Here is a 52137-nt window from a genome sequence, read left to right on the forward strand (position 1 = left end):
TATGGATGAGGGCGACATCGTCGAGCAAAGTGGCCCGATCGAGTTTTTCGACAATCCGCAACACGAGCGCACCAAAATGTTCCTCAGTCAGATTTTGTAACCGCTTTACGCGTGATGTGCAGGCCAAAGGATCAAACAACATGATCACAGTAACAGAATGCGAAAACCCCGTTGATTTGGTGACATTTGTCGAGACGGATCGTTTGCTCCTTAATCCATTGGAAACTAACGATTGGCGGATAAGACGTGTCGTCCGCGATAAGGTCATCGCGTGTTCCGAAGCTTTACCTGAAGGCTTGTGCCTTATGGTGTTTGAGGCGTTCCGTTCACGCGCGCGGCAATGGGAATTGTGGAAACCGGTTTTTGCCAGCATTACCCAGAACAACCCAAACTGGAGCGAAACGCAGGCCTATATTGAAGCGTCACGCTGGGTTTCTCCTCCCGATGGCTTTGGGAGCGGACATCAGGCAGGTGCGGCAGTTGATCTGAAACTGGCGCGCGTGGACCGTACAGAACTGGATTTTGGAGGGCTCATGAAAGGGCTCACAGGCATCGCGCCGACCAATTGGCCTGTCTCGCCTGAAATTCGCAAAAACCGCGATATGCTCGTCACCGCGATGCACGGCGTCGGCATGATTAATTATCCAGATGAATGGTGGCATTTTTCCTATGGCGACCGGCTATGGGCGGAAGTTACCAACCGGAATGAGGCCTTTTTCGCACCGATAGAATAACCAGATACAAAAGATACTGAATGGCTCAAATCTCCTGCTCGTGGTGTATGTCCCTTTCTCCAACACGAGTTGACCACACATAAACCAGTTGAAAGTCTGTTCCATGCCAACCAGCTTTTTCACCACCCCCGGTAGGTTTCATCGCGGAAATCTACACACCCATTCCACCGGATCAGATGGGCTTTATTCCCCGCAAGAGGTCTGCAGCAGATATCAGGCGGAAGGCTATGATTTCATCGCCCTGACGGATCATTTCGTGGGGCTGTTCGATTATCCGATCACTGACACCACGGATTTTCGTAACTCCCAATTCACGACGATAATTGGGGCGGAGCTGCATACTGGTGTTATGGGAAATGGCAATTTGTGGCACCTTTTGGGCATCGGTCTTCCCCTAGATTTCCCACCGCCGCATGCACCACACTTTCAATCTGTTGATGGTTCTGAAACCGCTGCAAGCATCGCGCAACGCGCACGAGACGCAGGCGCATTCGTGGCCATTGCGCACCCGCATTGGTCTGGCATGTCGCAAGCCGATGCCCTTTCCGTCACAGCGGCGCATGCGGTGGAAACCTATAATCACGGTTGTGTCGTCGACAATGATCGTGGTGAAGGATTCCTGATACTGGAACATCTCTTGAATCAGGAGCGTCGTCTGAACCTGATCGCCGCTGATGACGCCCATTTCAATACACCGGACCATTTTGGTGGCTGGGTTATGGTCAAGACCAGGGAAAACACCTCCGAAGCCCTTTTAGCGGCATTAAAGGCTGGCACGTATTACTCCAGCACGGGACCCGAAATTCACGATATCCGCTTCACTAGCGATTGTATCGAAGTCGATTGCACGGCGGCGGCGACCATCGTGGTTCAGGGTAAGGGTACATCAACGGCAACTCTGCATGGTAAGGCCATGACAAGAGAAAGTCTGTCTTTGGCACGTCTGAGAAATTCACCCTGGGTTCGCGTTACAATTGTAGACCGGACGGGAAAGCGCGCGTGGTCCAACCCAATTTGGCTAGACGGATAGGTGTATCATTGCCTCAAGCCACCCAAAACCAAACGCAGGACCGCACCCAAGTTTTTCGGGAAGAAGCCGTGACATCAGGTCAGGAAGCCCACCCTGAAAGTTGAACACGTCCAGATTTGTAATCTGAAGTGGACGTATACTGGGCTTAAAGCGCTGTGCACGAACGGCTGCATTACGAAAGCTTCCGGTGCGACTATGACCCTCTGTTGAACGACAGGGGGGTCGTGCTCGCATTTGAAGGTGCCCGCTTCCAGCATCTTGCCGTGTTTCGTTGAAAGCGCAGCATTCCGTAAGAGGGCTTATTTGAGACCTTCGTTGCGAGATTTTCCAACGACCGAGAAGCGGGACTTTATTTCCGTTCGTTGCCCAACGGGTACATTGCAAAACCAAGGACGTTTTGCTGGCGATTTCCAACCAACCTATGCTTGCTGTAATCGGGCAATGAACAATCAGTTGTTTTGCCGGAGCGTTTTAATGACCGCTGCAGTTTCCTGTTTTCCGTATCCGGCGGCTTGTGCTCTCTTGACCCATTCGCGCATCAATGCCGGGAGTTCGCTGTTGATGCCAACAGAAACCGCGTGATTATACAGGCCAGTGACTGCCTCTCCAGCCACATCAACCGACGCGCCGCCTTTGGAAATCCTGTCGAAGGAGCCGGCTTGGATCGTTTCGGTTAGCGGAATCGCCCTGTCACCCGGCGGCAGGATAGAGGTGAATTCCGATACGGGCACCCCTTCGGCTTCACAAACCAGCGCGCCGTGAATTGACCCGAAAATGATGCCAAGAAGGCGCGACAGAAATGCAAGCTCAAATGTTGCCGCCGCACGGGCATTCGAACCCAAGTATCGCAAGTCACCCGCCAAAATCCCAAGATCGGTTTCGCAATCCGCGAAGGCGGATTTTGACCCGGCGACCGCGATCCGGCTAGTGGGTGTCCCGATGTTTCCGGGCCAACACATAATGGTTCCATCAATGTAACCTGCGCCCCAATCATTGAACTTTGTTTGGCTGTCCTCAGATTCCTGAGGGGTGGATGTGCCGAGTTGAACAATGTTGCGCCCGACTACTGCGTTTGAAACCTGCGATGATTCAAACAGACTGTTTGTGGTTGAATAGTTCATAAGACAGATTACCGACCGCGGACTGGCAGCAATCGCCTCGCTGAGGTCGGATGCTGGCCGCGCTCCCCGGTCCACCAGTGGCTGCATCTTTTCAGCCGTGCGGTTCCAGACTGTCACTTCGCGCCCGGCTGCCAAAAGAGCGCGCGCCAGCGCAGTTCCCATCGCCCCCAATCCCACTACTGTAACGTCGCTCGTCATTTCAACACCCCCAAATTTAGGCCACCAACAAACACTAGAATGGCAATGGCGTCACGAAAAAAGGCGTTTACCTCAATACTTCAAGTGCTTTAACCGATCCCGACCTGCGGTTCGCTACACGGGTGTCGAATGACTTTTGTGCGGGACAGAGCGAACTCCGAGCAAGAGAGATTTTCTCCAGTGAAGCGCCGGTCCAAATGGTCGAAGCAGAGAAATTTCATGGCGATTGGGGAAGCTACCATGTCTGTGATACTGTTCACACAAAGAGGAGAGTACCGCATGGCTTTGGACAATAAAGACGACACAGATTTTGTGAAATTCTGGAACACGGTTCTGGAACCCAAATTCACAAAGTACCGGCACATCTTACAGGGTGGGTTGTCACGCCATTCCGCGGCAGTGATCCCAAATTTGCCCATCAAAGAAGGAATGTCAGTGCTGGATGTCGGCTGCGGATGGGGAGACATGTCGCTCCAAGTGGCTGAGATTGTTGGACCAAAGGGTCGAGTTGTCGGCATTGATTGCGTCGACGCGTTCTTGGACGAGGGTAGGAAAGACGCCGCAGCAGGAGGACTATTGAACGCCGAGTTCTCCCGCGGCGATGCCGAGGTCGCTCTACCAGAGAATGAGTTTGACTATGTGGTTGCGCGTTTTGGCACGATGTTCTTCACAAATCCGGTAGCTGCATTGCGACGTATGCGTGTGGCACTCAAACCGGGCGGACAAATGACACATATTGTCTGGCGTCGACGTGAAGACAATCCGGCATGGCAGGAAGCAAAGAACATTACCCTTCGACACCTTCCGGCTCCGGGTGAAGACGCTGATACCTGTGGACCTGGTCCCTTTTCGATGGGCAATCAGGAGATGGTGGGCCTCATGATGAAGAGCGCAGGTTACGAGGACGTCACTTTCACTCGCGTGGACGAAAAGATCATGGTTGGGACAACCCCGGAAGAATGCATCGAATTTGCGTTGGCAATCGGCCCAGGTGGAGAGGTCTTCAGAGAGGCAGGAGAGAAGCTTGCCGAGGCCAAGCGCCCTGAGATCGAGAGTGAGATGCGTAGCTTCTTTGAGAACCAAGAACGGGACGAAAATGGCATTTGGGCACCCACCTCATCATGGGTTATAACCGCACGCAATCCCGCTTGACCGAAATTTAGTATCGGTTCCGGTCCGACAATCTTGCATTAGGTTTAAGATAGAGAAAACTGAGTCCGCATAGGGCTCAAAGCCGCCGATCGCCGCGAAGAGCAGGAACGGCCGCTTTAGGGCGTTCACAACGATCTGGTGCCACATCTATTTGCCAATTTCCACTGGACTTGTGCTTTGAAGAGAGCGTGAGTGTACATGCACGCCGACTCAACCCGGCACGTGCTCCCGGACCTCCGGGCTTTGGTCAGTACCAGGATTGATATCATCCTGCGCACAACCAATGGAGGCATTAAATGACTGATATAAAACAAAACAATTTCCTGACCGATAAAGCGTCTGAAGCACCTCGCGGAACTCGCGGAGGTAAAAGCGAGGACAGAACCACGGGGCGTAACACCAAAAAGCAGGAACTGATCCGGTTGTTGGGTGGAAAGAACGGCGCTGATATCGCTCGACTGAGCGACAAACTAGGGTGGCAGCCGCACTCTGTGCGGGCTGCAATGACCGGGCTTCGCAAGGACGGCTATGACATTCAGAAAAAGTTGGGTCCGGGTGGCAAGCCTGTACGGTATCGAATTTCGTCTAGTCGGGTGTCTCCGCAGGCGGGTGGCGTGGAGGCGGAAAAGTGACCGAGTTCAAAAAGGTTACGCTTCAAGCGGGCCCAGGTCGGTCGAAATGTCTCCATGTTGCAGGTTGTACCAAGGTGACGGCAACTGACGAGAGGAGAGAGGAACTGCTGGTCCCTGAGCTTGCGAACCTCAAAGAGACTATCGTGATGCTTGCTGATCTCGATAACGAGGCTCTCCGAGTGACTTGGAAGCGGGTCTGGAAATACCCTGCACCAAAAGCAGCGAGAAAGCGCTTCATGATGCTCGGGATCGCCTGGAAGTGGCAGGCCGGTCTATTGGGTGGTTTTCGTCCTGAGCTCGCGCGACGATTAGCAGCGCTTGAGGTGCGCAGTGGTGAAAGTTTACGCGGACCATATTGTTCAGCGGCGGACCTCACGGCGGCGGCGCGGCCAGGTCCCGGAACCCGGTTAATCCGTGACTGGCGCGGAGAACGACACGAGGTACATGTGACCGAGAAAGGTTATTTGTGGCGAAGAAAGGAATACGGATCGCTTTCAGCGGTCGCAAAAGCCATTACGGGGGTTAGTCGTAATGGACCGAAGTTCTTCGGACTTCGAGACGGGTAGGGCGCACGCTGATGACCCGTGTACTGCGTTGCGCGATCTACACGCGTAAATCTACCGAAGAAGGGCTGGAGCAGGACTTCAACTCTCTGGACGCACAGCGGGAGGCCTGTTCGGCGTTCATCACGAGCCAGCGCCATGAGGGCTGGGCTGAATTGCCAGCGCTCTATGACGACGGCGGCTTCTCGGGCGGCTCTATGGAACGACCCGCGCTTGCCCGTTTGCTCGCGGACATTGAAGCCGGGGCGGTTGACACTGTCGTTGTCTACAAAGTCGACCGTCTTACCCGCGCGCTGGCAGACTTCGCTCGCATCGTGGCGATCTTTGATGCGGCAGATGTCTCCTTCGTCTCGGTCACGCAAGCCTTCAACACTACGACGAGTATGGGGCGACTGACGCTGAATGTCTTGCTGTCGTTCGCCCAGTTCGAGCGTGAAGTGACGGCGGAACGCATCCGGGACAAGATCGCCGCCTCAAAAGCCAGGGGCATTTGGATGGGTGGCACACCACCGATTGGCTACCGGCCCGAGAAACGACAGCTTGTCGTGGTTCCTGAAGAGGCGGATGTCGTGCGGCACATATTTGATCGCTATCTGGCTCTCAGATCGGTGCGTAGGCTGCAGGCGGAGCTTGTCGAGAGAGGATACCTGACACCCATCCGGATCAGCCGTTCGGACCGTACAAGTGGAGGCTGCGCCTTCTCAAAGGGAAAACTATATTCGATGCTCTCGAACCCGGTGGTGGTCGGAAAGATCCGCCATCGCGACAAGGTTTATGACGGTCAGCACAATGCAATCATCGCCGACGAGACATGGGAAAGGGTTCAGGCGATGTTGGCAGACAACCGTCGGTCGCATCAAAGTCGAAGCCGTGCACGTAATCCAAGCCCGCTGGCAGGCAAGCTCTTCGATCCAAATGGCAAACGCATGCGGCCAGTTCACACTACGAAGAAGGGGTGTAGGTACCGCTATTACGTCAGCCCGGGTCTTATCGATAGTAGCGTAGAGGTCGGCGCACGTGGTTGGCGTATCCCAGCGGAAGAGATCGAGGCCGCACTGGCGACGGCAATCCTGGGCCATCTCAGCCAACCCGACGCAATCAGCATCCTGATCGATGGCAAGGTAGACGCGGAAGAGGTTGCAGGCGTAATGGAAAGTCTGAATGGCATCCGCGATGAACTCTGCGATCCACGCTCCAAGTCGGGACGGCAATTGCTGAGGGTGATTGTGAGACAGGTCGAACTGACAGAAAAGGCACTTTGTGCTCAGATTGAACTGGCCCCCGCATTAGTCGATCGGATTTTGTCTGAGGATGCAGATCTCTTCACTGTCGAGCTATCTACGCCGATCCAACTGAAACGCCGAGGTTCGGAACTGAAACTGATTCTGCAGGGGGCAGGCAGTAATCGCGGCACACCCGATCCCACACTCATCAATACCATCCTTGATGCACGCCGTTGGTTTGCCGCTTACACGCAACAGGAAAGCCCGATGAGCATCTCGGAGATCGCAATTGCTGCTGGTGCCAGCCCCGGCGACGTCTCTCGATCCATTCCGCTTGCGTTTTTGTCTCCTGATCTAATCGAGGCGATTCTGGATGGGCGGCAATCGCTTGATCTGACCGCCACGAGCCTTCGGCGGGTGGGCCAACTGCCGTTTCTTTGGGACGATCAGCACCGTCTGCTTGCCTGAATCGCTCGCGCCCATTGCAGCTAAACGAGCCTAAAAATGCGACTTTCAATCGGTTTGGACGTTTGCAGAGACGTTTGTGCTGCAAAGCCCCGAAACCATTGAAAACCAAGGTCTCTGCTCCAATCCGTTCGGCTCGCAGCGGATTTCTGCCGCGTAACCCACGGGATTCGCCGTACTTATTCTGAGACGGGGAAGGACGGCTGACAGCACATGACTGTCTGGTAGGCCCGGAGGGACTCGAACCCCCAACCAAAGCGTTATGAGCGCTCTGCTCTAACCAATTGAGCTACAGGCCCGACCGTGCCGCCATCCCTATCAGATGATGTCGGGGGGTCAAGATGTTCAATGTTGCCAAATGAAGGGACGAGTTGAATCCCTTCAATCCGGGCCAGAGTTTGGCAAACTGAACGGATCATTATCTGCGCGCGTGTATTCAGCGCATGCCTGTGCGGGTAGACAAGATAGAGGCGGTTGTCGGGCCACACGCCAGGTCATCTGGGTGTGCATTCGCAGGGGCAGCAGCTTTTGATTTGGGGTGATGTGGTGCATGCAACCAAGCTGCAACTGGATTACCCGGATTGGACGATCACCTTTGATGTAGATGCTGATATGGCGCGCGCTACACGCAAGCGGATGCTGGATATGGTCGCGGCCGACGATATTCTGGTTGCTGGTATGCATCTTGATTTGCCGCGCGCGGCCACTTTCGGCGGTTCCCTTTGGCAAAGCCTTACGTTAAAGCCTGTGCGAAGTTTTTAACGAAGGAGCTGCCCAATGACCTCTGGCAAGAACGGCCTGACATACGCGGATGCGGGTGTCGACATTGATGCAGGGAATGCGCTTGTTGATCGGATCAAGCCAGCAGCAAAGCGGACGGCACGCGCAGGCGTGATGAGCGGGCTGGGTGGTTTTGGTGCGCTGTTTGATCTTAAGGCGGCAGGGTACAGCGACCCGATTTTGGTTGGTGCCACTGATGGCGTGGGCACCAAACTGCGGATTGCAATTGACACGGGCCGTTTTGAGACAATCGGGATCGACCTTGTCGCTATGTGCGTGAATGACCTTGTGTGTCAGGGGGCAGAGCCGCTTTTCTTTCTGGATTACTTTGCAACCGGTAAGCTGGAACTTGACGCAGCGACCACTATTATCGAAGGCATTGCCGAGGGCTGCGCGCTGTCAGGCTGCGCGCTGATTGGCGGAGAGACGGCAGAGATGCCGGGCATGTATCACGATGGCGACTTTGACCTTGCCGGATTTGCCGTGGGCGCGATGGAACGTGGTGGCGATCTGCCCGCAGGCGTTGTTGAAGGCGATGTTTTGCTTGGTCTTGCCTCTGACGGAGTTCATTCCAACGGGTATTCACTGGTACGTAAGGTCGTTGAGATTTCGGGCCTTGGGTGGGACGATGATTGCCCCTTTGCTGATGGCGCGCTTGGGGCTGCCTTGCTCGCACCAACACGGCTTTACGTGAAACAGGCGCTTGCAGCCGTGCGGGCAGGGGGAGTTCATGCGCTCGCCCATATTACTGGGGGCGGGTTGACTGAAAATCTGCCACGGGTTCTGCCACAGGGGCTTGGCGCTGATCTAAACCTTAATGTCTGGGAGATCCCTCCTGTTTTCCGTTGGTTGGCGGAAACATCCGGAATGGAGCAGGCTGAATTGTTGAAAACCTTCAATGCAGGCATTGGTATGGTTCTTTCAGTCGCCGAAGATCGCGCGGAAGAACTGAGTGCGTTGCTGAGCGCTGAGGGTGAGACGGTCTTCCGTCTCGGCCATGTCAGCGCAGGCGACGGCGTGCGTTACTCAGGCAAGCTTCTGTGAACAAAAGGATCGCGATACTTATTTCCGGCGGCGGCTCCAACATGGTGTCACTTGCCGAAAGCATGGTTGGTGACCATCCTGCGCGCCCCGTACTGGTTTTGTCGAATGACACCGAAGCGGGCGGCCTCGCAAAAGCCAGCGCTATGGGAATCGCGACGGCGGCAATTGACCACAAACCCTTTGGCGATGATCGCGCCGGATTTGAGGCTTTGCTAAAGACAGAACTTGAAAATGCAGATGCTGACCTGATTTGCCTTGCAGGGTTTATGCGGATCTTGACCGCAGAGTTTATTTCCCGTTGGGAAGGACGCATGCTGAATATTCATCCGTCTTTGCTTCCTAAATATAAAGGATTGAATACCCATGCCCGCGCTTTGCGGGCGGGTGATAAGATGGCGGGATGCAGTGTGCACGAGGTGACTGCAGCATTGGACGATGGACCGATCCTGGGCCAAGCGCAGGTGCCGATTTTGCCGGGAGACACAGCCGATACATTGGCGGCCCGGGTGTTGCCGATGGAACACCGCCTGTACCCTGCTGTCCTGCGCCGCTTTGCTGCGGGTGACCGCACGCCAGTCTATCTGAAATCGTGAAAAGCGCTGACCCTTTTCATTGCCCCGGATATATTTTAGAACAGGCGGGCACGCTAAGGCGACGAGAAGAAAAAGAAACGGGCCTGAATGATCACTCTTACCACGACCGAAGAACTGGCAGCGTTCCGCGAACGCGCCAAAGGCAAACCTTATGTCACGGTAGACACAGAGTTTTTGAGAGAGCGAACCTATTATTCCAAGCTCTGCCTCGTTCAGCTTGCCCTTCCAAGTGATGCCATAGAAGATGCTGTTTTGCTTGACCCATTGGTTGATGGGTTGTCGCTGGAGCCGCTCTACGATCTGTTTCGCGACGAGAGCATTGTCAAAGTGTTTCACGCGGCACGGCAAGATCTGGAGATTTTCTTTATCGAAGGTGGCGTCTTTCCCAAGCCTCTGTTTGATACGCAGGTTGCGGCAATGGTTTGCGGCTTTGGCGAACAGGTCGGCTATGAAACGCTTGTACGAAAGATCTCGCGGCTACCTCTTGATAAGACATCGAGGTTTACTGATTGGTCACGTCGTCCGCTGACCGATGCGCAAAAGACCTATGCTTTGGCAGATGTGACCCATCTGCGCGGTATTTATGAACACCTTTCCGCTGAGCTGGCAAAGACGGGCCGGCACGCGTGGGTCGAAGAAGAACTTGAGGTTTTGACGACACCGGCGACCTACATCGTCGAGCCGTCCGAGGCATGGCGGCGGGCAAAGACCCGGACGAATTCAGGTAAATTTTTGGCCGTGGTGCGCGAACTTGCAAAGTTCCGTGAAATCTATGCCCAAACCCGCAATATTCCCCGAAATCGGGTTTATAAAGACGACGCGATGCTTGAGCTTGCTTCGACCAAACCGGTAAACGAACAAGACCTGAGCAGATCACGCCTGCTTTTGCGCGAAGCGCGGCGCGGCGATATCGCAGAGGGTATCTTGAAAGCGGTCAAAGCTGGCCTTGAGACGGACCCTGCGAACTATCCGAAAGTTAAGAACGGGCAGGAAAAACTGCAGGTTAATCCCGCCCTGTCAGATCTTTTGCGTGTTCTCTTGAAAGCGAAGGCTGAAAACGTGGGGGTCGCGCAAAAACTTGTGGCGCCTGTTGCCGACCTTGATGTGATCGCTGCGGGCGGGCGTAACGTGCCCGCATTGCGCGGATGGCGGAACGAAGTTTTTGGCGCGGATGCGCTCAGGCTTTGCAACGGTGAAATTGCGCTGGCCGCCAAAGGCAACCACGTTAAGATCGTCACGCTTTAATGGTTTGCTCAGCGGCGGCTGACAAGCGAGCTTTGAGCGCCCAAAACCTGAATTTGCTGGATAGTTTCAAGTTTCGAGTTCGAAATAAACTTCGCCACAACAATCTGACGCGATTGTGGGGTAGAAACAGGTTCACGCCCGTCTGGCGGTTCTGCTCTGAAAAAATAGGTTATGACCCCATCCACAGGGCGACCTTTATTTTGGGCAACCAATTGTGCGTTGTAGTAGCCCTGCGTTAACGCAAGACCGGTCGCACGAACAATTGCGCCACCGGGGGCCGGGTCAATCCGTAGATCAGTGACTTCGGCAATCAGGTTGCCTTGCTCGATCGCAAGTTGCTGTGCCGGAGTAACGACTGCAGCCGCTTGCCGCCGTTCACCCTGTCCAAACCAGTTGAACGGGTTCATCCTTGATTCGCGTACTCTGGAACATCCGGAAAGCAAGATCGCTGAAACCAGAAGAATGGTAATGGGCTTTTTCATATTCACAGATCCCTTTTGCCTTGTCATGGGGTTAGCCCAAAGCGCAGCATTTGAAAAGGTATCTTGATGCCTCTGGACCTTTTCCCTTATCGCGCCTAGGTGAATGAAAGACCAAAAGGGGAGCGAGCGGTGTCGACAGAAGCATTTACAGAGATTGCCGAGAATTTTGAATTTCTGGATGATTGGGAAGACCGGTATCGCTATGTCATAGAACTTGGCCGCGATATGGAGCCATTGGATGCTGCGTTTCAGGTGCCTGCGACAAAGGTCGATGGCTGTGCCAGCCAAGTCTGGATCATGCCTCATCTCGAAGGGCAGGGTGCTGACGCGATCTTCAGGTTCAACGGCGATAGCGACGCGATGATCGTGCGCGGTCTGATTGCTGTTCTTGCGGCGCTGTACAACGGGTTAACAGTGAAAGAGGTCATGCAGGTCGATGCGGCCGAAAGTCTTGGTCAGCTTGGGTTGAATGATCATCTTTCGGCACAACGTTCAAACGGGTTGCGTGCAATGGTTGAACGCATTCGCAAAATTGCGCAGTCAGAAATGGTCTGACGCAGGCCTTAGGAAAGTGTCTTAAGGGTCGATTCCAGATCGCCGTAACCGGTAAAGCGGCGTTCATAGTCAAGCCCTAACCGTTCCGCGCATTCACGGGCTTTTTCGTCCAGAGCAGGAACATTGGTCTGTGCCTGATAAACCAGCTTTGTGTAGTTACCGAAATACATGTCCCGAAGCTCTGGATGTCTGTCCAGCCCCATGGGTTTCCAGACAAAGGCATCGAACTGACGCACCAGAAAATCCGTGAGGTAGAAAGCTGTAAATTCTTCATCCGCGATTTCGGAAAAAGAGTCATTTCCCTCAAAAAATGAATAACAATGCGGACCTTCGACCATTTCAACACCGAGTTCGGCGCATTTCGCCTGCAACAGGCCACCGGTGCCACAATCAGCGTAGACCACGAAAATTTGTTCATAGTCGTCGCGGTTCTTTAGAACGGCTTCTTCAACGGCAGCCGGGATTTTATCCGGGTAAAGATGAAATTTCGCAGGAAGACAGGTCAGGTCCATGTGGTTCCAGCCGTTCGCGCGTTTTAAGGCCAATATCTCATGCGCGAGCGCCCCACAGGCCAGCAGCAAAACACGCCCGGTTTGCGCTGCACTTGCCAGCCCTTGCTCTGTCAGAATGTTATCGTCCAGTTTCATTTCAGTTTAACTGCCGTTCCATAAAACACAACTTCTGACGCTGCTTGCTGTATCGTTGATGTTTGCATACGCACCCCGACAATCGCATCTGCGCCCAGTTCCCGGGCATTGGCAAGCATCCGGTCATAGGCCTGTTCGCGGGCCGCCGCGAGCAATTGATTGTACTCCCGCACTTCACCGCCAACCAGATTGCGAAGGCTTGCGATGATGTCTGACCCCAAATGTTTAGCACGCACAGTAGATCCTTTGACAAGGCCAAGCGCGCTCACAGTTTCGCGACCAGGAATAGCCTCTGTCGTTACGGCAAGGAATTCACTTTTCAATGCGGTCATAGTGATCATCCTCTTTGTTCTTCATACGCTCTGCGATCACACGCCAGACGATATAGCCGATCAATGCGACCGGAAGAATTGCAACGAATCCGATCTGCGGGTTTTCCAGGGCGGCAACAAACAGCACGCCGAGCCAAATGGTCAGACCCGCCGCAACGATTACGCAGATAATGATCAACACAAGTTTATCCAGCGGCATTTTACCCTCCCTGTTCGACCTACAATGTGGGGCGCGCAGCAGAAAAAGAAAAGGCCCCGCATGCTGTTCGCATCGGGGCCTCGAATTGCATTGTCAGAAATTCAGCCCGCGGCCAGTTGATTGTGCTTGCGGTCCATGAATTCCTTGGCTGTCTCAACCGCGACGGCCGCGTCACGGCAGTATGCGTCTGCGCCAATGGCTTTGCCGAACTCTTCGTTTAGGGGTGCACCGCCAACCAGAACGATATAGTCGTCGCGCATACCTTTTTCGACCAGCGTGTCGATCACCACTTTCATGTAAGGCATTGTGGTTGTCAGAAGGGCCGACATACCAAGGATATCAGGCTCTTCGGTTTCCAGTGCTTCAAGGTATTTTTCGACCGAGTTGTTGATGCCCAGATCCTGAACTTCAAATCCTGCACCTTCCATCATCATACCAACAAGGTTTTTGCCGATATCGTGGATGTCGCCTTTAACAGTGCCAATAACCATTTTGCCAACACGTGGCGCGCCGGTTTCAGCCAGCAGTGGTTTCAGGATCGACATGCCGGATTTCATAGCGTTTGCAGCCAGCAGAACCTCAGGCACAAAAAGAATTCCGTCACGGAAATCTTTGCCGACGATTGTCATGCCCGCAACAAGAGCCTCTGTCAGAACGCGGTAAGGTGCCCATCCGCGGCCAAGCAAGATATTGACGCCTTCGTCAATTTCTTCCTTCATGCCGTCGTAAAGATCGTCATGCATTTGCAGTGTAAGTTCGTCATCGGGCAATTCCGAAAGGATGATGTCGTCTTCTTCGTCCATAGGTAGCTTCCCTGAATCAGGCGCCGTGCGCGTAAGTCTTATACATTAAATCGTTGAAATGTGTCCTAAGCACTTGGCGGATTGCGACATTGCCAGAGCTTGAACCGACCTGTGCGCCTTCAGGCGCGCCTGCTGCGGCGCGTCACCCGTGGTTTTGGCGCGTCATCATCCGTTCCGTCCGAAGCAGAAGAGAAGCCACCCAATGCGTCGGTAATTCGCTCCAACGATGGTCTTGGGCCTTTTTCCTGGCTTTCCAGTGCGTTGCGCATACTGCGCAGATGTTCTGTCGTCGTGCCGCAACATCCACCGATAATCGTTGCACCGCAATCCCGTGCCAAAATAGCATAATCCGCCATGAGGTCGGGTGTGCCGTCATAGTGGATATGGCCATCAACGTATTTTGGAATGCCGGCATTTCCTTTAGCAATCACCGGGGTTTCTGTGCCTTGTGCAACGAACCCAAGCACGGTCCGCAGCAAATCAGAGGCCCCCACACCGCAGTTTGCACCGAAGGCAAGCGGACCATTCTCAAGTTTGTTCACCATATCGACCATATCGGCAGAAGTGACACCCATCATGGTGCGGCCAGCGGTGTCAAAGCTCATGGTGCCACACCAGTGCATTCCCGCAAGTGCAAAGGCTTTTGCCGCTGCTTTATATTCGTCAGACGAAGACATGGTTTCTGCCCACAGAATGTCGGCACCGCCATCCTTAAGGGCCTCGGCCTGTTCGTGAAACATTTCGACAGCGTCATCGAACGTAAGAGACCCCATTGGAACCATGATTTCGCCGGTGGGGCCCACCGAACCTGCAACAATAACCGGACGCCCAGCCGTGTCTGCGACATCGCGTGCGATTTCGACAGCGGCGCGATTAAGCTCTGCAACGCGGTTCTGTGCGTCGTGTAGTTTCAGCCTGGAGGCATTTCCGCCAAACGTATTTGTCAGAAAAAGATCGCTGCCTGCATCAACGGCACCCTTGTAGAGCGCGTGTATCTTCTTGGGTTCATCAACATTCCACATCTCAGGTGCGTCCCCGGAAGACAGACCCATATTGAACAGGGTTGTTCCGGTAGCGCCGTCTGCCAATATCCAGTCCCGGTTCTCAAGCATATCTTTAAGGGCGTTTGTCATGACGTTGGCTTCCTGTTTTAATGCTTCTCATATAGTCGCAGATGCTATCGGCGGCAATGCCACGTGGGTGTCGGCAGGGCAATTGTTTATTGCTCATAATGATGATGAGGCGGACACACGCCGTCAATCGGGACGCGGGGTGCAGCGAGTTGTCACATGTTTGTCAAAAAAATATATTGAGACGGTTTCGGTCAGAATACTTTGGGGGCCATACGAATAATCGGCCGACTCGGAACAAAAAAAAACGCGCAGTCCAAATAGGATGCGCGTCTTTTACATTAGCAAAGTTTAGTAACTTGCTGTTAATTCATACTTCTTTCATGATTTCTGTTTTGGCAATAACACGAAGCTCGGCCATCTTGGCACGAATAGTGTCTGGGTCGGATTTGTCGCCAAGATCTGCAGCAACCTTGCGCACTACATCTTCATGGCCAGCTTCTTCGAAATCTGCCACAACAACAGTTTTCGCATATTTATCAGCTTCTTCCCCGGTTTTTCCAAGCAGCCCGGCCGCCCAAAGGCCCAGCAATTTGTTGCAACGTGCATCAGCCTTGAATTTCATTTCCTCGTCGTGGGCATATTTGCTTTCAAAGGCGTGTTCGCGATCGTCAAAGGTGGTCATAGCTGTCCTCACACAGTATCGTTTAGCGTTATTAATAGATATGACTGTCTGCGCGCCTTCCTGCAAGGGGGTGTGCGTTCTTGCGACAAAGACGCCCATGCCGTATAGGGCGCTCATCTGATCGGGGACTCATCCCCTGCATTCGCGTTGGAGATTCAATGGCACGTCGCAAAATGATCTACGAAGGCAAAGCCAAAATTCTTTATGAAGGGCCGGAGCCGGGTACGTTTGTCCAGTATTTCAAGGACGACGCCACTGCGTTTAACGCTCAGAAAAAGGATGTGATCGACGGTAAAGGTGTGTTGAACAACCGTCTCTCAGAATTCTTTATGAAGGGTCTGACCAATATTGGAATCCCGACGCATTTTCTGAAACGCCTGAATATGCGCGAACAACTGATCAGGTCTGCGGAAATTGTTCCGCTAGAGGTGATCGTGCGCAATTTTGCGGCGGGTACGATGTCAAATCGCCTGGGAATCGAAGAAGGCACGCCACTGCCGCGTCCGATTGTGGAATTCAGCTACAAGGATGACGCGCTTGGTGATCCGCTGGTCACCGAGGAATATATCATCGCGTTTGGATGGGCCAGCCAGCAGGATCTTGATGATATTATTGCGCTGGCACTTCGTGTGAACGATTTTATGTCAGGCGTTATGTATGGTGTCGGTATCAAGCTGGTGGATTTCAAAATCGAAGTTGGCCGTGTCTGGGACAACGATTTTATGCGCTTGATCATTGCAGACGAAATCAGCCCGGACAGTTGCCGTCTTTGGGACATGGAAACAGGCCGGAAGCTCGACAAAGATGTTTTTCGCCGTGATCTAGGCAATCTGGCCGATGCCTATACCGAGGTTGCGCGTCGTTTGGGGGTGCTGCCCTCTAACGTAACGCACACCCCAAAACCAACCATCATCAATTGAGGATAGCCCGATGAAAGCCCGTGTTCATGTCATGCTTAAAAATGGTGTTCTGGACCCGCAAGGAGAAGCTGTGCGCCATGCCCTTGGTACCCTTGGTTTCGAAGGGGTTGAAGCTGTACGGCAAGGGAAGGTAATAGAGCTTGACCTTACCGAAACTGACAAGGCAAAGGCAGAAGCTTCGGTTGCCAAAATGTGCGAAAAGCTGCTCGCAAATACGGTAATAGAAAGCTATTCGGTGGAGATCGCCTGATGCGCGCTGCGGTTATTGTTTTTCCGGGGTCAAATTGCGACCGTGATCTTGTTGTCGCTCTAGAGCAGGCAGGCGCCGATGTTCAGATGGTCTGGCACAAGGACAAAGAGCTTCCTGCGGGGCTTGACCTCGTGGCGGTGCCAGGTGGGTTTTCCTTTGGTGACTATCTGAGGTGCGGTGCAATTGCAGCGCAATCACCAATTTGCCGTTCTGTTGTAAATTTTGCAGGTAAAGGTGGGTATGTCCTTGGTATCTGCAATGGTTTTCAGATTTTGACTGAAACAGGCTTGCTGCCGGGGGCCTTGCTACGTAACGCGGACCTTCATTATATCTGCAAATACGTTCCATTGACTGTTCAGACAGCAAACTCGGCCTTTACGCGCGGCTATACCAAAGGACAGAACATCAACATTCCGATTGCGCATCACGATGGGAATTACAACGTTGACCCGGAGACGCTGGGCAGATTGAAGGGCGATGATCGCATCGCTTTCACCTATGGCGACAACCCAAATGGGTCTACTGCAGATATCGCGGGCGTTCTATCTGAAAACCGTAGGGTGCTTGGAATGATGCCACATCCCGAACGGGCGGCAGATTCCCGCCTCGGAGGTACGGACGGTACGGCGCTTTTCCGCGCGTTGGCTGACTCACTGGTTGCTGCCTGAGGAGTTTGTCTTGAGCGTCGGCAGTATCGCGCGTAAATTTACACCATGACTGCCGATAACTCCCTGGTGAAAGCCGAATCCAAATCTGTGCGCATGTCTTGGCGGTTGCGCGGGATTCTGAGCGTTATGGTTTTTGTCGTCGTTGCGGTGGTTTGGTATACCAACATTTTACTGACTGAACGGTTCACGGAAACCACACGGAACAAAGGGGAACTTCGCCTTTCTCTCTATTCCGGCAACTTGCTGAGTGAATTGAAGCGCAACTCGATCGTACCGCAGCTTTTAGCGCGTGACCCTTCGTTGATAGGTGCATTGAATTCCGGTGATTTTTCTCAGTCAACGCAACGGTTGATATCCTACCTTGACGAAATCGGCGCGGCCTCACTTCTCTTGCTGGATGACGACGGGCGGGTCGTGGCCGCGACGGACAGAAATCTGATCGGCTCTTCGCATCGCGCAGAAGCGTATTTTGTTGAGGCAGTTCGTTCTAACGATACAGTATTTCAAACTGTTAATAACGATAGCCGTGGCACGTTGTTCACCTATTCACGCAAGATCGAGATGGGCTCACGCAGTATTGGCGTCATTGTTGTTGAAGTTGATCTGCGACAGTTTGAAACGCGTTGGGCCGGCATTGCAGCAGACGCTGTTTTAGTGCTGAACAGTGAAGGGAAAATAATTCTTGCAACCGAGCCAAAATGGCGTGGTCTGAGAGAAGAAGAGGCGTTAGAGGCGCGTTCTGCACCATCTGCGATTGCGCGTGCGCTTCAGGCAACAGCAGATTGGGCAGCACTGCCGCCAGACGCATATTTGCAGGGCGAGGCGGTTATGCGGCTGGAAACGCGCGTTCCGTTTCAGGGATGGCGGATCGCGTCCTTCACAACCTTCAATTCCGTGCGCGAACGAGTAAACGGGTTTTTGGCGCTTGAAATCATGACATTTGCAATGTTGCTTGCGCTGACCTTTTATCTTTTGTCCCGTAAAGCGCTGGTTCGATCGATGATATTTCAGCGGGAGTCAGCTGATCTCCGCCAATTGAATGCACGGCTGCAACGAGAGATTGCTGAGCGTGAAAAAGTGGAAAAAGACCTCGAAGTCGCCGAACAAACGCTGGCGCAGTCGTCAAAACTTGCGGCTTTAGGTGAAATGTCAGCGGCTGTCAGCCATGAACTTAACCAACCCCTTGCGGCAATGAAAACCTACCTTGCCGGCGCACGCCTGTTGTTGCAGAGAAAACGACCGGACGAAGCCATGTCATCGTTTCAGCGCATAGACGATCTGATCGAAAGAATGGGTGCGATCACCCGTCAGTTGAAAAGCTATGCCAGGAAAGGCGGCGAAGAGTTTGTGCCTGTCGATACGCGGTATGCGATATCTTCGGCACTATCGATGATGGAACCCCAGCTGAAAAGCCGTCAGGTAAAAATCACAACGACGATTCCGCGACATCCGGTTATGGTTATGGCGGATGGGTTGCGTCTGGAGCAGGTCATCATCAACCTTTTCCGGAACGCGCTTGATGCAACGAAAACTGCAGAATCTCCTGAAATTGAAATACTGCTTTCCGCAGGTGAGACCGCAACATTGACCATACGTGATAACGGTGCAGGTATTGAAGACCTCGATAACCTGTTTGAGCCATTTTATACCACAAAGCGCCCCGGAGACGGGGTCGGGCTTGGGCTTGCAATTTCCTCGGGTATCGTAAACGACCTCGGAGGGCGGCTAACCGCAAGGAACGCTGTAAAGGGTGGGGCTGTATTTGAAGTGCAACTCCCCATATTAAGTGAAGAAATCGAAGCAGCCGAATGAGGGCATGAATGGCGCAGGCCATGAAGATAGCAATCGTAGACGACGAGCAGGACATGCGGCAATCCATTAGTCAGTGGCTTGCATTGTCCGGATTTGACACCGAAACTTTTTCCAGCGCCGAGGACGCGCTGAAAGGGCTGGCAAATGATTATCCGGGCATTGTTGTCTCGGATATAAAGATGCCGGGTATGGACGGGATGCAGTTTCTCAAGAAACTGATGAGCGTTGATAGTGCGCTGCCAGTTATCATGATCACCGGGCATGGTGATGTGCCAATGGCGGTCGAAGCCATGCGCGTCGGTGCCTATGATTTTCTGGAAAAACCGTTCAATCCAGACCGGATGACCGAGCTCGCCAAAAAGGCGACACAGGCGCGCCGCCTGACGCTGGACAACCGTGCTTTGCGCCGCGAACTGGGGGATGGCACGACAATCATCAAAAAACTGATTGGCGCTTCGCCGGTGATGGATCGTCTTCGCGAAGACATACTCGACCTGGGGCAGGCAGATGGCCATGTTCTGATCGATGGGGAAACCGGCACCGGAAAATCGCTCGTTGCTCATGCACTGCATGCTGTTGGGCCACGGGCGGGAAAGCGATTTGTTCTTTTGTCCTGTGCGGCGCATGAGGAAGATGAGCTTTGCAAACGGTTGTTTGGCCCGATGGAGGAAGGTGGCTCACTTCCGCATGTTGAAGAAGCGCGCGGCGGAACGCTGGTGCTTGAAGATATAGAAGCGCTCAGCCAGACCTCGCAGGCACGTTTACTGTCCTTCATCAATGAGCAAGGCAGCCCGGCGGAAACCCGCGTCGTCGCGATTTGCAATCTCCAGGAGCAGAACAAAACCTGCGAAGATGCGTTGCGGCCAGACCTGTTTTATAGGCTTGCAGCAATGAAGATCACGCTGCCACCGCTCCGCCAAAGGGGTGAGGACGTGCTTGTTCTGTTTACGCGCCTTAGTGAACAGTTTGCTGAAGAATACGGCTGTGATGCACCGCAGGTCAGTGCGCAAGAGGCTGCGCAGCTGCTACAGGCACCATGGCCCGGAAACGTGCGTCAGCTGATAAATATTGCAGAGCGGGCAGTTCTGCAAAATCGGCGTGGGTCTGGAACAATAGCAAGCCTGTTGATGGCGGATAACGATGAAACGCAGCCTGTGATGACGACGGAAGGCAAACCTTTGAAAGAATATGTTGAAGCATTTGAGCGGATGTTGATCGACAATACAATGCGACGTCACAAGGGCTCGATCGTCAATGTGATGGACGAACTTTGTCTGCCGCGGCGCACTTTAAATGAAAAAATGGCTAAATACAGCTTGCAGAGGTCTGATTATCTTTAAGCTGTAAATCTTTTTCAGAACAAAAAGCAACACTATTCGAACTGCAAATTTTAAAATTATTTAAAGATTTGAGTCTTTTGGTAGTGTTTTTGGGGGACAGGCCCTGCGGTCATCGTCGAAGGGCGGGGCGTCCTGTTGATTTTCGCCATTGTAATCTCGGTGCAATCGCCCTTATGTTCACCCTACGGTGGTCCGACAAAAAACCGAGGCCACTTTGATAAGTTTCGCTGTTCATGAGGCACAGCAGGTAAAATTCCCTGCATTCCAGAACAGACCGATGTGGTCGTGAGACCAGAAATTTGCCTGTGATGCCGATTTCGGCCGGGCGTTTTAACAGGTGCCCCTTTAGGCATCGGAGAAGAACCGCGATGAGACGCGCATTGAGAATGGGAAGCAGCACGGGGGCCAGTTTGGTCGGCCTGTCGCGTTCCCACGTGTCCAACCTCGCCCAAACAAGACACAGCAGACCGTCTTCTACCCCACCGGGGTTAGAGCGACGGCGCGTGTGCAAAGAGAAAATATGGCTAAGAAAATGCTCATCGACGCCACCCACGCGGAAGAAACCCGCATCGTGGTGGTCGACGGAAACAAGGTTGAGGAATTCGACTTTGAATCTGAAAATAAACGCCAGCTAGCTGGCAATATATATCTGGCAAAAGTTACACGTGTCGAACCGTCGCTTCAGGCGGCGTTTGTTGACTACGGCGGGAACCGTCACGGATTTCTGGCTTTTTCCGAGATTCACCCAGATTATTACCAGATTCCTGTGGCAGATCGCGAAGCGTTGCTCGAAGAAGAACGCGCTTATGCCAAGTCACTTGATGATGAAGAGGAAAATAAACCGGCGCCTAAGAAACGGCGGTCACGTTCTCGTTCCAGATCAAAAGCTGAAGATGTAAAATCTGACGACGCGATTGAGACAAAAGACACTGAAATTAACGGGATGGATCTTGTTGACCTTGGCGAAGAAACGCTTGAGGGCAGTTCGCCAATGGAGTTGGTTGCAGAGACTCCTGTCGAGACACCAGCATCCGAAGAGAGTGTTGATGAAGAAGCTGTGTCAGAGAATGACGAACAGCCAGTTACGGTTGACGCCTCTGAGGAAGGTAACTTAGTTATCCAAGCTGCAGATGATGACAGTGACGATGAAGATACAGATTCTGACGCAAATCCCAGGGCGGATGCTTCTGAAAAAGACGACCAGATTGAATCTGTCGCTGATGAAGATGTAACAGAAGAAATTCGTCAGCCGCGCAAGCCGCGCGTGCGCCGCTATAAAATTCAGGAAGTGATCAAGGTTCGCCAGATTCTTCTGGTTCAGGTCGTAAAGGAAGAGCGCGGCAACAAAGGCGCTGCACTCACCACCTATCTTTCGCTTGCAGGGCGCTATTGCGTTCTGATGCCGAATACTGCGCGCGGGGGCGGTATCAGCCGCAAAATCACCAATGCCGCAGACCGTAAAAAACTGAAAGAAATCGCGACAGAGATTGATGTTCCGCAAGGGGCGGGGCTGATTATCCGCACGGCGGGTGCTCAGCGCACCAAATCTGAAATCAAACGCGACTATGAATACCTGCAAAGGTTGTGGGAACAAATTCGCGAATTAACGCTGAAATCAACGGCACCAGCTAAAATTTACGAAGAAGGCGATCTGATCAAGCGATCAATTCGTGACCTGTACAATCGTGAGATTGACGAAGTTTTTGTCGAAGGCGAGGCGGGCTATCGTGTTGCCAAGGATTTCATGAAAATGATCATGCCGTCCCACGCCAAGAATGTGAAACGGTATCACGAAGCACTGCCCTTGTTTGCCCGTTTTCAGGTGGAAACCTATCTGGCTGGTATGTTCAACCCAACGGTTCAGCTGAAGTCGGGCGGGTACATTGTTATCGGCGTGACAGAGGCGCTTGTGGCAATTGACGTGAACTCTGGCCGCGCGACCAAAGAAAATTCGATCGAGGAAACGGCAACCAAAACCAATCTTGAAGCTGCTGAAGAGGTTGCGCGTCAGTTGCGCCTACGCGACCTTGCGGGTCTGATTGTCATCGACTTTATCGACATGGAAGACCGGCGTAATAATGCCGCTGTCGAAAAGCGCATGAAAGACAAGCTGAAAACTGATCGCGCCCGTATTCAGATTGGCCGGATTTCTGGTTTTGGTCTGATGGAGATGTCTCGTCAGCGCCTTCGCCCCGGCATGATCGAAACAACGACTCAGCCGTGTCACCATTGCCATGGTACTGGTTTGATCCGTTCCGATGACAATCTGGCACTTTCGATTCTGCGTCAGCTTGAAGAAGAAGGTGTTCGCCGTCGTTCGCGTGAAGTTCTGTTAAAAGCCCCAATCGGGATTATGAACTTCCTGATGAACAACAAGCGGGAACATATTGCCCAGATCGAAGGGCGATATGGTTTGTCAGTTCGTGTGGAAGCTGATCCTCATCTCGTCAGCCCGGATTTCACGATTGAGCGGTTCAAGACAGCGACCAGAGTTGTCCCGGTTACAAGCGATGCGGTCGTATCTGTGGATACCTCGTTGATGGATCAGATTGACAGCATTGAAGAGGCTGAGGTGATTGTCGAGGCACCCGCAGCAAATGCTGAAGAGCAGGCTCCGCAGCCTAAAAAGCGCCGTCGTCGCCGTCGTCGTCGTCGTAGTGGGAACGGGCAAAACCAGCCTCAGGAACAAGAGACCGGGTCTGCTGATACCGAGGCAGCGGGATCTCAAGAAAGAGATGAAGGGCAAAGCCCTGAACCGGTAGCGGCAGCGGAGGCCGTTGTTTCTGAACCCACCTCTAACAGCGATGCTACAGTTGTGGTTGCCGAGACAGCGGAAGCCGAACCTGAGAAGAAGCCAAGAAAACGTGTGCCACGTCGGCGTACGCCAAAGGCGAAGGTTGCAGAAACTGATGTGGTGACAGACGCTGCGCCAGAAACTGTGGTTGAAGAGGTTGTAACAACCGACAGCGCGGCAGTTGAAACAGAGATGCAACCTGCTAAAAAGCCAGCACGCAAGCGCGCACCTGCCAAACCCAGGGCAAAATCCAAGGCTGCACTCGCAAAAGAAGCAAAGCAAAAAGAAACCGCAGCTTCTGAAGAAGGTGGAGAGACGAAAGAGAACGCAAAGCCTGACCTGCCTGCGCCAGAGCCTGTTGCGATAAGCCAGCCTGTTCCAATTGAACCTGCGGCAGATGAAACGACGCGTGTCGCAGCACTTTCTGCTGCGCCAAGTACCGCAGACGTGTCTGAAACCGCAGAACCCAAGTCCAAGAAAAAGGGCTGGTGGTCACTCGGTCGCTGATTAGCTAACAGATCAATATTGAACGATAGACGCCGGGGTTTACCCCGGCGTTTTCATGTGCGGGTCAAATGCGTTACTTTTAGCCTTTGCGAATGAAATAAACCTGCGTCGCGCCGGCGCGTTCCGAAGCAACGAGCGTGTGGCCACCCTCGGCACAGAAATGCGGGACATCAACGACCGCAGCCGGATCGTCCGCAAAAAGGCGCAAAACCTGACCACTTTCCATGGCTTTCAGGCGTTTGCGTGCTTTTAGCACCGGCAGTGGGCACAACAAGCCAAGAGCATCAATTTCATCATTCCATTTCATAGACCAGCGAGATAGGAGGGTTGCCACAACTTGTCCACGGCAATGTTACTTTATGTGCCCGTGACCTGATGCGATTGTTCGCGTATTGCATGGGAAAGAAGGAACTTCAGATGTTCGGAATTGACCTGTTTGACGCCAGCCTCGTGCCCTCGATGATCGTTGCATTGTTAGGCGGTCTATTGTCGTTTCTCAGCCCTTGTGTCCTGCCAATAGTACCGCCGTATCTTGCCTATATGGGCGGTATTACGATCAGCGAAATGGGCGAAGTCAGAACGGCGCGCCGCCGGGCGGTGCTTTCCGCATTTTTCTTTATTTTGGGGCTATCGACCGTTTTTATCCTGTTAGGCGCGACGGCCTCTGTGTTCGGGCGGTTCTTTTTGCAAAACCAGGAATGGTTCGTCATCCTATCTGGCGTCGTTGTTATGGTTTTTGGGGCGCATTTTGTGGGTGTGTACCGTATTCCCATTCTGGACCGTGAGGCGCGGATTGATGCGGGTGACAAAGGGGGGTCTGCCTTTGGGGCTTATCTGTTGGGGCTGGCGTTCGCCTTTGGCTGGACGCCATGTATCGGACCTCAGCTAGGGATGATCCTGTCTATTGCGGCACAGGATGGGTCTGTTTCACGAGGTGGTTTTTTGCTTGCGGTCTATGCGATGGGGCTTGGCATCCCGTTCCTGCTGGTTGCTGCGTTCTTTCCCAGCATGACCGGGGTGATTGCTTGGATGAAACGGCATATGATGCAGATAGAGCGGACCATGGGCCTTTTGCTCTGGACCGTGGGTTTGATGATGGTAACGGGTAAATTTACCGATCTTGCCTGGTGGCTGAATGAGAAATTCCCGGTCTTACAGAACTTTGGCTGAGCATTGCTGTTTTCAGGGCTTAATTTCGCGCAGAACCTTCGCTAGTCTTTGCTGAGCGTAGCAAAGGCAGGCAAATGTCAGACGGGCAACAAAAGGTGGTTAGGCGGCGGGTGTTCTACATTCCCGGCTATGACCCAATCTCGCCAAGGCGCTACCGCGAACTGTACCGGAGGGAAGGTGCAGGGCAGGCTGCGATTTCAGGATACACGCTTACACTTACTCCGAAATCTGGTGGCGGACGATATGCCTGGCATGTCGAAGCAGAGATTGAAGGCGTTAAGACAAAGACAGATTTTGAGGTTCTTGTCTGGTCCGACATCGTGAAATCATCGATGGAGATGAATATTCCGATGACCTATCTGCTTATGGTGCGAACCGCCTGGACGTATATATCTTCGGGCGCGTTTTGGCAGTTGATGAAGACCCGAAAAGGCCCTGTTATTGCAGCACTTTATCCGATTTTTATGTTGGTGTTACAATTGGTTCTGGCGCTGCTTCTAGCTTGGCTTGCGGCTGCTTTCAGTGCGTTGCTGCATCCTTGGGCCTCTTGGCCGGTGGCTTTGGTCGTGATTGTGTCGTCCCTTCGGTACTTTCGGAAAATTGATAGCAAGCTTTTCGTTTACTACCTGATGCATGATTATTCTTATTCTGCGCGGTCGCGTGGTGCCAATCCGCCAGAACTGGAAAAACGCATTTCAGAGTTTGCTGGCGAAATCTCCACGGCCCTTAAGGACGACGTGGATGAGGTTTTGGTTGTTGGGCATTCTTCTGGCGCGTCGCTTGGTGTTTCCATTCTTGCTGATGTGATCCGCGAAGGAGGCGTTCCAAGGGTTGGGCCTAAGCTTTCGTTCCTGACGCTTGGGCAGGTTGTGCCAATGGTTTCTTTTCTGCCTAAAGCGTACAGATTGCGCGCGGATCTAAACTATCTTTCTGCTCGTGAAGAACTGACCTGGGTGGATGTCACAGCGCCGGGTGATGGGTGCGCATTTGCCCTGTGCGACCCGGTTTCTGTGTCAGGGGTGGCGCCAGAGGGCAAACGCTGGCCGCTGGTGCTTTCAGCGGCTTTCAGTCAAACCCTGAGCCCTGAAAGGTGGAAAGAGTTGCGATGGCGGTTTTTCAGGCTGCATTTCCAATATCTTTGTGCGTTCGATCAACCAGGCGATTACGACTATTTCCAGATCACCGCTGGGCCCAAGACTTTGGTATCACGATTTGCGGGGCGTGCGCCGTCTACGTCACGTATCGAGGCTCCTTTGTCTCCGTACCAGGAAATGACGGCGTGACGCTCCCACCGAAACCCCAAAGCCGCCCGCCCAAGGTTTCGCTCTGGAGATATGCGCGACTGTTTCGCAAAGACATCCTCTCTGCGCAGCCAGCAAAACTGTATCGTGCGTGGATGGCAGAGTTTCGGACAGTGTTTTTCCGCTCCTATCTGCTCAACCAACCAGATCTTGTGAAAACCGTGTTGAACCAGCGCCCGGATGATTTTCCGAAGTCTGACAGGGTGGGGGAAGGGTTGCGCCCCTTGCTCGGAAACTCCGTTTTCTTAACCAATGGCGAGCAGTGGAAGCGTCAGCGCAGAATTATCGACCCGGCATTTGAAGGCGGGCGACTTCGCGATACGTTTCCGGCGATGTGGGCGGCGGCTGAGGCCGCGGTGGAAAGGTTAGGGACGCTTTGCAATGATGCGCCCATTGAGATTGAGCAAGAAACAAGCCATGTCGCCGCTGATGTGATTTTTCGGACATTGTTTTCAATCCCGATTGAACACGAAACCGCAAATCAGGTCTTCAACCAGTTTCGCGCCTATCAGAGGACACAGCCAATTCTGAACCTAGCAGCGTTCTTGCCGGTTCCGGGTTGGGTTCCTCGGTTCTTCAAATCAAAAACCAAACGAACAGCGCGCGAAATAAGATCACTAATTGCGGAACTTACGCGCGAACGCATGGCCAAAATTGAATTGGGAACGGCCCCCGATGATCTTGCAACCAAAATTATGACAATGGCCGACCCTGTAACAGGCGAAACGTTTTCTACTGAGGAAATGGTTGATCAGGTGGCGATCTTCTTTCTGGCCGGACATGAAACCAGCGCATCAGCACTTGCCTGGTCGCTTTACCTTATGGCGCTTTTTCCAGAGTGGCAGGAGCGGCTGGTACGCGAAGCCGATATTTTGGAAGATATAGATTTTACAATGACTTCCAAGCTGAAGTTAAGCAAAGATGTGTTCCGGGAAACTCTGCGTTTGTACCCACCTGTTCCGATGATGGTGCGGGAAAACAGCTGTCCAGAGCACTTTCGAGACCGCGACATCAAGCCGGGTTCACAAATGGTGATAAGCCCCTGGCATCTACACCGGCACGAGAGACTGTGGGACAACCCGGATGCTTTTGATCCGGGCCGCTGGGCCACGGAGAACGGTAAGCAATGTCAACGAGAGGCGTTCATTCCATTTTCGTCAGGTCCGCGGGTTTGCACGGGCGCGGGGTTTGCGATGGTTGAGGGGCCGCTCATACTTTCCAAGGTGCTAAAGCATTTTAGGTTTGAAATTGTCTCGGAACGCACGCCGGTCCCGGTTGCGCATTTGACTGTGCGGGCAAGGGACGGAATTTGGTTGAAAATATCGCGACGTTAATTGAAGGGTCCAAGACTTTTGTGAAAAGTCTTGCAAAATCCTTTGAAAGGATTTTTGGCGCTCAAATTCAACTGATTATTTTGACGGGAGCGTTGTTGCAGAAGATGACAATTTGACCAGCGTTTTCAACCGCATGAAACCCGCGTCTGCGAAGTTCCATTTCAAGCGCAGTCCTGCCGACGATACGTTCGACGTCCTTTGTTTTTCGCCTGACGATGCCGCCATCGCGCGCGGATTTCGCATCAAATATCTGGCGAAGCCAAATTTGCGGTGGCATGAGCTCTGTTAGATTCGACATGCCGCTAAGCTGTGTCAGATTACCTTAAGATTTGGTTAATCCTGATAGTATGCCAGCACAAAAAGACGAATTGCAGAGGCCAGGCCAATTTCCTGACCGCGCGTGTCATCAATTTCAGCGGCGAGAGCGTTGATTGGCTGATCTCGCTCAGATGCGATGTCTCGAAACGCGTTCCAAAATTCATCTTCAAGCGTCACGCTCGTTCGATGGCCGTGCAATGTGAGCGAACGTTTTTTGGGACGCGTGCTCATTCTTCGTTCCGGTGTTGGTCAAGATGTTTGCGCAGCTTTTCGGCGCTTTCCGCCTCTGCGTCTTTCTGCATCTTCGTGCGCCCGAAGCGTGCCGCATTCGCATCCGCCTTGGCGCGGTCCTGTTCTCGTGCACATGTCTTGCGCGCACGAGAAAGGTTCGTGATTTTCGCCATTAGCTTTTGGGGCCAATCATGTTTTCAGGCCGGACAACCTTTTCGAAAGTTTCGGCGTCAACAAGACCAAGGTTGATTGCCTCTTCCTTCAGTGTGGTTCCATTCTTATGCGCAGTTTTTGCCACCTTGGTTGCATTGTCATACCCAATGGTTGGGGCAAGGGCCGTAACCAGCATCAGCGATTCCCGCATCAGTTTTTCTATCCGGTCACGATCAGCGCGAATGCCCACAACACAGTTGTCGGTAAATGCAGCGGCGGCATCACCCAATAGTTGCATGGATTGCAAAACGTTGTACGCCATCATTGGTTTGTAAACGTTCAGCTCAAAATGCCCCTGAGAGCCGGCAAAGCCAACAGCCGCGTCATTTCCAAAGACATGTGCGCAAACCTGCGTAAGCGCCTCGCATTGGGTTGGGTTAACTTTGCCCGGCATGATGGAAGAGCCGGGCTCATTTTCTGGCAACATCAGTTCGCCCAGACCGCAGCGGGGGCCTGAACCAAGCAGGCGGATATCGTTGGCGATTTTGAACAGCGATGCTGCAACTGTTTTTAGCGAACCCGAGATTTCGACCATCGCGTCGTGTGCTGCGAGGGCTTCGAATTTGTTGGGTGCTGTAACAAAGGGCAGGCCGGTGATGCGGGCCATATTGGCAGCAACGGTTACGCCCCAGCCGATACGTGTGTTCAGGCCTGTGCCGACAGCGGTGCCGCCTTGTGCCAGTTCATAAATATGCGCCAAAGAGGTTTTCACACGTTGCAGGCCCATCGCGACCTGATGCGCATATCCCGAAAACTCCTGTGCCAGCGTCAGTGGCGTTGCATCCATCGTATGGGTGCGACCGATTTTGATGATGCCCTCGAACTCAGCGACCTTGGCTTCAAGCGCCGCGTGCAGCTTTTCAAGTCCTGGAATCAAAACGTTATGCGCTGTCATTGCAGTTGCAATGTGCATAGCGGTCGGAAATGTGTCGTTTGATGACTGACCCATGTTGCAGTGATCATTCGGATGCACCGGGTCTTTGGAGCCAATTACACCACCAAGAATTTCAATGGCGCGGTTCGCGATGACTTCGTTCGCGTTCATATTGGATTGGGTGCCGGACCCTGTCTGCCAGACGACAAGTGGAAAGTTGTCGTCAAATTGACCTGCGACGACTTCGCCTGCGGCCTGAACAATGGCTTTACCTTTTTCTGCGTCAAGGTTTCCGCTTTCCATGTTTGCCTCGGCACAAGCCTGTTTGATCACCCCAAGAGCACGTACAATCGCGACGGGCTGCTTTTCCCAGCCAATAGGAAAGTTCATCAGGCTGCGCTGGGTCTGTGCGCCCCAGTATTTTTCACTTGGAACTTCCAGTGGGCCAAAGCTGTCGGTTTCGGTGCGGGTGTTGGTCATCAATGCTCTCCTCAGGCGTTGGCGCCTTTTCTAACGTGCATGGGCAGGAAATCAATGCGACATCCGGGCTGAAGACCAAGACACGTGAAACGTACTTGTCGCAGATGAAAAGACAATATCCAACTTGGCCGCTTGAAAGCACCAAAACTGAGGTGGAAATCAGAACGCTGCGCTACTTGCGGAAACTGTCAAGGCTGACGACTTCGGCGTCGTGATGTTCGTCTTCCGGTTCGTCTACCGCCATCGGTGCTTCTGCCGCATCTTCGTCGTCGTCCTCTTCTTCGGAATCATGCGTTTCAAAGCGCAGTCCAAATTCAACGGACGGGTCAACAAAAGTGACGATTGAATCGTAAGGGATATAGAGCGGTTCAGGCTGGTCACCAAAATTCAGTGTGACGGAAAAGCCTTCATCCGTCACCTCGAGCCCGTCAAACCAATGCTGCATAACGACGGTCATTTCGTCTGGGTAACGCTCGTTCAGCCAATCGGCGATTTTCACGTCGGGGTGCAGCGTGTCAAATGTGATGAAGAAATGATGCACCCCGGGCAGGCCGTTTTCGGCCACATCGGTCAACACTTCCTGAATCAGCCGTCGCATGGCGCGGTGCATCAGGTTTCCATATTCAATGGTGCGTGACATGGGAATGAGCCTTTAGTTGGATCGTACCATCAGCATAAGGTATTTGATGTCGAAGGGAAGGGTCTGTAAGGCAAAATATCGTTACCCAGCTTTGATTTCAGATCAATGAGATGGCCGCCGACGCCAAAGCGGCAAGGCCCAGCACGAGCGGCAGGCTCCAGTGTTTCCAAAGCAGCAGAACGCCAGCACAGATCGCCAAACCAAGCGCAACCAGATCAATTGAAGACAGGGAGGGAACCGGTGCGCTGAGAACCCCAAAACTGCGTTCATCCACCGTTGCGAACAATACATGCAGGCCGAACCAAAGCGACAGGTTCAAAATGACGCCAACAACTGCGGCCGTGATTGCACGCAAACCCGCAGACAGGCGCGGCATATGCGAGAGCCAGTCGATGTAGGGCGCACCAACGAAAATCCATAGAAAACAGGGCACAAAGGTGACCCAGAGGGTTACGAGGGCAGCGATGACCCCAAGAAACAGACCACCACTTCCAAACCCGGCTTGATAGCCAACGAATTCCGTTACCAGAATGAGCGGCCCCGGCGTTGTTTCCGCGAGGCCAAGCCCATCCATCATCTGAGGGGTGGTAAGCCACCCTTTGTCTGCAACAACTTCCTGTGCCATATACGCCAACACCGCATACGCGCCGCCAAAGGTCACAACAGCGAGCTTTGAGAAAAACAGCCCAACCTGAGCAAGCATTGTCGCACCAGACGCCCACAGCAAGGCGATTGGTGCCCACCAGAGTGAAAGCCAGATTCCCAGGGCTTTAAAAGGCAGTTTAACTTGGTCACGTTTTGCCGGGGTGTCCGGCGCTTTGGCCATGAAATAGCCGTATGCTCCGGCCAGCAAGATTATCAACGGAAAAGGCAGATCCAGGAAAAATATTCCAACAAAGGAAAGCCCGGCAATCACCCAGTGCGCACGGCCCTTCAGGGCCTTTCTTGATATGCGAAGCAAGGCTTCGACAACGACGACCACAACGGTGGCTTTAACCCCAAGAAACAACGCATTGATCAATGGAACGGCACCGTAGGCGGCGTAGGCCATGCTGAGCCCCAGCATAAACAGTGCGCCGGGGACAACAAACAGCAACCCGGCAATCAAACCACCCGGTACGCCGCGCAAGCGCCAGCCGGCATAGGTTGCAAGCTGCATTGCCTCTGGCCCCGGTAGCAACATGCAAAAAGACAGTGCACTCAGGAATTGCTGTTCGGTCAGCCAGGGGCGCTCATCGACCAGTTCGCGGTGCATAAGCGCGATTTGTGCGGCAGGGCCGCCAAACGACAGAATGCCGATGCGGGTGAAGATGCGCGTGAATTCGCGTAAAGAGATATCGTTCATCAGCGCTTTCCGGTCGGCCAGTCATGACCTTCTTCATACCCGTCGCGCGCCCAGCGATAAAGCGCGTCATAAAGCGCCATACCGGCGTTTAGCTGCTCAGTGTCGTCTTTGTATTGACGCGATAAGCCGACAGACAGAGCCAGCAGCCCAGCCGATTCCGGTGTAAGGTCGTGCCGGTTTGTATCAGCTCCCCGGACCACGTTGGCAAGTCGCAGCAATGGTTCTGTCTCAAGGGCAAATTCGGTGAGCATCGTGTCAAAGGTACAGTTCTCGTCACGATGGCTGAAATGAACGTCCTCTACATCAAACGGGGTTGCGCCAAATTTTTCTGCCACGCCCAGAACTTCGGACGGGGACACAAACAGAAACTGCGCCTTTTCATCAATGAAGCGGCGTATCAGCCATGGGCACGCGATCCGGTCAATTTTGGGTCGGTGACGCGTGACCCAAAGCGTTGAACCGTTGACTGGGGCAGGGAGGGCGCTCGCGGGGATCAGGGGCGCGCCAGCATCACGCCAGGCATGATGCCCACCCGCCAGATATTCAGCGTTCATACCCTGCGTGCGAAGCCAGGCTACAACACCTTGTGAAAGTTTCTTGCCTTTCTGACAGACAATTACAACGTGCTGTTTGTCGAGAACGGCAGCAAGCGCAGGCATATCTTTGTGGCTGTGACGGACAGAGCCGGGCAGCAACCTTGGATCGGCGGCAAAATCTTCGTCGATGCAGACGTCCACGATGGTTGGGGCATCCGGTGTCCCAATCAGACGCATGAGTTGATTTACTGAAATTTCATTTGGGGCAGGCATAGGCATCCTCGCTGAGAAATGGGTCAGGGAATGCGAAACTTGGGCTACCGCCTCACGGGGCGTTCGCGTTTAGCCCCATGAAAGGGAAAGTGCATGGCAAGGGACGACCTGTCAAGCGAGGCCGCGCAGGTACCTGTATCTGACAAAACCACATACAACTACACAGAACGCCTGATTTTGGGTTCAAATTAGATGTGAAAGTGCAGGCTTCTGTTGCCAGGTGCCTGCGAACCCCGCCTTACGCTGCTAGGCGCAAGGGCTTAAGTTTTGATAGATCGAACTGCTTACGCAGCAAGAGCCATCGGAGCTTTGTTGTCATTTGCAACTAGCTTTTGTGAACCGATAACGGTGGTATCTCACCGAGACAAAGCAAACACCTTTAGACGTTCGTCGATCCTGTTTCGACCCCATGATCCCCAAATGAAGGATTTCTGGTGGAGTCGCCGGGTACCGCCCCCGGGTCCGATCCGCTTATTACGAGCGCGTTTATGTCCATAGTCCCCGAAGGAACATTGTTAAGATAAGGTGGCGGTGGTGTAGGCGCAAGGCCTAAGACGCTGCCGGCGCAGTGGTTTTCTTTCTGGATTGCCGTGCTTCGCGTACGTCATGTGCCAGCTCAACAGAATAGGCAGCAAGGTCTGCCAGCGCCTGATCTGCTGCTGAACTGTCATGGTTTTCGATCGCATTGGCGATTTGGGTGTGAAGTTCGACGATGCGCGCGCGGTTGCGTGCCGTGAAAGTGACCATGTTCATAAGCGGCTCAATCGCTTCGACAGCGCCTGCCAACTGATAAGACAAAACCGGGTTATCTGCCCCATCCACAAGTGCGCGGTGAAACGCGACGTCAGAGGCGCAAAAAGCTTCATCCGACAAACCGGGTTGTGCCTGCCGGTGAATTTCTGCGCGCATTGTCGCAAGCTGGTCATCGGTCCGCCGCTGGGCGGAAAGCGTCACACAGGCGCGTTCCAACATGAAACGCGCTTCGCAGGCTGTTTCAAAATCAACTTCATTCATCGACAACAACAGCGTCGAGGTCGTGATTTGCTGGCCATAGGCTTCTTCAAATCGGATGCGATTGACAAAGGCCCCACCAGTTGCCCCACGTTGAGTCCGGATCAGGTTCTGCGCGGCCAGCCGCTTTAGTGCTTCGCGCACCGTCGGGCGAGAAACGCCAAACTTTAAAGAAAGCTCTGCTTCGGAGGGCAGACGTTCATCAACGATCAACTGTCCTGAAATGATTGCATCTTTGATCGCTTCGGCGATTTGAACGGACAGATCGCGCTTAGGTTTTTTATCTTTCATCGCCATTTTTCATTTGTCAGACATTTAAAAGTCTGACAATTGTATTCCGACTCGGCACATAAGGAAAGAGACATGGATTTTGCACAAAGGATAAGGCGAATGACGGGCGGCCACTGGCTTGCCGTATTCGGTTTGATCCTTGGTGCATGGGTCGTTTTATATGCGATGTCGCTGCCATCAGACCTGCGCGACATGGGGCGTATTTACGGGGCAGAGTTCTGGGTGGAACTTTGTTCGGTCACGCCGGACGCGGCAGGTTACTTCAAGGTTGTTTTGATGTGGGCAGCTATGTCCGCCGCAATGATGGCCCCAACGTTTTTGCCAGCCCTCACAACTTACGATGATCTGACTGCCACACAGGCAACGACGCGCCGGGGTTTCTACGAATTGCTTGGCGGATATCTGGTGATCTGGCTCGGGTTTTCTGTATTCGCCGCTGCTGCACAGATGACCCTGTCAGCGGCGGGCCTGGTGTCCCCAATTGGTCAGAGCTTGTCAGATTGGTTTTCTGTTGTACTGCTGCTGGTCGCGGGTATTTACCAGTTCTCACCTCTGAAAGAGGCTTGCCTCTCGAAATGCAGAATGCCGCTTACGTTCTTTATGGAACATTGGTCGCCCACCCGCTGGAATGCCGCAACGATGGGGCTTCGGCTTGGTTTGATCTGCCTTGGATGTTGCTGGGCCTTAATGGCGCTGGCCTTTGTTGGCGGCGCAATGAACCTGATCTGGATGGGGCTTGCGACCCTGATCATGGTTTTTGAAAAACTGCCCGAGATCGGGCGCTACGTGACACGCCCCCTGGGCGTCGCCCTGATTGGTGGGGCAATTGTATTAGCGGGGCAGGCGATAGGCCTGTTCTGAAAATCTTTAGGAGGAATGAAATGGCTGATCTACCAGAATGGACCATCAAGGGGGAGTTGATCCTCAACTGTAACTGCACTGTGTTCTGCCCCTGCGTGGTCAGCCTTGGTGCGCACCCCCCGACCGAAGGTTATTGTCAGGCATGGTCGGGCATTCGCATTGACAAAGGTCAGTATGGAGACACGGATCTGTCTGGCCTCAATGTTGGGCTCGTGCTCGATATCCCGGGAATGATGGGGCGGGGCAACTGGAAGGCCGCTGCTTACATAGACGAACGCTCAAGCGATGAAGCATATGACGCGCTGGTCAAAATCTTTTCAGGCGCGGCCAAAGGTACAACAGGGCTGTTTTCCATGTTGGTCAGCGAATTCATGGGCGCAGAACGCGCACCTGTTGAATTTACCACAGAGGGCAAGGCGCGCCGCCTGATGGTTGGCAAAACCATTCAGGGTGAAATCGTCCCTGTCGAGGGGAACGACCCCGATCAGGATATCGTCGTTAGCAACACAGGCTACTGGATGGGCCCGGACATTACGATTGCAACGGCCACCAAAGGCAAAGTGCGGGCCTATGGCCGTGTCTGGGATTTCTCGGGCCGTTCGGCTGAGATTTGTCAGATTGACTGGAAAGGCCCGGGCCGGTGATAGCCCCCGGCTATTGTCACACTATGGCGCGGTATAACCGATGGCAGAACAACAACCTGCTGACGGCTGCCGATACGCTTGACGAAAAGGCGCGCGATGCGGACAGAGGCGCCTTTTTTGGTTCTATCCGCGGCACGTTTTCTCACCTTCTTTGGGGCGATACGATCTGGATGAGCCGCTTTGATGGATGGGAGCCGCCAAAAACCGGCATTCCCGGCAGCGAGAATTTTGTTATGGACTGGGAGCAGATTAAGCTTGAACGCGCCAAGGCCGATGCGCGCATTTTGCGTTGGGCTGAAAATCTGACCGAAGAAGACCTTGCCGGCGACCTGATCTGGTTTTCCGGTGCTATGGGGCGCGAAATAATTAAGCCACTTGCGCTCTGCATCACGCATTTTTTCAATCACCAGACCCATCACCGCGGGCAGATTCATGCTATGTTAACAGCAGCGGGCGCACGCCCCGGTGATACCGATCTCTTCTTTATGCCGGAGGATGCCTGATGGCTCTAATCGCTCAGTCCCGCCGTTTGCGCCGCACCCCTTTTAGCGAAGGTGTCGAGGCAGCGGGCGTCAAAGGATACACTGTCTACAACCACATGCTGCTGCCAACGGTTTTCGAAAGCGTGGTCGCCGATTACAGACATCTTAAAGACCATGTGCAGATTTGGGATGTGTCGTGTGAACGTCAGGTTGAGCTTCGGGGACCTGATGCCCAACGTTTAATGCAAATGCTGACACCGCGCGACCTGAGTAATATGCAGCTAGGTCAATGTTTCTACGTGCCTATCGTTGATGAAACTGGCGGCATGCTCAATGACCCGGTCGCCGTGAAACTGGCCGAAGATCGCTGGTGGATTTCGATTGCGGACAGCGACTTGTTGTTTTGGGCCAAGGGCATTGCTTATGGCTATCGTCTGGACGTGCTGGTGGACGAGCCGGATGTTTCGCCACTCGGGATTCAGGGGCCAAAATCTGATGATCTGATGGCGCGGGTCTTTGGCGAAGAAATCCGCAAGCTGCGGTTTTTCCGCTATGATCGCTTCAGTTTTGAAGGACGCGATCTGGTGATCGCGCGATCTGGTTACTCGAAACAGGGTGGTTTCGAAATTTATGTCGAAGGTAGCGATATCGGGATGCCGCTGTGGGACGCGCTTTTCAAAGCGGGCGAAGACCTCAATGTAAGGGCAGGGTGCCCAAATCTGATAGAACGCATTGAGGGCGGGCTGCTGTCGTATGGCAACGACATGACGCGCAACAATACCCCGCACGAATGCGGCCTTGGCAAATTCTGTGATACGCAGAGCGCGATTGGTTGTGTTGGCCGGGACGCTTTGCTGCGCGTCGCGATGGAAGGGCCGATTCGTCAAATTCGTGCGATCGAGATTGACGGGGACGCTGTGCCTGCGTGTGATCATCTCTGGTCGGTTTTTGCTGGCGGCAAAAAGGTCGGTAACATCAGCTCCGCTGCGTGGTCACCCGATTTTACGACAAACGTTGCGATTGGAATGATCCGCATGACCCATTGGGATGCGGGAACCAAAGTAGAGGTCGAAACACCAGACGGAATGCGCAAGGCAACCGTCCGCGATAAATTCTGGATTTGAAGGAGAGCATAATGTTCAACGCATTGATTGTTGAAAAAGACGAAGATGGCAAAACAAGCGCGAGCGTACAGCAGATTGGGATAGATCAGCTACCGGACGGTGGTGATGTTACCGTGGCTGTTGAATACTCGACGGTGAACTACAAAGATGGCCTGTGCATTGGCCCAGGTGGCGGGCTTGTTCGAAACTACCCGCATATTCCAGGCATCGATTTAGCAGGAACGGTCGAAGCATCGGATGATGACCGTTACAAACCTGGTGACAAGGTTGTGCTGACCGGCTGGCGCGTGGGCGAGGCACATTGGGGCGGTTATTCGCAAAAGGCGCGGGTCAAGGCCGATTGGCTTGTGCCACTGCCAGCGGGGCTTAATACACGTCAGGCAATGGCGGTCGGAACAGCCGGTTTCACGGCCATGCTCGCCGTTATGGCGCTGGAAGATCACGGGCTTGAAAAAGATCATGGTCCCGTTCTTGTAACCGGTGCTGCGGGTGGTGTCGGCTCTGTTGCAACTGCGATCCTGGCCAACCTTGGCTATGAGGTTGCCGGTGTTACCGGGCGTCCAGAAACTGCCGAGTACCTCAAATCACTGGGTGCAACCCAGATCGTTGCCCGCGAAGAGCTGAATGAGACCGTGAAACGCCCGCTGGAAGGTGAAACATGGGCTGGTTGTATCGATGCCGTTGGCGGCGCAATGCTGGCGCGCGTTCTTGGACAAATGAAATATGGAACCTCTGTCGCAGCGGTAGGGCTTGCGGGTGGCACTGGACTTCCTGCGACCGTTATTCCGTTCCTTTTGCGTGGTGTGAACCTGCTTGGGATTGATTCCGTGATGCAGCCTTATGACAACCGCGTGCGTGCGTGGCAGCGGATCGCAAAAGATTTGCCAATGGAAAAACTCGAGCAGATGATCCAGCCAGCGAAACTTTCTGATCTTCCGAAACTTGGTGCAGATATACTGAAGGGTCAGGTCAAAGGACGTGTCGTTGTTGATGTGAATGCCGATTAAGGTGCACTAACGGCTTGCACCCAACGCAGTCATGCCTAACATGAAAGACCCCGGAGCATCGGCTTTGGGGTCTTCTTCTATTGAGGCCAGCATGACCCAGCTTGATATTAAATTTGTACGTGCGCAGTTTCCCGCCTTTTCAGAGCCTTCTTTGCAAGGACAGGCATTTTTCGAAAATGCCGGGGGTAGTTACACGTGCCAGCAAGTGATCGACCGTCTGACGCGGTTTTATCACCAGCGAAAAGTGCAACCCTATTCGGCCTACGAGGCAAGCCGATTAGGTGGCGAGGAAATGGATGAGGCGCGGACCCGTCTGGCATTGATGTTGGGTGTGGATACCGATGAGGTGAGTTTTGGTCCATCAACAACGCAGAACACCTATGTTCTTGCGCAGGCCTTTCGCCAGTGGCTGAAACCCGGTGATGCGATTGTTGTTACCAATCAGGACCACGAGGCAAACTCTGGTCCCTGGCGCCGTTTGGCGGACGAGGGGATCGAAGTGCGTGAATGGACGATTGACCCGGAAACGGGCCATCTGGACCCCGGTGACCTTGTCGATCTGTTGGATGAGAGCGTCAGGCTGGTTTGTTTCCCGCATTGTTCCAATGTTGTGGGCGAGATTAACGATGTTGTTGCGGTGACAGCGATTGCACATGCAGCGGGGGCATTCGTCTGCGTTGACGGGGTAAGCTATGCGCCCCACGGATTGCCGAATGTGGGCAAGCTGGGGGCAGATATTTACCTGTTTTCTGCCTACAAGACCTACGGTCCGCACCAGGGGATCATGGTGATGCGGCGCGAGTTGGGCATGATGCTTCCGAACCAGGGGCACTATTTCAACGAAGCAAGCCTTTATAAGCGTTTCACCCCAGCGGGGCCGGACCATGCACAGGTCGCGGCAAGCGCCGGTATGGCGGACTATGCAGATGCTTTGTATTCCCATCATTTCTCAGAGGCGGCAGATGAGACAAAGCGGGCTGAAGCCGTGCATGACCTGATGCGCGCGCATGAAGTTAAACATCTGCAACCTGTTCTTGACTACCTTTCACAGAAAAACTCTGTCCGGCTTGTTGGACCGACACAGGCGGACAGTCGGGCGCCGACAGTTGCTGTAGAGCTTTCCGGGCAGGCAGAACCCGTTGCCGCTGAGCTTGCGCCACACGGTATTATGGCAGGCGGGGGTGACTTTTACGCTGTTCGCGCACTTGAGGCGATGGGGATCGACCCAGCCAAAGGCGTTCTTCGGCTTAGCTTTGTTCATTACACAAGCGAAAACGAAGTTTCCAAGCTGATCAGTGTATTGGACGAGGTGCTTTAACGTATGGGCCAAAGGCCACCGATCATACTGTGGTTAAGGCGGGATCTTCGGCTGGCCGATCATCCGGCAATGGTTGCTGCGATTGCGACAGGACAGCCTGTGATACCGCTTTTCATTCATGACGAGGTGGTTGAAGTCCTTGGTGCGGCCGCGAAATTTCGGCTGGGATTGTCTTTAGAAAACATTTCCACTCAACTTCGCGATCTGGGTGCAGCACTAATCCTGCGACGCGGGCGTGCGCATGATGTTTTACGTTCTGTGGTTGCCGAGACGGGCGCGACGGGTGTTTTCTGGTCGCGCCTTTATGATACTGCGTCAAAGGTGCGCGATACAGAGGTCAAGGCTGCATTGCGTAAAGAGGGGGTTAAGGCAGACAGCCACCCGGGACATGTGCTGTTTGAACCCTGGACGGTTTCAACAAAAACCGGCGGGTTTTACAAAGTTTACACACCCTTCTGGAATACGGTGAAGCAAAAAGAGGTTGGCGTTTGCCTGCCCGCACCAAAGCGGTGGCCTGCACCTGCGAACTGGCCAAAAAGTGCCACGCTCTCAAATTGGAAAATGGACGCTGAAATGAATCGCGGTGCGGCGGCGGTGGCCAAACACCAGCGTGTCGGGGAAAGGGCAGCACAAGACAGGCTTCGTAATTTCATCGAGATAGCTGTTGATGGATACAAGAAATACAGGGATTTTCCGGGCCTGCGTTCAACGTCGGGACTATCCGAAAATCTGACTTATGGGGAAATTAGTCCGCGCATGGTCTGGCATGCAGGTGCAAGGGCGCTGAACGAAGGGCACTTAGGTGCAGAACATTTTCTGAAGGAACTGGTCTGGCGCGAATTTTCGTATCATCTGATCCATCATACACCCTGGATCGAAACGGAATGCTGGCGCAGGGTGTGGGAAAGCTTTCCCTGGCGTGGAGACACCGAGCTTGCAGAAGCCTGGCGGCGGGGGCGCACGGGTATTCCGTTTGTTGATGCCGCGATGCGTGAAATGTACGTGACCGGGACAATGCACAATCGCGCACGCATGATTGTCGGAAGCTACCTGACAAAACATCTGTTAACTGACTGGCGGATCGGTCAGGCCTGGTTTGCGGATTGCCTGACAGATTGGGACCCGGCAGCCAATGCGATGGGATGGCAGTGGGTCGCGGGCTGCGGACCGGACGCAACGCCTTATTTTCGGGTGTTTAACCCTGTAACACAGGCGGACAAGTTTGATGCGGACCAGAGCTATCAGCGGCGTTGGATCGCGGAAGGATATACCAAGCCAAGCCGGACTGCGCTGTCTTATTTCAAGGCTGTGCCGCGTAGCTGGGCCCTGAGTGAAGATATTGCCTACCCTGATCCGATTGTTTCAGCCTCTGACGGGCGGGGCGTTGCACTTGTAGCATATTCCGCCTGGAAAGAAGGTCATTTAAAATAATTTAGGTGCGTTTTTTGGGTTTTTCTGGTTTTCTACGGCCAGAGGTAAAAAAAAGAGTAGTCAGATGCCCACAGCAGCCCGCCTTGTCGCCGCAGCTTGTTTTGCAGGTCTTGCCTATTTGGTTTCCGGAATGATTGTGCCGCTTTTACCAGAGGGAACACCTGTGCCGTTCCTTGGCATCATAAATGCCTTGTTGGGTGTCGTTTGCGGCTGGAGAATCATGGGCCCGCGTGCAGGGCGCGGGGTGCGCGGCTCCGTTGGCATTGGTATAACAACAAGCGTCGCACTCGGGCTGCTGGCGCTTTTCCTGCATTCGGCGGCTAAAATGGTAAAACTGTCGCTCCGAAAATATTACGACAACCCAACAGAGGCGGTTGTCGCGATTTTCGAGATCGGGTTTGAATACGCGAAGTTGATTGCAACGACAGAAGTGATCGGCACGGCACTGATTGGCGGAATAATTGCCGGTCTTGTTACAAATGCTGCTGATCGGCGGTGGAACTAAAAACGTGAAGCAAATGTTTTTTTATGGCACGTTGTGTCATCGTCCGCTGCTGGAAGTGGTGTTGAATCGTTCGGTCTCAGAAGATGAGATGACACGTTCACGCCTGCCCGACCATGCGGTTTACTGGGCAAAAGGTCAGATATTCCCGCTTATTACAGAAGAAGTCGGCAGCGTTGCTGAAGGTGTCAGTTTTGACGCTTCAGAAGAAGATGTTGCGCGGCTCAACTATTACGAAGGCGGGTTTCACTATGATTTGCATCTGGTGACGCCAATCGGGGAGACATCCCCAGTCGAGGTTTATTTTCCACGCCCCGGTCAGTGGCAAAAAGGGGCATCGTGGAGCCTTGAAGATTTTGTAGAACAATATGGCGCGGTGACATTGATTGCGGCTGCAGATGTGGCCGAGTTATTTGGCCAGATCGATGCAGACGAAGTTGCAAGACGTTTACAAATGCTTCGGGCACGGGCGCGTAAAATAGTTTCGGTTCACAGCCCAACACCATCAGGTTTGCGATACGGCTTCGGGCAGGCCGATGTCAGCTTACTGAATCACGAACGCGCCTATGACAGCTTTTTTGCGCTCGACGATTTGGATTTGTCCCATCGTCGTTTCGATGGAACCGTCTCTGCACCGTTGCGCCGCTCGGTTTTTGTAACAAGCGATGCGGTCATCGTTTTACCCTATGATCCCGCACGTGACCGGGTTTTGCTCGTCGAACAGTTTCGTGTGGGTGCGTTTATGCGTGGGGATAGACACCCTTGGACGCTCGAGCCGATTGCAGGCCGCATAGACAAAGGGGAAACACCCGAAGATGCAGCGCATCGTGAGGCAAAGGAAGAGGCAGGGTTAACACTGACAGATCTGCAGCTGATCAACAGACATTACCCAACCCCCGGTGCTGCAACAGAGTATTTCCATACCTATCTTGGTTTGTGTGATTTGCCTGACGAAGTAGATGAATTTGGCGGCGTATCCGGTGAAGGTGAAGATATTCGCACACATGTTCTGTGCTTTGAGCAATTGATGGCATTGGTTGAGAGTGGTGAAGCTGAAACCGGTCCACTTGTACTGTCGGCATTTTGGCTCGCACTCAATCGTGATCGACTGCGCGCGGATGCTTGAGTTCCGCCAAAACGCAGCCTACACAGGGTGGAACGTTAAGAGGGCAGAAACATATGCGCATTTGCAACGACCTTGTTGAACTGATTGGGAACACTCCGATGATCCGGCTGAGGAAAGCCAGTGAAGAGACAGGATGCGACATTTATGGCAAGGCAGAATTTCTGAACCCCGGTCAGTCCGTGAAAGACAGGGCTGCGCTCTATATCATCAAAGATGCTGTCGCACGGGGTGCGCTCCGCCCGGGTGGAACCATTGTCGAAGGAACTGCGGGCAACACGGGAATTGGTCTTGCCCTGGTTGGCGCTTCGCTTGGGTTTAAAACGGTGATTGTCATTCCTGAAACGCAAAGTCAGGAAAAGAAAGAGATGATCCGACTGGCGGGTGCCGAGCTTGTTCAGGTACCGGCTGCGCCCTATAAGAACCCGAACAATTATGTTCGATATTCAGAAAGATTGGCGAATAAATTAGCACTTACCGAACCTAATGGTGCGATTTGGGCCAATCAGTTTGACAATGTGGCGAACAAACAAGCGCATGTTGAAACAACAGCACCGGAGATTTGGGAACAGATGGACGGAAAGCTTGATGGGTTCATCTGCGCAGTTGGGTCAGGCGGTACATTGTCTGGCGTTGCCGAAGGGCTTCGCGCACGTGACAAGACCATAAAAATCGGCCTGGCGGACCCAGAGGGATCAGCGCTTTACAATTTCTATACCACCGGAGAGTTCGGATCAGTCGGTGGATCGATCACCGAAGGTATCGGTCAGGGGCGAGTTACAGCAAACCTCGAAGGCTTGAAGGTGGACAATGTTTATCGAGTTTCAGATTCAGAAGCGCTCCCGATTGTGTTTGACCTACTCAAGGAAGAGGGGCTCATTCTGGGTGGCTCTTCAGGTATCAACGTTGCAGGCGCAATCCGATTGGCGCGCGAGCTTGGCCCGGGACACCGGATTGTGACGGTGCTGTGTGACTATGGAAATCGCTACCAGTCAAAGCTGTTTAACCCGACATTTTTAAAGGAAAAAGGCCTGCCGGTTCCAGACTGGCTTGATGCTGCACCGCGTAGCATTCCGGGCGTTTTTGAGGATTGATGAAAACATTTCACTCGCTTCTTTTATGTTTGATTTTGGCGCTTTCTGGCGCTGTAAGCCCTTTATTCGTTGCACATGCGGTCGCACAGGAAGTTGTCACCGCCCCAGATTATGCAGAGTGGGAAAAAACCGCAGAACGCGCCGAAGATGCTGTATCAGCGGCGCGGGCGTCTGATCTTGCTCTTGAAGAGCTTCGTGCACAACTGGCCGGTTGGCGCGAAAAGTTTTCGGTTGCGCAATCTGCAAACAAAGCCCGGATAGAAACGCTTGAGTCACAGCTTGCAGCACTTGGGCCGGTTCCTGACGGTGTGCCAGAGTCTGCGGAAATTGCCGCGCGACGCCAGACGTTGAGCGAAACGCTCGCCAGTGTTCGCGTGCCAATACAGACAGCTGAGGAGGCATTTACGCGTGCTGACGGTTTGATCCGACAGGTCGACGGTATCATCCGGAGCCGACAAACGGATCAACTTCTGGAGCTTGGTCCAACGCCCCTTAATCCGGTTATCTGGGCAGAAGGGTTTGGCGCAATTGGTCAAACGCTGACGGGTATTCACTCTGAAATATCAGGTGCTTGGGCAAGCCCTTTACAGAACGCGCAATTCCGCGAAAAATTGCCGCTGACTTTGTTCCTTGGCTTGCTAGCGGTCGTCCTTTTGTCACGTGGTCGACACTGGATGGAAGTTCTTTCATTGCGTGTGCAAAGCAAAAATAAGATTGCTTGGCGTTGGCTGCTTGGTTTCTTAATTTCTCTGGGGCAGGTTATCGTTCCATTGCTCGGTGTCTTCGCGCTAAGCGAAGCTCTTTTTTCCTCGGGGTTGATCGGGTTGCGAGGGTCAGTAATCGTTTCTGCGCTGCCACCTGCGGGGCTCGCGTTTTTTGTAGCTCGATGGTTGGGTGTACGTATGTTCCCGCGGTCGCATACGAGCGACCCTTATCTCAACCTAACACCCGAACAAAAAGCGGAAGGGCGCTGGTTCAGCGCTGGCCTGGGGCTTGCGATCGGACTGCAACTGATCGTTGTCGCTGTCGTTGAATTTGAAAATCTCTCTACAAGGGTATTGCTCGCGTTTGTATTTCCCTTGCTGGTGATTGTTGCGGTCATGACGTTCCGCCTGGGCCAACTACTGGTCAAACATGCACGTAACGATGCTGCAGAGAACGAACAACAGACGTACCGGAACAGAATAATCCGGTTGTTGGGCCGGGCCGTTATGGTTGTTGTCGTCGTCGGTGTTGTGCTGGGTCTTGTCGGGTATTTTGCGGCTGCCGCGCAGTTGGTGTTCCCGACTGCGGTGACCTTGGCCCTACTGGCGTTTATTCAGATACTGCAACGCTTGTTTTCAGAAGTTTATGCATTGCTTGTTGGCAATAGGGATGGCGCGCGCGAGTCCCTTATTCCTGTTCTGTTTGGCTTTGTTTTACTTTTCGCGGCTGCACCTGTTCTTGCTTTGATATGGGGTGCGCGGCTCGCGACGCTCTCAGAGATGTGGAACAAGTTTCTGGGCGGCGTGTCGCTGGGTGGCGCGCGAATTTCGCCCACTGTTTTTCTGACGTTTGCTGTCATCTTTGTGCTTGGCTACACCCTGACGCGGCTGATTCAGGGCACGCTGCGCAACACGGTTTTACCCAAGACAAAGCTTGATACCGGGGGGCGTAACGCGATTGTGTCTGGCACAGGGTATCTAGGGATATTTTTGTCAGCGATCATCGCGATTACGGGCGCAGGTATTGACCTTTCATCGCTTGCGATCGTGGCTGGTGCGCTGTCGGTTGGTATTGGATTTGGTCTCCAGAACATCGTGTCCAATTTTGTCTCGGGTATCATCCTGTTGATCGAAAGGCCAATTTCGGAAGGTGACTGGATCGAAGTTGGGAGCCATTCCGGTTACGTCCGCGATATTTCGGTGCGGTCTACCCGGATTGAAACATTCGACCGGGCTGATGTGATTGTGCCAAACGCCGATCTGATTTCAGGCGTCGTCATGAACATGACCAAAGGCAGCCTGACCGGGCGTGTCATCGTTCCGGTGGGTGTTGCTTATGGAAACGACACCAAAAGAATAGCAGCCATTTTACAGGAAATCGCCGAGGCGCATCCGATGGTAATCCTAAATCCGCCTCCTGGTGTCATTTTTCAGGGTTTTGGTGCTGACAGCCTTGATTTTGAAATCCGCGCAATCCTGCGGGATGTGAACTGGATGCTGAGCGTCAAGTCAGACATGAACCATGAAATTGCCCGGCGGTTTGCAGAAGAGGGTATCGAAATCCCGTTCGCTCAGCGCGATATCTGGCTGCGCAATCCCGAAGTCCTTTCGGGGGGAGGAAAGGCGCCAGATACATCCAAGGCATCAGAACATTCTGAAGCGTCTAACGCTCCGAGCGACGCAATTGCAGAGGTTGATTTTGAAAGCACAGACGCGACGGGTGAGGAAACATAAATGACAGAAATGTTGTTTCGCAAAGATGCCTATCTGAAAGATGCGCCAGCACTGGTTGTCGCACACACGCCCGAAGGGGGGATCATTCTTGATCAGACGATCTTTTATGCACAGGGCGGCGGACAACCGGGCGACAGTGGAACCCTTGTTTGGGATGGTGGCGAACTGGCTGTAGCAACGACAATAAAGGGTGTAGAAAATGATATTGTTCTTGTTCCGGGTGAACCGTCTGGCTTGCCGATGATCGGCGCCGAGGTGAGACAGTCGCTTAATTGGGATCGGCGCTACAAATTAATGCGTATGCACACAGCCCTTCACCTTTTGTCCGTGGTCGTACCGCTGCCAGTAACAGGTGGCGCAATCGGTGTCGACAAGGGGCGGCTTGATTTCAACATGCCTGAAACACCAGAAGACAAAGATGCGTTGGAAGCAGAGCTGAATGCGCTGATCGCCCGGAATTTACCGGTAAGCGAAACCTGGATAACGGATGCCGAACTCGAGGCGAACCCGGGGCTTGTAAAAACGATGTCGGTGAAGCCACCATCAGGGGCAGGGCACGTGCGTCTGGTACGGATTGGCGCTGGCGAAGATCAGGTGGATCTGCAACCCTGCGGGGGAACGCATGTTGCCAAAACCGGTGAAATTGGCAGTGTTCAGCTTGGAAAAATTGAAAACAAAGGCAAACAGAACCGCCGGGTTAATGTGCTTTTGGTAAGCTGACTGCTCAACTACGTAAGGGTGTTGTTCATAAGCTGATTCAGGATTTCAAAGACCTTTCAGAACAATTGCAAAACAACGCGCTAAAGCGCTTGCGCTTATCCCTCTAGTCTTGCTAAGAACCCGCGCAACGGACAGGTGGCCGAGTGGTCGAAGGCGCACGCCTGGAAAGTGTGTAGGCGGGAGACCGTCTCCAGGGTTCGAATCCCTGTCTGTCCGCCACCCACCCTTTTCTTCCAATATCATTCAATTTGAATGAACGCTGTTTTATCTATATTTTAAATACCATTAGTCAATCGGCACGTTTCCTTGCCTTTTGTTCGGTTTTGCTAGATTGTGTTCGTTACGTGGTAACTATCGTGGTAACTTTTCGACGTGACACATTTAACAGGCAAACTTACGAAGAGACTCGTGGAGACGTTACCACCCGGACGTCATGGCGACGGGAACGGGCTATTTCTCTTGGTAAAGCCTTCCGGGTCTCGAAGCTGGATAGTTCGTGTTACCGTAAAAGGACATAAGGGCAAGAAAGGTGGCCCGCTAAGAACCGACTTCGGGCTTGGTGGCGCAAATGTCGTTTCGTTATATGAAGCACGCGAAAGAGCGCTGAAATATCGGATTCTAGCGAAGCAAGGAGTAAACCCAAGATTGGGTGCCGATGTGGTTATCCCAACATTTGAGGAAATCGCGAAACAGGTTCACATAGAACGACTACCAACCTGGAAAAATATCAAGCATGGCGACCAGTTCATTAACACTCTGCGGGACTATGCTTTTCCCAAGATTGGCAAGATGCGGGTGTCGGATATCGGTCAACCTGAAATCTTATCATGCCTCTCTCCAATCTGGACTGAGAAGCACGAAACTGCCAAACGGGTTGCCCAACGTCTTAAGGTGGTGTTGGACGTGGCGAAGTCTAAGGGCTACCGGGAAGGTGAGAACCCCGTAACAGCTATTAAAGATGCTGGAGTGCTGCCCAAGGTCAAAGCCAAGGTAAAGCACCACAAGGCAATGGCGTGGCAAGACGTGCCAGCCTTCTACCTCGATTTGAAATCCCGCAATGCGATGGCGGCAAAGGCGCTTATGTTTACTTGCCTGACTGGGTCAAGAACTGGCGAAGTGTTGGGTGCTAAATGGGATGAAATTGATTTTGACAATGCTGTCTGGAACGTACCAGCCGAGAGGATGAAAACCGAAGCTCTGCACCGCGTTCCCCTTACATCAGCAATGGTTGAGATACTTGAACCGCTCCAGGCAATGAAAAGCGAGTATGTCTTTGAAGGACAAAAACGCCACCGACCGCTTTCAAACATGGCAATGCTTATGCTGCTCCGCCGGATGAAGATTGAAGGCGTTACCGTTCACGGGTTCCGCAGCACATTCCGGGACTGGGCATCTGAAGTTGCCAATGCGCCGCGCGAAGTCGCTGAAATAAGCCTTTCCCACCAGTTAGGAAACAACGTTGAGCGGGCCTATGCTCGGTCTGATTTATTGGAACGCAGGCGCACACTCATGGAGCGTTGGGCTGCGTATGTGACAGGTGAACAGGGCAAAGTTGTGAGGTTGGCGAAATGAATTGGCGGGAGCATGCTGAGGCAGGGCGATGGCATCACATAGACCACTGGAAACTGCAGGTAGAAGAGTTGAGGGAGTTGCTTGCAATTCTAAAGGATGTTGTTCCAAAGCGAGAGTTTGGCGACGGGCTGCTAAAATTCGAAGATTTCGCTAGAGGCTCAGACGTTGACGGTTCTAATGTTTCAGTTGCCGCTTGGTTGCTAAGGGACGCGCGTGAACGTTTATACAGACTGACACGCCAAAAATATCACCTCTCTGAAGTTTTCAGACATGAGTTAGAGTTGTCGAATGATATTTTCCTACGAGAGGGGTTTCCAAAAGGCATTCCGGATGCGGTTTATTGGAGCGAAACATTCCAAATTTGGCGACCTTTGTACGGAGAAATTGGATACAAGCTTCGAGAACGCTACCTTAGTAGTTATATCATTACAGATGAAGGCGTTGAAACCTATGTGCACCCTGGCCAGCACAACAAACCATGGCGCAATAATTTGCCAATTAATCAGTACAGCAAGATTATTTGTGAGCCTTATTCACTTATTTGGTGTGCTATCAGACTATGCAACCACATAAACTTTGCTCGCGGCGAAATTCTCTATCTATCGGACGGAAATAATAAGAGGCTCGGCAGGGTTGTCGGTGCTTATAATTTAACCGCCTTGGGAATGGAAATTGGGCGAATGGCTGAAATGATAAGATGGAAATTACAGCACGAGGAAAAAGCTATTGCTGGCCTTGAGGCGGAGCGCATCAAAGAAGCGCGGGAAAAAGGAGCAGGTAAAGCCTCTGCTAAAAAGCGACTAATGCGGGTAGAGGCATTGCTTACTTGCATGGAAAATCTTGTTAGCGCCAATCCTGTAGCTATTAGATTTGGGCCAGATGCTTTGGCGGACCTTGCAATCGAAGACGCTGCAGCGGAAAATCCGAGTTTGTGGTCCCAAGGGAAAGGTCAAAAAGACTATTATCTTAGCGAAATGAAGACAAATTCAGAGTTTAGAAACCGGTACCTCGCAATGTTTTCCCGATAGTTCTATTGGTTCCAGATTTTTGAAAACCCTTTAAAGGGTTTTGCAAAACAGACAAACTCTTTAAACGGAATCCCTATTTGTTCCAACCGTTTAAAGGCTAACTTTTCACTATGGAGTAATAAAAAAATCCTGCAATATTGGGTGGCGTCAAGTGACGCTCCATCAATCCAAGACAAACCGGAGTGTTACCTTTCAAATGCAAATTGAGGTGACGCAATGTTAAAACTTTTCGATGATACCCGCAGCTACACGTTGGGCGACTCTGAACTTGAGCTTATCGGCTCACGTGAGAAGCTCGCTCAGTGGAGACACTACAAGACTGGTCCAGCATACTACACGCTAGGCCGAAAGATTATATACAGCGGATCGGACCTGAATGCCTGGGCCGAAGCCAACCGGGTTGAACCGGCAAAGGTGGAGCGCGACTGATGGCGAAGCGCGTTTCAGCGCGCAGGGTCAAGCTTCACCGGCAATACACTTATGAAGAAGCGGCGGATCTGTTGGGCGTAACACCTCAGACGGTGCGAACCTGGCGCGCGCAGGGATTGCATGTCCTGACCAGCCAGAAACCGCATTTGGTCATGGGTGCAGCGCTCAGGGAGTTCCTCGACAAAAGGGCAGACCGCGCCTTGGGGCCAATGGCGATGGGTGAGTTCTATTGTATGGCCTGTCGCGCCCGCAGGCGGCCCTACGGTATGATGGCTGACTATGTACCGATATCGGATACCAGAGGACAGTTAAAAGCTCTGTGTGAGACCTGTGAAGGTCCCTGCATCCGCTTTGCCAGCACGGCCCAAATCGCGTCTTTGGCCGAAATATTGGCCATCGCCACACGCAGTAATGAATGAGCCTATACGAACCTCTCAAACCCAGCGTGAAACATAACTTCCAGAGGTCCGCGTGACGCCAAACAAATACTAGGTCAATTCGAGTAGATAACAAAGGAAACGCAAAATGCGTAAATACGATGAAGGCAACGAGCGGATAAAACGCAACTATACGCGATATCTTCGAAACGCAAAGGGTCAGGACGACAAATCCGTCGACAAGGCTCTGGCCGCAATTGTCCGGTTTGAAGAAAGCACGAAGTACAAATCATTCCGGAATTTCCACATTGATCAGGCGATACGGTTCAAGGATTTTTTGGCGAAGCCCAATGCCTCGACGAAGGGTAAGGCACTGGGTATCTCCACCATCGATGCGACCTTACGGCTGGTGAAAGCCTTCTTCTTCTGGCTAGCGGACAAGCCTGGATACAAGAAGGCGGTTGGGCATACGGATACCGACTACTTCAATAACACACTCAAGGCGCGCCGCGTCGCGCATACCGCGCGTGACATTCCCTATCCTTCGATGCGGCAGGCCCTTCATGCGTTCCGGGCCATGCCGAACAGTACGGAGTTCGAGAAGCGTGACAGGGCACTCTTTGCGTTCTTCCTGTTGACTTGTGCGCGGGATGGTGCGGTCGCGTCCCTGAAACTCAAGCATATTAATCTTGCTGAAGGACACGTGTTTCAGGATGGGCGCGACGTGAACACCAAGTTCTCTAAAACCATCGACACCTATTTTTACCCGGTAGACCCGGAAATTCGCAGATGCCTCGAAGAGTGGGTGATCTATCTGAAGGAGGTTAAATTGTTTGGCCCCGAAGACGCGCTTTTCCCCAAACCCTTGCGCGAAATTGCACCCGGCGGCGGGTTCGTATTCAACACACTGTCGCGCGACGGCTACGCTGGTGCAGCTAAACTCAATGCAATCATCCGCAATGCCTTTGCAATGGTCCAGATGCCGGAATACACACCGCACAGTTTCCGAAAAACGCTGACGCTCCATGGAGATCAGGTTTGCACGACCATGGAAGAAATGAAGGCCTGGTCGCTCAATATGGGGCACGACAATCTGGCAACCACAGTAAACTCGTACCTACCAGTCACACGCCAGAGGCAGGCAGAGATTCTGCAGGGGATGTCGGAATAAATGGATAGAAAGTGGGCTTTTCCGCATACCAGACGTTAGATTGTAGAGCAGGGATGGTCCGGACTGAGCCCATAGCAGCCGAATTGAAACCGCGTTCTTCTGTCCCGCAGCAAACTGTGCACCTAGCCTGATTTGAGAACCACGCGGTAAAGCAGCCGAGAAAGTTGCCATTCTTGGTAGCTGCAGCAAAGTCTGAACAGCCTATGACCGGGTTGCGGACTGAGAGGTCGGTCGAAATCGAAATCGCCTCTTGAGTGCTACTGCTGGATTGACTGGAGGTAGTAGACGAGAGACAGGATGCGTCCACGTGCTACCATCTCCGCGGTCTCTCCACGCTCGCTGGTTGCTGAGGCCTGAAAGCGATCACCCCAGACCGGCATGTCATTTCCATGAACGGGTATTACATTTCGCCTATCGATCATGAAAACTGTGTATTCAAACGGAAATCTTCCTTCGTTTCGGGTAGCAAGACCAGTAAGGTCCGGAGTTCCAATTTTCAGAAGCTCCGCTAGTCGCCCATCACCTTTCCCTGACTCACCATGGCATCCCGCGCAAGCGATCATGTATTCACTTTGACCGGTGCTTTCCGCCGCAACGGATTGCACTCCCAACAAGTTGGCAAAAATAGCCGTTACAAGGACAGTCATTTTCATTGCAATATCCTCCACCTTTAAAAGCCGTTGTTTATTGGTCCCGCGACGATCCTAACGCCATCGCGTCATAAGCATATTGACTTGAATCAAGCGGCCATTTCGTGAGTGAGCCGCTTGTTTGCCGTTCTCCATCCCCCGTTTCCCAAGAATAATGGAGCGCCAGTTCGGGCGTGAGATTCACTTTCGCAAACGAGTCGCCAAAGGGCGTTTTGTCCCGGCGGTTTCAACGGGTGGTCGCAACACTTTAGTCTTTTTGGAAAGATGGAGTGTTAGAGATGAAATATCGGACGCGGACGTTTTAC

Annotated in this window: 55 protein-coding genes, 2 tRNA genes, 1 other RNA gene and 1 pseudogene; 39 read left to right on the forward strand and 20 right to left on the reverse strand. The window is 53.0% G+C overall.

The genetic code is table 11. The annotated features are described in order from the left end of the window. The 3 genes and pseudogenes from MWU63_RS18580 to MWU63_RS18590 all read left to right on the forward strand — a co-directional run. A pseudogene (locus MWU63_RS18580) lies at nt 1–100 on the forward strand (amino acid ABC transporter ATP-binding protein); the annotation flags it as partial. Nucleotides 101–140: 40 nt separating this feature from the next. Next, nucleotides 141–734: a M15 family metallopeptidase gene (locus MWU63_RS18585; RefSeq protein ID WP_247079411.1), complete on the forward strand. Its 594-nt coding sequence runs from the start codon at nt 141–143 to the stop codon at nt 732–734. A 103-nt stretch (nt 735–837) separates the two neighbouring features. Next, nucleotides 838–1764 carry a CehA/McbA family metallohydrolase gene (locus MWU63_RS18590; protein WP_213890908.1) on the forward strand — a complete coding sequence of 309 codons (927 nt, stop codon included), beginning with the start codon at nt 838–840 and terminating at the stop codon, nt 1762–1764. A 449-nt stretch (nt 1765–2213) separates the two neighbouring features. On the opposite strand, the gene MWU63_RS18595 is transcribed toward MWU63_RS18590, so the two are convergent. After that, nucleotides 2214–3083, reverse strand: coding sequence for an NAD(P)-binding domain-containing protein (locus MWU63_RS18595; RefSeq protein WP_213890909.1), 870 nt, complete (start codon nt 3081–3083; stop codon nt 2214–2216). A 279-nt stretch (nt 3084–3362) separates the two neighbouring features. Between MWU63_RS18595 and MWU63_RS18600 the strand changes: the two genes are divergently transcribed. From MWU63_RS18600 to MWU63_RS18615, 4 genes are all read left to right on the forward strand, one after another. After that, a complete protein-coding gene (locus MWU63_RS18600) occupies nt 3363–4235 on the forward strand; it encodes a class I SAM-dependent methyltransferase (protein WP_213890729.1) in 873 nt (290 codons plus the stop codon). Nucleotides 4236–4531: 296 nt separating this feature from the next. Next, on the forward strand, nt 4532–4867 hold the full coding sequence (locus tag MWU63_RS18605; protein ID WP_247079413.1) for a DUF3489 domain-containing protein: 336 nt from the start codon (nt 4532–4534) through the stop codon (nt 4865–4867). After that, complete coding sequence (locus MWU63_RS18610) at nt 4864–5433, forward strand: DUF2924 domain-containing protein (protein WP_247079415.1); 570 nt, start codon at nt 4864–4866, stop codon at nt 5431–5433. The genes MWU63_RS18605 and MWU63_RS18610 overlap by 4 nt, the downstream gene beginning before the upstream one ends. An 11-nt stretch (nt 5434–5444) precedes the next feature. Continuing rightward, the gene (locus MWU63_RS18615) at nt 5445–7121 is read left to right on the forward strand and encodes a recombinase family protein (protein ID WP_247079417.1); all 1677 of its coding nucleotides are present in this window, start codon (nt 5445–5447) and stop codon (nt 7119–7121) included. 219 nt (nt 7122–7340) lie between these two features. Here MWU63_RS18615 and MWU63_RS18620 read toward each other — a convergent pair. Beyond that, nucleotides 7341–7417 (reverse strand) — tRNA-Ile (locus tag MWU63_RS18620). A 175-nt stretch (nt 7418–7592) separates the two neighbouring features. Here MWU63_RS18620 and MWU63_RS18625 point away from each other — a divergent pair. From MWU63_RS18625 to rnd, 4 genes are all read left to right on the forward strand, one after another. Further along, entirely contained in the window at nt 7593–7880 is a 288-nt protein-coding gene (locus tag MWU63_RS18625) for a hypothetical protein (protein ID WP_247079419.1), read from the forward strand. Nucleotides 7881–7895: 15 nt separating this feature from the next. Then, nucleotides 7896–8942 (forward strand): phosphoribosylformylglycinamidine cyclo-ligase, encoded by a 1047-nt coding sequence (purM, locus tag MWU63_RS18630; RefSeq protein WP_213890915.1) that lies wholly within the window; start codon nt 7896–7898, stop codon nt 8940–8942. Continuing rightward, nucleotides 8939–9535 (forward strand): phosphoribosylglycinamide formyltransferase, encoded by a 597-nt coding sequence (gene purN / locus MWU63_RS18635; RefSeq protein WP_213890916.1) that lies wholly within the window; start codon nt 8939–8941, stop codon nt 9533–9535. Before purM ends, purN begins: the two co-directional genes overlap by 4 nt. Nucleotides 9536–9622: 87 nt before the next feature. Then, a complete protein-coding gene (gene rnd, locus MWU63_RS18640; RefSeq protein WP_247079420.1) occupies nt 9623–10780 on the forward strand; it encodes a ribonuclease D in 1158 nt (385 codons plus the stop codon). A gap of 8 nt (nt 10781–10788) precedes the next feature. Here rnd and MWU63_RS18645 read toward each other — a convergent pair whose 3' ends face one another. Next, complete coding sequence (locus tag MWU63_RS18645) at nt 10789–11262, reverse strand: hypothetical protein (protein ID WP_213890918.1); 474 nt, start codon at nt 11260–11262, stop codon at nt 10789–10791. Between the two features lie 129 nt (nt 11263–11391). On the opposite strand from MWU63_RS18645, the gene MWU63_RS18650 reads away from it, so the two are divergent. Then, complete coding sequence (locus MWU63_RS18650) at nt 11392–11817, forward strand: SufE family protein (RefSeq protein WP_213890919.1); 426 nt, start codon at nt 11392–11394, stop codon at nt 11815–11817. 8 nt (nt 11818–11825) lie between these two features. On the opposite strand, the gene MWU63_RS18655 is transcribed toward MWU63_RS18650, so the two are convergent. The 6 genes from MWU63_RS18655 to MWU63_RS18680 form a co-directional block, all read right to left on the reverse strand. Further along, nucleotides 11826–12464 (reverse strand): DUF1638 domain-containing protein, encoded by a 639-nt coding sequence (locus MWU63_RS18655; RefSeq protein WP_247079422.1) that lies wholly within the window; start codon nt 12462–12464, stop codon nt 11826–11828. Further along, a complete protein-coding gene (locus tag MWU63_RS18660; protein ID WP_247079424.1) occupies nt 12461–12796 on the reverse strand; it encodes a YbjQ family protein in 336 nt (111 codons plus the stop codon). Before MWU63_RS18660 ends, MWU63_RS18655 begins: the two co-directional genes overlap by 4 nt. Beyond that, on the reverse strand, nt 12777–12995 hold the full coding sequence (locus MWU63_RS18665; RefSeq protein WP_213890922.1) for a hypothetical protein: 219 nt from the start codon (nt 12993–12995) through the stop codon (nt 12777–12779). Before MWU63_RS18665 ends, MWU63_RS18660 begins: the two co-directional genes overlap by 20 nt. Before the next feature lie 101 nt (nt 12996–13096). Further along, nucleotides 13097–13798, reverse strand: a complete 702-nt coding sequence (locus MWU63_RS18670; protein WP_213890923.1) for a B12-binding domain-containing protein — start codon at nt 13796–13798, stop codon at nt 13097–13099. Between the two features lie 119 nt (nt 13799–13917). Further along, entirely contained in the window at nt 13918–14931 is a 1014-nt protein-coding gene (gene bmt, locus MWU63_RS18675) for a betaine--homocysteine S-methyltransferase (protein WP_213890924.1), read from the reverse strand. Nucleotides 14932–15238: 307 nt separating this feature from the next. Next, nucleotides 15239–15553 (reverse strand): DUF1476 domain-containing protein, encoded by a 315-nt coding sequence (locus MWU63_RS18680; RefSeq protein ID WP_213890925.1) that lies wholly within the window; start codon nt 15551–15553, stop codon nt 15239–15241. Nucleotides 15554–15711: 158 nt separating this feature from the next. On the opposite strand from MWU63_RS18680, the gene purC reads away from it, so the two are divergent. The 6 genes from purC to MWU63_RS18710 all read left to right on the forward strand — a co-directional run bounded on the left by purC (nt 15712) and on the right by MWU63_RS18710 (nt 23844). Next, the gene (gene purC / locus MWU63_RS18685) at nt 15712–16473 is read left to right on the forward strand and encodes a phosphoribosylaminoimidazolesuccinocarboxamide synthase (protein WP_213890926.1); all 762 of its coding nucleotides are present in this window, start codon (nt 15712–15714) and stop codon (nt 16471–16473) included. Nucleotides 16474–16483: 10 nt separating this feature from the next. Next, nucleotides 16484–16723, forward strand: coding sequence for a phosphoribosylformylglycinamidine synthase subunit PurS (purS, locus tag MWU63_RS18690; protein WP_247079433.1), 240 nt, complete (start codon nt 16484–16486; stop codon nt 16721–16723). Continuing rightward, nucleotides 16723–17391 (forward strand): phosphoribosylformylglycinamidine synthase subunit PurQ, encoded by a 669-nt coding sequence (purQ, locus tag MWU63_RS18695; RefSeq protein WP_213890928.1) that lies wholly within the window; start codon nt 16723–16725, stop codon nt 17389–17391. Before purS ends, purQ begins: the two co-directional genes overlap by 1 nt. Before the next feature lie 45 nt (nt 17392–17436). After that, the gene (locus tag MWU63_RS18700; protein ID WP_213890929.1) at nt 17437–19203 is read left to right on the forward strand and encodes an ATP-binding protein; all 1767 of its coding nucleotides are present in this window, start codon (nt 17437–17439) and stop codon (nt 19201–19203) included. A gap of 8 nt (nt 19204–19211) precedes the next feature. Next, the gene (locus MWU63_RS18705) at nt 19212–20543 is read left to right on the forward strand and encodes a sigma-54 dependent transcriptional regulator (protein ID WP_247079435.1); all 1332 of its coding nucleotides are present in this window, start codon (nt 19212–19214) and stop codon (nt 20541–20543) included. Nucleotides 20544–21063: 520 nt separating this feature from the next. Continuing rightward, entirely contained in the window at nt 21064–23844 is a 2781-nt protein-coding gene (locus MWU63_RS18710) for a ribonuclease E/G (protein WP_213890931.1), read from the forward strand. A gap of 79 nt (nt 23845–23923) precedes the next feature. Here MWU63_RS18710 and MWU63_RS18715 read toward each other — a convergent pair whose 3' ends face one another. Further along, nucleotides 23924–24151: a sulfurtransferase TusA family protein gene (locus MWU63_RS18715; RefSeq protein ID WP_213890958.1), complete on the reverse strand. Its 228-nt coding sequence runs from the start codon at nt 24149–24151 to the stop codon at nt 23924–23926. 110 nt (nt 24152–24261) lie between these two features. On the opposite strand from MWU63_RS18715, the gene MWU63_RS18720 reads away from it, so the two are divergent. From MWU63_RS18720 to MWU63_RS18730, 3 genes are all read left to right on the forward strand, one after another. Further along, on the forward strand, nt 24262–25014 hold the full coding sequence (locus tag MWU63_RS18720; protein WP_213890932.1) for a cytochrome c biogenesis protein CcdA: 753 nt from the start codon (nt 24262–24264) through the stop codon (nt 25012–25014). A 74-nt stretch (nt 25015–25088) separates the two neighbouring features. Beyond that, complete coding sequence (locus MWU63_RS18725; RefSeq protein ID WP_213890933.1) at nt 25089–26297, forward strand: hypothetical protein; 1209 nt, start codon at nt 25089–25091, stop codon at nt 26295–26297. Then, nucleotides 26294–27649 carry a cytochrome P450 gene (locus MWU63_RS18730; RefSeq protein WP_247079437.1) on the forward strand — a complete coding sequence of 452 codons (1356 nt, stop codon included), beginning with the start codon at nt 26294–26296 and terminating at the stop codon, nt 27647–27649. The genes MWU63_RS18725 and MWU63_RS18730 overlap by 4 nt, the downstream gene beginning before the upstream one ends. Nucleotides 27650–27716: 67 nt before the next feature. On the opposite strand, the gene MWU63_RS18735 is transcribed toward MWU63_RS18730, so the two are convergent. From MWU63_RS18735 to MWU63_RS18775, 9 genes are all read right to left on the reverse strand, one after another. After that, nucleotides 27717–27947 carry an N-(5'-phosphoribosyl)anthranilate isomerase gene (locus MWU63_RS18735; protein ID WP_247079439.1) on the reverse strand — a complete coding sequence of 77 codons (231 nt, stop codon included), beginning with the start codon at nt 27945–27947 and terminating at the stop codon, nt 27717–27719. 35 nt (nt 27948–27982) lie between these two features. Beyond that, nucleotides 27983–28198: a ribbon-helix-helix domain-containing protein gene (locus MWU63_RS18740; RefSeq protein ID WP_213890936.1), complete on the reverse strand. Its 216-nt coding sequence runs from the start codon at nt 28196–28198 to the stop codon at nt 27983–27985. Beyond that, complete coding sequence (locus MWU63_RS18745; protein ID WP_213890937.1) at nt 28195–28371, reverse strand: DUF4169 family protein; 177 nt, start codon at nt 28369–28371, stop codon at nt 28195–28197. The genes MWU63_RS18740 and MWU63_RS18745 overlap by 4 nt, the downstream gene beginning before the upstream one ends. Beyond that, nucleotides 28371–29765 (reverse strand): class II fumarate hydratase, encoded by a 1395-nt coding sequence (gene fumC / locus MWU63_RS18750; protein ID WP_213890938.1) that lies wholly within the window; start codon nt 29763–29765, stop codon nt 28371–28373. Before fumC ends, MWU63_RS18745 begins: the two co-directional genes overlap by 1 nt. Before the next feature lie 172 nt (nt 29766–29937). Further along, the gene (locus MWU63_RS18755; protein WP_213890939.1) at nt 29938–30405 is read right to left on the reverse strand and encodes a ClpXP protease specificity-enhancing factor SspB; all 468 of its coding nucleotides are present in this window, start codon (nt 30403–30405) and stop codon (nt 29938–29940) included. A gap of 97 nt (nt 30406–30502) precedes the next feature. Beyond that, nucleotides 30503–31750: a chromate efflux transporter gene (gene chrA / locus MWU63_RS18760; RefSeq protein ID WP_213890940.1), complete on the reverse strand. Its 1248-nt coding sequence runs from the start codon at nt 31748–31750 to the stop codon at nt 30503–30505. Further along, nucleotides 31750–32559 carry a sulfurtransferase/chromate resistance protein gene (locus MWU63_RS18765; RefSeq protein ID WP_213890941.1) on the reverse strand — a complete coding sequence of 270 codons (810 nt, stop codon included), beginning with the start codon at nt 32557–32559 and terminating at the stop codon, nt 31750–31752. Before MWU63_RS18765 ends, chrA begins: the two co-directional genes overlap by 1 nt. A 199-nt stretch (nt 32560–32758) precedes the next feature. After that, nucleotides 32759–33109: a transfer-messenger RNA gene (ssrA, locus tag MWU63_RS18770) on the reverse strand. Further along, complete coding sequence (locus MWU63_RS18775) at nt 33109–33861, reverse strand: FCD domain-containing protein (RefSeq protein WP_213890942.1); 753 nt, start codon at nt 33859–33861, stop codon at nt 33109–33111. The genes ssrA and MWU63_RS18775 overlap by 1 nt, the downstream gene beginning before the upstream one ends. Nucleotides 33862–33933: 72 nt before the next feature. On the opposite strand from MWU63_RS18775, the gene MWU63_RS18780 reads away from it, so the two are divergent. The 18 genes from MWU63_RS18780 to MWU63_RS18865 all read left to right on the forward strand — a co-directional run bounded on the left by MWU63_RS18780 (nt 33934) and on the right by MWU63_RS18865 (nt 51182). Beyond that, nucleotides 33934–34722: a DUF2182 domain-containing protein gene (locus tag MWU63_RS18780; RefSeq protein ID WP_246531835.1), complete on the forward strand. Its 789-nt coding sequence runs from the start codon at nt 33934–33936 to the stop codon at nt 34720–34722. Nucleotides 34723–34742: 20 nt separating this feature from the next. Then, nucleotides 34743–35366, forward strand: a complete 624-nt coding sequence (locus MWU63_RS18785; RefSeq protein WP_213890943.1) for a DUF1326 domain-containing protein — start codon at nt 34743–34745, stop codon at nt 35364–35366. Between the two features lie 23 nt (nt 35367–35389). Next, on the forward strand, nt 35390–35869 hold the full coding sequence (locus tag MWU63_RS18790) for a DinB family protein (RefSeq protein WP_213890944.1): 480 nt from the start codon (nt 35390–35392) through the stop codon (nt 35867–35869). Beyond that, complete coding sequence (locus tag MWU63_RS18795; RefSeq protein ID WP_213890945.1) at nt 35869–36972, forward strand: dimethylsulfoniopropionate demethylase; 1104 nt, start codon at nt 35869–35871, stop codon at nt 36970–36972. The genes MWU63_RS18790 and MWU63_RS18795 overlap by 1 nt, the downstream gene beginning before the upstream one ends. Nucleotides 36973–36983: 11 nt before the next feature. Further along, complete coding sequence (gene acuI / locus MWU63_RS18800; RefSeq protein ID WP_213890946.1) at nt 36984–37979, forward strand: acryloyl-CoA reductase; 996 nt, start codon at nt 36984–36986, stop codon at nt 37977–37979. A gap of 91 nt (nt 37980–38070) precedes the next feature. Beyond that, nucleotides 38071–39297: an aminotransferase class V-fold PLP-dependent enzyme gene (locus tag MWU63_RS18805; protein ID WP_247079441.1), complete on the forward strand. Its 1227-nt coding sequence runs from the start codon at nt 38071–38073 to the stop codon at nt 39295–39297. A 3-nt stretch (nt 39298–39300) separates the two neighbouring features. Further along, complete coding sequence (locus MWU63_RS18810; protein ID WP_213890947.1) at nt 39301–40728, forward strand: deoxyribodipyrimidine photo-lyase; 1428 nt, start codon at nt 39301–39303, stop codon at nt 40726–40728. Nucleotides 40729–40792: 64 nt separating this feature from the next. Further along, entirely contained in the window at nt 40793–41233 is a 441-nt protein-coding gene (locus MWU63_RS18815) for a TrgA family protein (protein ID WP_213890948.1), read from the forward strand. 13 nt (nt 41234–41246) lie between these two features. After that, nucleotides 41247–42356: an NUDIX domain-containing protein gene (locus MWU63_RS18820; protein WP_247079463.1), complete on the forward strand. Its 1110-nt coding sequence runs from the start codon at nt 41247–41249 to the stop codon at nt 42354–42356. A gap of 53 nt (nt 42357–42409) precedes the next feature. Next, the gene (locus tag MWU63_RS18825; protein ID WP_213890950.1) at nt 42410–43447 is read left to right on the forward strand and encodes a cysteine synthase A; all 1038 of its coding nucleotides are present in this window, start codon (nt 42410–42412) and stop codon (nt 43445–43447) included. After that, the gene (locus MWU63_RS18830; RefSeq protein ID WP_247079443.1) at nt 43447–45885 is read left to right on the forward strand and encodes a DUF3772 domain-containing protein; all 2439 of its coding nucleotides are present in this window, start codon (nt 43447–43449) and stop codon (nt 45883–45885) included. Before MWU63_RS18825 ends, MWU63_RS18830 begins: the two co-directional genes overlap by 1 nt. Then, entirely contained in the window at nt 45886–46605 is a 720-nt protein-coding gene (locus MWU63_RS18835; protein ID WP_213890954.1) for an alanyl-tRNA editing protein, read from the forward strand. 129 nt (nt 46606–46734) lie between these two features. Next, nucleotides 46735–46824: transfer RNA gene (locus MWU63_RS18840), tRNA-Ser, on the forward strand. A gap of 153 nt (nt 46825–46977) precedes the next feature. Then, entirely contained in the window at nt 46978–48177 is a 1200-nt protein-coding gene (locus tag MWU63_RS20505) for a tyrosine-type recombinase/integrase (protein WP_348646254.1), read from the forward strand. Further along, nucleotides 48174–49205: a hypothetical protein gene (locus MWU63_RS18850; protein WP_247079447.1), complete on the forward strand. Its 1032-nt coding sequence runs from the start codon at nt 48174–48176 to the stop codon at nt 49203–49205. The genes MWU63_RS20505 and MWU63_RS18850 overlap by 4 nt, the downstream gene beginning before the upstream one ends. 216 nt (nt 49206–49421) lie before the next feature. Beyond that, the gene (locus MWU63_RS18855) at nt 49422–49634 is read left to right on the forward strand and encodes a MerR family transcriptional regulator (RefSeq protein WP_247079449.1); all 213 of its coding nucleotides are present in this window, start codon (nt 49422–49424) and stop codon (nt 49632–49634) included. Then, nucleotides 49634–50053, forward strand: coding sequence for a helix-turn-helix domain-containing protein (locus MWU63_RS18860; RefSeq protein ID WP_247079451.1), 420 nt, complete (start codon nt 49634–49636; stop codon nt 50051–50053). Before MWU63_RS18855 ends, MWU63_RS18860 begins: the two co-directional genes overlap by 1 nt. Nucleotides 50054–50159: 106 nt before the next feature. Beyond that, nucleotides 50160–51182, forward strand: a complete 1023-nt coding sequence (locus tag MWU63_RS18865) for a site-specific integrase (protein ID WP_247079453.1) — start codon at nt 50160–50162, stop codon at nt 51180–51182. A gap of 257 nt (nt 51183–51439) precedes the next feature. Here the strand turns inward: MWU63_RS18865 and MWU63_RS18870 are convergent, their stop codons facing one another. Continuing rightward, nucleotides 51440–51835, reverse strand: a complete 396-nt coding sequence (locus MWU63_RS18870) for a cytochrome c (protein WP_247079461.1) — start codon at nt 51833–51835, stop codon at nt 51440–51442. Nucleotides 51836–52137: the final 302 nt, after the last annotated feature.

Origin of the sequence: Pseudohalocynthiibacter sp. F2068, from assembly GCF_023015645.1 — a bacterium.
In the GTDB taxonomy this organism is placed as follows: Bacteria; Pseudomonadota; Alphaproteobacteria; order Rhodobacterales; family Rhodobacteraceae; genus Pseudohalocynthiibacter; species Pseudohalocynthiibacter aestuariivivens.

What these genes read in the sequence shown, in the direction of transcription:
- rnd (WP_247079420.1), top strand. Translation starts at nt 9,623, where the DNA reads ATGATCACTCTTACCACGACCGAAGAACTGGCAGCGTTCCGCGAACGC.
- MWU63_RS18670 (WP_213890923.1), bottom strand. Translation starts at nt 13,798, where the DNA reads ATGGACGAAGAAGACGACATCATCCTTTCGGAATTGCCCGATGACGAA.
- MWU63_RS18615 (WP_247079417.1), top strand. Translation starts at nt 5,445, where the DNA reads ATGACCCGTGTACTGCGTTGCGCGATCTACACGCGTAAATCTACCGAA.
- MWU63_RS18595 (WP_213890909.1), bottom strand. Translation starts at nt 3,083, where the DNA reads ATGACGAGCGACGTTACAGTAGTGGGATTGGGGGCGATGGGAACTGCG.
- purS (WP_247079433.1), top strand. Translation starts at nt 16,484, where the DNA reads ATGAAAGCCCGTGTTCATGTCATGCTTAAAAATGGTGTTCTGGACCCG.
- MWU63_RS18665 (WP_213890922.1), bottom strand. Translation starts at nt 12,995, where the DNA reads ATGCCGCTGGATAAACTTGTGTTGATCATTATCTGCGTAATCGTTGCG.
- MWU63_RS18705 (WP_247079435.1), top strand. Translation starts at nt 19,212, where the DNA reads ATGGCGCAGGCCATGAAGATAGCAATCGTAGACGACGAGCAGGACATG.
- MWU63_RS18785 (WP_213890943.1), top strand. Translation starts at nt 34,743, where the DNA reads ATGGCTGATCTACCAGAATGGACCATCAAGGGGGAGTTGATCCTCAAC.
- MWU63_RS18720 (WP_213890932.1), top strand. Translation starts at nt 24,262, where the DNA reads ATGTTCGGAATTGACCTGTTTGACGCCAGCCTCGTGCCCTCGATGATC.
- MWU63_RS18865 (WP_247079453.1), top strand. Translation starts at nt 50,160, where the DNA reads ATGCGTAAATACGATGAAGGCAACGAGCGGATAAAACGCAACTATACG.
- MWU63_RS18715 (WP_213890958.1), bottom strand. Translation starts at nt 24,151, where the DNA reads ATGAAATGGAATGATGAAATTGATGCTCTTGGCTTGTTGTGCCCACTG.
- MWU63_RS18740 (WP_213890936.1), bottom strand. Translation starts at nt 28,198, where the DNA reads ATGAGCACGCGTCCCAAAAAACGTTCGCTCACATTGCACGGCCATCGA.
- MWU63_RS18735 (WP_247079439.1), bottom strand. Translation starts at nt 27,947, where the DNA reads ATGTCGAATCTAACAGAGCTCATGCCACCGCAAATTTGGCTTCGCCAG.
- MWU63_RS18710 (WP_213890931.1), top strand. Translation starts at nt 21,064, where the DNA reads ATGGCTAAGAAAATGCTCATCGACGCCACCCACGCGGAAGAAACCCGC.
- purC (WP_213890926.1), top strand. Translation starts at nt 15,712, where the DNA reads ATGGCACGTCGCAAAATGATCTACGAAGGCAAAGCCAAAATTCTTTAT.
- MWU63_RS18775 (WP_213890942.1), bottom strand. Translation starts at nt 33,861, where the DNA reads ATGAAAGATAAAAAACCTAAGCGCGATCTGTCCGTTCAAATCGCCGAA.
- MWU63_RS18850 (WP_247079447.1), top strand. Translation starts at nt 48,174, where the DNA reads ATGAATTGGCGGGAGCATGCTGAGGCAGGGCGATGGCATCACATAGAC.
- MWU63_RS18860 (WP_247079451.1), top strand. Translation starts at nt 49,634, where the DNA reads ATGGCGAAGCGCGTTTCAGCGCGCAGGGTCAAGCTTCACCGGCAATAC.
- MWU63_RS18815 (WP_213890948.1), top strand. Translation starts at nt 40,793, where the DNA reads ATGCCCACAGCAGCCCGCCTTGTCGCCGCAGCTTGTTTTGCAGGTCTT.
- MWU63_RS18830 (WP_247079443.1), top strand. Translation starts at nt 43,447, where the DNA reads ATGAAAACATTTCACTCGCTTCTTTTATGTTTGATTTTGGCGCTTTCT.
- MWU63_RS18600 (WP_213890729.1), top strand. Translation starts at nt 3,363, where the DNA reads ATGGCTTTGGACAATAAAGACGACACAGATTTTGTGAAATTCTGGAAC.
- purQ (WP_213890928.1), top strand. Translation starts at nt 16,723, where the DNA reads ATGCGCGCTGCGGTTATTGTTTTTCCGGGGTCAAATTGCGACCGTGAT.
- MWU63_RS18585 (WP_247079411.1), top strand. Translation starts at nt 141, where the DNA reads ATGATCACAGTAACAGAATGCGAAAACCCCGTTGATTTGGTGACATTT.
- bmt (WP_213890924.1), bottom strand. Translation starts at nt 14,931, where the DNA reads ATGACAAACGCCCTTAAAGATATGCTTGAGAACCGGGACTGGATATTG.
- fumC (WP_213890938.1), bottom strand. Translation starts at nt 29,765, where the DNA reads ATGACCAACACCCGCACCGAAACCGACAGCTTTGGCCCACTGGAAGTT.
- MWU63_RS18870 (WP_247079461.1), bottom strand. Translation starts at nt 51,835, where the DNA reads ATGAAAATGACTGTCCTTGTAACGGCTATTTTTGCCAACTTGTTGGGA.
- MWU63_RS18820 (WP_247079463.1), top strand. Translation starts at nt 41,247, where the DNA reads ATGTTTTTTTATGGCACGTTGTGTCATCGTCCGCTGCTGGAAGTGGTG.
- MWU63_RS18835 (WP_213890954.1), top strand. Translation starts at nt 45,886, where the DNA reads ATGACAGAAATGTTGTTTCGCAAAGATGCCTATCTGAAAGATGCGCCA.
- MWU63_RS18645 (WP_213890918.1), bottom strand. Translation starts at nt 11,262, where the DNA reads ATGAAAAAGCCCATTACCATTCTTCTGGTTTCAGCGATCTTGCTTTCC.
- acuI (WP_213890946.1), top strand. Translation starts at nt 36,984, where the DNA reads ATGTTCAACGCATTGATTGTTGAAAAAGACGAAGATGGCAAAACAAGC.
- MWU63_RS18745 (WP_213890937.1), bottom strand. Translation starts at nt 28,371, where the DNA reads ATGGCGAAAATCACGAACCTTTCTCGTGCGCGCAAGACATGTGCACGA.
- MWU63_RS18795 (WP_213890945.1), top strand. Translation starts at nt 35,869, where the DNA reads ATGGCTCTAATCGCTCAGTCCCGCCGTTTGCGCCGCACCCCTTTTAGC.
- MWU63_RS18790 (WP_213890944.1), top strand. Translation starts at nt 35,390, where the DNA reads ATGGCGCGGTATAACCGATGGCAGAACAACAACCTGCTGACGGCTGCC.
- MWU63_RS18605 (WP_247079413.1), top strand. Translation starts at nt 4,532, where the DNA reads ATGACTGATATAAAACAAAACAATTTCCTGACCGATAAAGCGTCTGAA.
- MWU63_RS18855 (WP_247079449.1), top strand. Translation starts at nt 49,422, where the DNA reads ATGTTAAAACTTTTCGATGATACCCGCAGCTACACGTTGGGCGACTCT.
- MWU63_RS18680 (WP_213890925.1), bottom strand. Translation starts at nt 15,553, where the DNA reads ATGACCACCTTTGACGATCGCGAACACGCCTTTGAAAGCAAATATGCC.
- MWU63_RS18765 (WP_213890941.1), bottom strand. Translation starts at nt 32,559, where the DNA reads ATGCCTGCCCCAAATGAAATTTCAGTAAATCAACTCATGCGTCTGATT.
- MWU63_RS18700 (WP_213890929.1), top strand. Translation starts at nt 17,437, where the DNA reads ATGACTGCCGATAACTCCCTGGTGAAAGCCGAATCCAAATCTGTGCGC.
- purM (WP_213890915.1), top strand. Translation starts at nt 7,896, where the DNA reads ATGACCTCTGGCAAGAACGGCCTGACATACGCGGATGCGGGTGTCGAC.
- MWU63_RS18660 (WP_247079424.1), bottom strand. Translation starts at nt 12,796, where the DNA reads ATGACCGCATTGAAAAGTGAATTCCTTGCCGTAACGACAGAGGCTATT.
- MWU63_RS18810 (WP_213890947.1), top strand. Translation starts at nt 39,301, where the DNA reads ATGGGCCAAAGGCCACCGATCATACTGTGGTTAAGGCGGGATCTTCGG.
- MWU63_RS18655 (WP_247079422.1), bottom strand. Translation starts at nt 12,464, where the DNA reads ATGAAACTGGACGATAACATTCTGACAGAGCAAGGGCTGGCAAGTGCA.
- chrA (WP_213890940.1), bottom strand. Translation starts at nt 31,750, where the DNA reads ATGAACGATATCTCTTTACGCGAATTCACGCGCATCTTCACCCGCATC.
- MWU63_RS18825 (WP_213890950.1), top strand. Translation starts at nt 42,410, where the DNA reads ATGCGCATTTGCAACGACCTTGTTGAACTGATTGGGAACACTCCGATG.
- MWU63_RS18805 (WP_247079441.1), top strand. Translation starts at nt 38,071, where the DNA reads ATGACCCAGCTTGATATTAAATTTGTACGTGCGCAGTTTCCCGCCTTT.
- MWU63_RS18755 (WP_213890939.1), bottom strand. Translation starts at nt 30,405, where the DNA reads ATGTCACGCACCATTGAATATGGAAACCTGATGCACCGCGCCATGCGA.
- MWU63_RS18590 (WP_213890908.1), top strand. Translation starts at nt 838, where the DNA reads ATGCCAACCAGCTTTTTCACCACCCCCGGTAGGTTTCATCGCGGAAAT.
- MWU63_RS18725 (WP_213890933.1), top strand. Translation starts at nt 25,089, where the DNA reads ATGTCAGACGGGCAACAAAAGGTGGTTAGGCGGCGGGTGTTCTACATT.
- MWU63_RS18780 (WP_246531835.1), top strand. Translation starts at nt 33,934, where the DNA reads ATGGATTTTGCACAAAGGATAAGGCGAATGACGGGCGGCCACTGGCTT.